This window comes from Kribbella sp. NPDC004138, assembly GCF_053603655.1.
The window spans coordinates 226079-282040 of the sequence record NZ_JBSGFZ010000007.1; the positions used below are offsets into that span (position 1 = coordinate 226079).

At 68.8% G+C, this 55962-nt stretch carries 56 protein-coding genes (2 of these 56 only partly in view); 37 read left to right on the forward strand and 19 right to left on the reverse strand.

Features of this window, described 5'->3' with window-relative positions:
• A protein-coding gene (locus tag ACWEOO_RS12295) for a helix-turn-helix transcriptional regulator (RefSeq protein ID WP_359930702.1) crosses the window boundary here: on the reverse strand, window positions 1-494 show its 5' portion. Its footprint begins 82 nt before the window's first position; only the first 494 of its 576 coding nucleotides appear in the window; it begins with the start codon at window positions 492-494; the stop codon falls past the left edge of the window.
• 79 nt (window positions 495-573) lie between these two features.
• Between ACWEOO_RS12295 and ACWEOO_RS12300 the strand changes: the two genes are divergently transcribed.
• Genes ACWEOO_RS12300 through ACWEOO_RS12310 form a run of 3 tightly spaced genes read left to right on the forward strand, consistent with a single transcriptional unit; the run spans window position 574 to window position 3223 of the window.
• On the forward strand, window positions 574-1521 hold the full coding sequence (locus tag ACWEOO_RS12300; protein WP_452142998.1) for an NAD(P)/FAD-dependent oxidoreductase: 948 nt from the start codon (window positions 574-576) through the stop codon (window positions 1519-1521).
• A 26-nt stretch (window positions 1522-1547) separates the two neighbouring features.
• The gene (locus ACWEOO_RS12305; protein ID WP_359930707.1) at window positions 1548-1991 is read left to right on the forward strand and encodes a sigma factor-like helix-turn-helix DNA-binding protein; all 444 of its coding nucleotides are present in this window, start codon (window positions 1548-1550) and stop codon (window positions 1989-1991) included.
• Window positions 1988-3223, forward strand: coding sequence for a hypothetical protein (locus tag ACWEOO_RS12310; protein WP_452142999.1), 1236 nt, complete (start codon window positions 1988-1990; stop codon window positions 3221-3223). Before ACWEOO_RS12305 ends, ACWEOO_RS12310 begins: the two co-directional genes overlap by 4 nt.
• On the opposite strand, the gene ACWEOO_RS12315 is transcribed toward ACWEOO_RS12310, so the two are convergent.
• Window positions 3212-3745, reverse strand: coding sequence for a TetR/AcrR family transcriptional regulator (locus ACWEOO_RS12315; RefSeq protein ID WP_359930713.1), 534 nt, complete (start codon window positions 3743-3745; stop codon window positions 3212-3214). The genes ACWEOO_RS12310 and ACWEOO_RS12315 overlap by 12 nt on opposite strands.
• A gap of 344 nt (window positions 3746-4089) precedes the next feature.
• Here ACWEOO_RS12315 and ACWEOO_RS12320 point away from each other — a divergent pair, with 344 nt between their 5' ends.
• From ACWEOO_RS12320 to ACWEOO_RS12335, 4 genes are read left to right on the forward strand one after another with little or no spacing between them, the layout of a single operon-like run.
• Entirely contained in the window at window positions 4090-5445 is a 1356-nt protein-coding gene (locus ACWEOO_RS12320) for an ammonium transporter (protein WP_452143000.1), read from the forward strand.
• Window positions 5442-5780, forward strand: coding sequence for a P-II family nitrogen regulator (locus ACWEOO_RS12325; protein ID WP_355483534.1), 339 nt, complete (start codon window positions 5442-5444; stop codon window positions 5778-5780). The genes ACWEOO_RS12320 and ACWEOO_RS12325 overlap by 4 nt, the downstream gene beginning before the upstream one ends.
• A complete protein-coding gene (locus tag ACWEOO_RS12330) occupies window positions 5781-8039 on the forward strand; it encodes a [protein-PII] uridylyltransferase (RefSeq protein WP_452143001.1) in 2259 nt (752 codons plus the stop codon).
• 9 nt (window positions 8040-8048) lie between these two features.
• On the forward strand, window positions 8049-9095 hold the full coding sequence (locus tag ACWEOO_RS12335; protein ID WP_452143002.1) for a DUF2332 domain-containing protein: 1047 nt from the start codon (window positions 8049-8051) through the stop codon (window positions 9093-9095).
• On the opposite strand, the gene ACWEOO_RS12340 is transcribed toward ACWEOO_RS12335, so the two are convergent.
• From ACWEOO_RS12340 to ACWEOO_RS12355, 4 genes are all read right to left on the reverse strand, one after another.
• Entirely contained in the window at window positions 9092-9580 is a 489-nt protein-coding gene (locus tag ACWEOO_RS12340) for a hypothetical protein (RefSeq protein ID WP_452143003.1), read from the reverse strand. The two genes, ACWEOO_RS12335 and ACWEOO_RS12340, sit on opposite strands and share 4 nt — an antisense overlap.
• A gap of 2 nt (window positions 9581-9582) precedes the next feature.
• On the reverse strand, window positions 9583-10464 hold the full coding sequence (locus ACWEOO_RS12345; RefSeq protein WP_452143004.1) for an arginase family protein: 882 nt from the start codon (window positions 10462-10464) through the stop codon (window positions 9583-9585).
• A gap of 161 nt (window positions 10465-10625) precedes the next feature.
• Window positions 10626-11777, reverse strand: a complete 1152-nt coding sequence (locus ACWEOO_RS12350) for a hypothetical protein (protein ID WP_452143005.1) — start codon at window positions 11775-11777, stop codon at window positions 10626-10628.
• A gap of 3 nt (window positions 11778-11780) precedes the next feature.
• Window positions 11781-12218, reverse strand: coding sequence for a hypothetical protein (locus ACWEOO_RS12355; RefSeq protein ID WP_452143006.1), 438 nt, complete (start codon window positions 12216-12218; stop codon window positions 11781-11783).
• Window positions 12219-12460: 242 nt separating this feature from the next.
• Between ACWEOO_RS12355 and ffh the strand changes: the two genes are divergently transcribed.
• The 8 genes from ffh (at window position 12461) to ACWEOO_RS12395 (ending at window position 22759) form a co-directional block, all read left to right on the forward strand.
• A complete protein-coding gene (gene ffh / locus ACWEOO_RS12360; RefSeq protein WP_452143007.1) occupies window positions 12461-14017 on the forward strand; it encodes a signal recognition particle protein in 1557 nt (518 codons plus the stop codon).
• A gap of 273 nt (window positions 14018-14290) precedes the next feature.
• Complete coding sequence (locus ACWEOO_RS12365; protein WP_452143008.1) at window positions 14291-15634, forward strand: lytic transglycosylase domain-containing protein; 1344 nt, start codon at window positions 14291-14293, stop codon at window positions 15632-15634.
• 231 nt (window positions 15635-15865) lie between these two features.
• The gene (locus ACWEOO_RS12370) at window positions 15866-17044 is read left to right on the forward strand and encodes a lytic transglycosylase domain-containing protein (protein WP_452143009.1); all 1179 of its coding nucleotides are present in this window, start codon (window positions 15866-15868) and stop codon (window positions 17042-17044) included.
• A 65-nt stretch (window positions 17045-17109) separates the two neighbouring features.
• A complete protein-coding gene (locus tag ACWEOO_RS12375) occupies window positions 17110-18195 on the forward strand; it encodes an amidohydrolase family protein (protein WP_452143010.1) in 1086 nt (361 codons plus the stop codon).
• A gap of 110 nt (window positions 18196-18305) precedes the next feature.
• Window positions 18306-19625: an N-acetylmuramoyl-L-alanine amidase gene (locus ACWEOO_RS12380; RefSeq protein WP_452143011.1), complete on the forward strand. Its 1320-nt coding sequence runs from the start codon at window positions 18306-18308 to the stop codon at window positions 19623-19625.
• 61 nt (window positions 19626-19686) lie between these two features.
• The gene (locus tag ACWEOO_RS12385) at window positions 19687-20931 is read left to right on the forward strand and encodes a sensor histidine kinase (protein WP_452143012.1); all 1245 of its coding nucleotides are present in this window, start codon (window positions 19687-19689) and stop codon (window positions 20929-20931) included.
• Window positions 20922-21560, forward strand: a complete 639-nt coding sequence (locus ACWEOO_RS12390; protein WP_452143013.1) for a response regulator — start codon at window positions 20922-20924, stop codon at window positions 21558-21560. Before ACWEOO_RS12385 ends, ACWEOO_RS12390 begins: the two co-directional genes overlap by 10 nt.
• A gap of 86 nt (window positions 21561-21646) precedes the next feature.
• Window positions 21647-22759 (forward strand): alpha-lytic protease prodomain-containing protein, encoded by a 1113-nt coding sequence (locus ACWEOO_RS12395; protein ID WP_452143014.1) that lies wholly within the window; start codon window positions 21647-21649, stop codon window positions 22757-22759.
• A gap of 42 nt (window positions 22760-22801) precedes the next feature.
• Here the strand turns inward: ACWEOO_RS12395 and ACWEOO_RS12400 are convergent, their stop codons facing one another.
• The 3 genes from ACWEOO_RS12400 to ACWEOO_RS12410 are packed head-to-tail and all read right to left on the reverse strand — an operon-like array spanning window position 22802 to window position 25210.
• Window positions 22802-23584, reverse strand: coding sequence for a peptidoglycan DD-metalloendopeptidase family protein (locus ACWEOO_RS12400; RefSeq protein ID WP_452143015.1), 783 nt, complete (start codon window positions 23582-23584; stop codon window positions 22802-22804).
• Between the two features lie 59 nt (window positions 23585-23643).
• Entirely contained in the window at window positions 23644-24993 is a 1350-nt protein-coding gene (locus tag ACWEOO_RS12405) for a flotillin family protein (protein WP_359930762.1), read from the reverse strand.
• 22 nt (window positions 24994-25015) lie between these two features.
• A complete protein-coding gene (locus tag ACWEOO_RS12410; RefSeq protein ID WP_359930765.1) occupies window positions 25016-25210 on the reverse strand; it encodes a hypothetical protein in 195 nt (64 codons plus the stop codon).
• 119 nt (window positions 25211-25329) lie between these two features.
• Here ACWEOO_RS12410 and ACWEOO_RS12415 point away from each other — a divergent pair, with 119 nt between their 5' ends.
• Window positions 25330-25713 (forward strand): hypothetical protein, encoded by a 384-nt coding sequence (locus tag ACWEOO_RS12415; protein WP_452143016.1) that lies wholly within the window; start codon window positions 25330-25332, stop codon window positions 25711-25713.
• 1 nt (window position 25714) lies between these two features.
• Window positions 25715-27817, forward strand: a complete 2103-nt coding sequence (locus ACWEOO_RS12420) for a caspase, EACC1-associated type (RefSeq protein ID WP_452143017.1) — start codon at window positions 25715-25717, stop codon at window positions 27815-27817.
• Here the strand turns inward: ACWEOO_RS12420 and ACWEOO_RS12425 are convergent.
• The 4 genes from ACWEOO_RS12425 to ACWEOO_RS12440 form a co-directional block, all read right to left on the reverse strand.
• Window positions 27783-28610, reverse strand: coding sequence for a carbohydrate ABC transporter permease (locus ACWEOO_RS12425; protein ID WP_355483564.1), 828 nt, complete (start codon window positions 28608-28610; stop codon window positions 27783-27785). The two genes, ACWEOO_RS12420 and ACWEOO_RS12425, sit on opposite strands and share 35 nt — an antisense overlap.
• Window positions 28607-29536, reverse strand: a complete 930-nt coding sequence (locus ACWEOO_RS12430; protein ID WP_452143018.1) for a carbohydrate ABC transporter permease — start codon at window positions 29534-29536, stop codon at window positions 28607-28609. The genes ACWEOO_RS12425 and ACWEOO_RS12430 overlap by 4 nt, the downstream gene beginning before the upstream one ends.
• Window positions 29537-29771: 235 nt before the next feature.
• Entirely contained in the window at window positions 29772-31061 is a 1290-nt protein-coding gene (locus ACWEOO_RS12435; protein WP_452143019.1) for an ABC transporter substrate-binding protein, read from the reverse strand.
• A 4-nt stretch (window positions 31062-31065) separates the two neighbouring features.
• The gene (locus ACWEOO_RS12440; protein ID WP_452143020.1) at window positions 31066-32013 is read right to left on the reverse strand and encodes a carbohydrate kinase family protein; all 948 of its coding nucleotides are present in this window, start codon (window positions 32011-32013) and stop codon (window positions 31066-31068) included.
• A 126-nt stretch (window positions 32014-32139) separates the two neighbouring features.
• Between ACWEOO_RS12440 and ACWEOO_RS12445 the strand changes: the two genes are divergently transcribed.
• The 7 genes from ACWEOO_RS12445 (at window position 32140) to ACWEOO_RS12475 (ending at window position 37988) form a co-directional block, all read left to right on the forward strand.
• Window positions 32140-32892 carry a DeoR/GlpR family DNA-binding transcription regulator gene (locus ACWEOO_RS12445; protein WP_359930783.1) on the forward strand — a complete coding sequence of 251 codons (753 nt, stop codon included), beginning with the start codon at window positions 32140-32142 and terminating at the stop codon, window positions 32890-32892.
• Window positions 32889-34232: a 6-phospho-beta-glucosidase gene (locus ACWEOO_RS12450; RefSeq protein ID WP_452143021.1), complete on the forward strand. Its 1344-nt coding sequence runs from the start codon at window positions 32889-32891 to the stop codon at window positions 34230-34232. The genes ACWEOO_RS12445 and ACWEOO_RS12450 overlap by 4 nt, the downstream gene beginning before the upstream one ends.
• Before the next feature lie 171 nt (window positions 34233-34403).
• Window positions 34404-34892 carry a 30S ribosomal protein S16 gene (gene rpsP, locus ACWEOO_RS12455; protein ID WP_355483573.1) on the forward strand — a complete coding sequence of 163 codons (489 nt, stop codon included), beginning with the start codon at window positions 34404-34406 and terminating at the stop codon, window positions 34890-34892.
• A 5-nt stretch (window positions 34893-34897) separates the two neighbouring features.
• The gene (locus tag ACWEOO_RS12460; protein WP_452143086.1) at window positions 34898-35149 is read left to right on the forward strand and encodes an RNA-binding protein; all 252 of its coding nucleotides are present in this window, start codon (window positions 34898-34900) and stop codon (window positions 35147-35149) included.
• Window positions 35150-35407: 258 nt separating this feature from the next.
• Window positions 35408-35902, forward strand: a complete 495-nt coding sequence (locus ACWEOO_RS12465; RefSeq protein WP_452143022.1) for an N-acetyltransferase family protein — start codon at window positions 35408-35410, stop codon at window positions 35900-35902.
• Window positions 35903-36087: 185 nt separating this feature from the next.
• Entirely contained in the window at window positions 36088-36711 is a 624-nt protein-coding gene (locus tag ACWEOO_RS12470) for a hypothetical protein (protein WP_452143023.1), read from the forward strand.
• On the forward strand, window positions 36708-37988 hold the full coding sequence (locus tag ACWEOO_RS12475; RefSeq protein ID WP_452143024.1) for an MFS transporter: 1281 nt from the start codon (window positions 36708-36710) through the stop codon (window positions 37986-37988). Before ACWEOO_RS12470 ends, ACWEOO_RS12475 begins: the two co-directional genes overlap by 4 nt.
• A 33-nt stretch (window positions 37989-38021) precedes the next feature.
• On the opposite strand, the gene ACWEOO_RS12480 is transcribed toward ACWEOO_RS12475, so the two are convergent.
• The 3 genes from ACWEOO_RS12480 to ACWEOO_RS12490 all read right to left on the reverse strand — a co-directional run bounded on the left by ACWEOO_RS12480 (window position 38022) and on the right by ACWEOO_RS12490 (window position 41009).
• Entirely contained in the window at window positions 38022-40199 is a 2178-nt protein-coding gene (locus ACWEOO_RS12480) for a YcaO-like family protein (protein ID WP_452143025.1), read from the reverse strand.
• Window positions 40200-40312: 113 nt separating this feature from the next.
• Window positions 40313-40780: a pyridoxamine 5'-phosphate oxidase family protein gene (locus tag ACWEOO_RS12485; protein WP_452143026.1), complete on the reverse strand. Its 468-nt coding sequence runs from the start codon at window positions 40778-40780 to the stop codon at window positions 40313-40315.
• A 94-nt stretch (window positions 40781-40874) separates the two neighbouring features.
• Entirely contained in the window at window positions 40875-41009 is a 135-nt protein-coding gene (locus tag ACWEOO_RS12490; RefSeq protein ID WP_452143027.1) for a hypothetical protein, read from the reverse strand.
• On the opposite strand from ACWEOO_RS12490, the gene ACWEOO_RS12495 reads away from it, so the two are divergent.
• The 13 genes from ACWEOO_RS12495 (at window position 40989) to dprA (ending at window position 53620) form a co-directional block, all read left to right on the forward strand.
• A complete protein-coding gene (locus ACWEOO_RS12495; RefSeq protein WP_452143028.1) occupies window positions 40989-42890 on the forward strand; it encodes a DUF885 domain-containing protein in 1902 nt (633 codons plus the stop codon). The genes ACWEOO_RS12490 and ACWEOO_RS12495 overlap by 21 nt on opposite strands.
• Window positions 42891-43307: 417 nt before the next feature.
• A complete protein-coding gene (locus ACWEOO_RS12500; RefSeq protein ID WP_452143029.1) occupies window positions 43308-44147 on the forward strand; it encodes a hypothetical protein in 840 nt (279 codons plus the stop codon).
• Between the two features lie 150 nt (window positions 44148-44297).
• Window positions 44298-45197, forward strand: coding sequence for a JmjC domain-containing protein (locus ACWEOO_RS12505; protein WP_452143030.1), 900 nt, complete (start codon window positions 44298-44300; stop codon window positions 45195-45197).
• A 218-nt stretch (window positions 45198-45415) separates the two neighbouring features.
• Entirely contained in the window at window positions 45416-45961 is a 546-nt protein-coding gene (gene rimM, locus ACWEOO_RS12510) for a ribosome maturation factor RimM (RefSeq protein WP_452143031.1), read from the forward strand.
• Window position 45962: 1 nt separating this feature from the next.
• Window positions 45963-47159: a tRNA (guanosine(37)-N1)-methyltransferase TrmD gene (trmD, locus tag ACWEOO_RS12515; RefSeq protein WP_452143032.1), complete on the forward strand. Its 1197-nt coding sequence runs from the start codon at window positions 45963-45965 to the stop codon at window positions 47157-47159.
• A 193-nt stretch (window positions 47160-47352) separates the two neighbouring features.
• On the forward strand, window positions 47353-47712 hold the full coding sequence (gene rplS / locus ACWEOO_RS12520; RefSeq protein ID WP_452143033.1) for a 50S ribosomal protein L19: 360 nt from the start codon (window positions 47353-47355) through the stop codon (window positions 47710-47712).
• A gap of 145 nt (window positions 47713-47857) precedes the next feature.
• Complete coding sequence (gene lepB, locus ACWEOO_RS12525; RefSeq protein WP_452143034.1) at window positions 47858-48487, forward strand: signal peptidase I; 630 nt, start codon at window positions 47858-47860, stop codon at window positions 48485-48487.
• Window positions 48484-49248: a signal peptidase I gene (gene lepB / locus ACWEOO_RS12530; RefSeq protein WP_452143035.1), complete on the forward strand. Its 765-nt coding sequence runs from the start codon at window positions 48484-48486 to the stop codon at window positions 49246-49248. The genes lepB (ACWEOO_RS12525) and lepB (ACWEOO_RS12530) overlap by 4 nt, the downstream gene beginning before the upstream one ends.
• A gap of 51 nt (window positions 49249-49299) precedes the next feature.
• On the forward strand, window positions 49300-49998 hold the full coding sequence (locus tag ACWEOO_RS12535) for a ribonuclease HII (protein ID WP_452143036.1): 699 nt from the start codon (window positions 49300-49302) through the stop codon (window positions 49996-49998).
• Complete coding sequence (locus ACWEOO_RS12540; protein ID WP_452143037.1) at window positions 49995-50318, forward strand: DUF2469 domain-containing protein; 324 nt, start codon at window positions 49995-49997, stop codon at window positions 50316-50318. Before ACWEOO_RS12535 ends, ACWEOO_RS12540 begins: the two co-directional genes overlap by 4 nt.
• An 85-nt stretch (window positions 50319-50403) precedes the next feature.
• Window positions 50404-50760, forward strand: coding sequence for a YraN family protein (locus ACWEOO_RS12545; RefSeq protein ID WP_359930802.1), 357 nt, complete (start codon window positions 50404-50406; stop codon window positions 50758-50760).
• Window positions 50760-52337 carry a YifB family Mg chelatase-like AAA ATPase gene (locus tag ACWEOO_RS12550; RefSeq protein WP_452143038.1) on the forward strand — a complete coding sequence of 526 codons (1578 nt, stop codon included), beginning with the start codon at window positions 50760-50762 and terminating at the stop codon, window positions 52335-52337. The genes ACWEOO_RS12545 and ACWEOO_RS12550 overlap by 1 nt, the downstream gene beginning before the upstream one ends.
• A 179-nt stretch (window positions 52338-52516) precedes the next feature.
• Window positions 52517-53620: a DNA-processing protein DprA gene (dprA, locus tag ACWEOO_RS12555; protein ID WP_452143039.1), complete on the forward strand. Its 1104-nt coding sequence runs from the start codon at window positions 52517-52519 to the stop codon at window positions 53618-53620.
• 81 nt (window positions 53621-53701) lie between these two features.
• On the opposite strand, the gene ACWEOO_RS12560 is transcribed toward dprA, so the two are convergent.
• From ACWEOO_RS12560 to ACWEOO_RS12570, 3 genes are all read right to left on the reverse strand, one after another.
• Window positions 53702-54526, reverse strand: coding sequence for an SRPBCC family protein (locus ACWEOO_RS12560; protein ID WP_452143040.1), 825 nt, complete (start codon window positions 54524-54526; stop codon window positions 53702-53704).
• Between the two features lie 2 nt (window positions 54527-54528).
• Complete coding sequence (locus ACWEOO_RS12565; RefSeq protein ID WP_452143041.1) at window positions 54529-54861, reverse strand: ArsR/SmtB family transcription factor; 333 nt, start codon at window positions 54859-54861, stop codon at window positions 54529-54531.
• Window positions 54862-55023: 162 nt separating this feature from the next.
• On the reverse strand, window positions 55024-55962 hold the 3' portion of the coding sequence (locus tag ACWEOO_RS12570; RefSeq protein WP_452143042.1) for an NADP-dependent oxidoreductase. The gene runs 105 nt beyond the window's last position; 939 of the gene's 1044 nt are visible here — the last part of the coding sequence; the start codon falls outside the window, past its right edge — the gene reads right to left on this strand; its stop codon occupies window positions 55024-55026.

Below are 55962 nucleotides of genomic sequence, written 5' to 3' on the forward strand. Positions count from 1 at the left end.
TTGGCGAACCAGTGCGGCACCCGGCAGTCGAACTCGACCGCTTCGCCCTCCTTGACGACGAAGTCCTGGTCGCCGAGTTTCAGCCGGATCCGTCCCGACAACACGTAGAACCAGTCGTAGCCCTCATGCGTCTTCTGCTCCACGTCGTGGCCCGGGTAGCCCTCCGGCAGGATCTGCTTGAACGCCTGCAGCCCGCCCGGCCGCCGGCTCAGCGGGATGTGCACGGTGCCGTGCCGCTTGATCGGCTTCGGGTAGATCCGCGGGTCGCCGGTCGGCGGTGCGTCCACCAGCTCGTCCAGCTGCACCTGGTGCGCGCGAGCCAGCGGCAGCAGCAGCTCCAGCGTCGGCCGGCGCTGCCCAGACTCCAGCCGGGACAGGGTGCTGACCGAGATGCCGGTGGCCTCGGAGAGCTGGGCGAGGGTCGTGCCGCGCTCGCCGCGGAGCGCCCGCAGCCGTGGCCCGACCGACTCGAGAACGTCCTCGTCGTTTGCCATACCGGCAACAGTACTTGTCGAAAATGAAAATCACCACGCACCCTGGGGGCAGACCTGGAGACAACGGAGGAGTCCCGAGATGACGAAGTACGACGTGATCGTGATCGGCGGCGGTGCGGCCGGGCTGAGCGGAGCGCAGGCGCTGGTCCGGTCCCGCCGGTCGGTGCTGGTGATCGACGACGGTTCGCCGCGGAACGCGCCCGCCGACGGCGTGCACAACTTCCTGACCCGTGACGGCGTACCGCCGCGCGAGCTCTACGCGATCGGTCGCCAGGAGGTGGAGGGGTACGGCGGTGAATTCGTCGACGGCACCGTGACAACGGCCCGGCGCGACGAGCAAGGGTTCACAGTGGAGCTGGCGGACGGTACGGCGTACCGGAGCAGGCGGCTGCTGGTGACGACGGGCCTGACCGACGTGCTCCCCGACGTACCCGGGCTGGCTGAGCGGTGGGGCAAGGACGTGGTGCACTGCCCGTACTGCCACGGGTGGGAAGTGCGCGACCAGGCGATCGGTGTGCTGGCGACCAGCCCCATGGCACTGCACCAGGTGCAGCTGTTCCGGCAGCTGAGCGATGACGTGACGCTGTTCCTGCACACTGCGCCCGAGCCGACCGACGAGCAGTGGGAAGAGCTGGCTGCTCGGGGAATCTCCGTGGTGCAGGGGAAGGTCGAGCAGCTCGAGGTGACCGACGACCGGATCACCGGCGTGCGGCTCGAGGGCGGCAAGGTCGTTCCGCGGCAGGCGCTGGCGATTCAGACCACCGTGCGGGCCCGTGCGGGCTTCCTGGCCGATCTGGGTCTGGAGCCCACCTTGGTGGAGTCGAACGGCGTCGAGGTCGGCACCGCGGTCCAGGTCGACGGCATGGGCGCCACGCAGGTCCCTGGTGTGTTCGCGGCGGGCAACGTCGCCAATCCGATGGCTCAGGTGATGCCCTCCGCGGCGGCCGGACTGATGGCCGGAGCCGGCCTGAACTTCGACCTGATCTCCGAGGAGACACGGTTGGCAGTAGCAGCCCGCAGTAGTTGAGGAGTTCAATGGGGCTGGGAGGGTGGATGCGCGACACGGTCGACCCGGACTTCGCCTCGTTCGTCGATGCGCGGCAAGGCAGCTGGCTCCGCACGGCGTACCTCGTGTACGGCGACCTGCACCGGGCTGAGGAGCTGCTGCTGCACGCCTTCACGCAGCTGTCCGTGCGCTGGGCGAGGGTGGACGACCCGGATGCGTTCGTCCAGCGCCTGCTCTACCAGCCGGCTCTGCGGCCGTGGAACCGCGCGAAACCGTTCCCGGACGACGAGGACCCGATCAGGGCCGCCCTGGCCGAGCTGACGCCCGCGCAACGCACCGTGTTCGTGCTGCTGCACTTCGAGGAGCTCACCGAGTTCGAGGTGTCCGACCTGCTCGGGATGTCCCAGACCGCCGTGCACGCGAACGGCATGAGCGCCTTCGGCCGGTTCCGTACGGCGCTCGGCGCGGGCGACTGGCGTGATGCCCGATGAGACGCGAGGACGTCCGGCCGCTGCTCCTCCAGACGACCGATCGGCTCTCGGAGCCCGACCTCGCCGACGCCGCCTGGGCGGCCGGTCTGGTGGTCAACCGGCGCCGGCGGCGGCTGACGGCGCTCAGCGTGATCGCCGTCATCGCACTGGCCGTCGTCGCCTCGATCCTGATCGGAACCGGGACCCGCGGCAGGGCCGACATCACGCCGCCGCCGACACCGCCCGGATACATCGAGTCGTCGGGGAAGATCAGCGGGATCGACTTCTGGGTGGCGCCACCGCCCGGCAGCGAGCGCTTCCTCGACCGGCTGGAGACGCCGCTCGGTGATCGGCTGGACCTGCCCCACAAGGTCCGCCCACTGGCGAAACACACCCTGCACAACATCGCGGCGGTCCTCCTGGTGAAGCACGGCGACCGCTATGCGCCGCTCCTGCTCGGCGCGGACGGATCCTGGGTCCAGGCGGACGTCGGTCTCGCGCCGGTCGACAACGGCCCGCCGCTGAGCCCGGGCGCGATCTCTCCGGACGGCCACGTCGCCGCCTTCCCGCAGCCGGGCGCGCTGGTCACGGTGGACGCGACGACGGCGCAGATCGCCCGGTTCCCGCTGCCCGGCGGCGACTACCTCAGCGTTTCCTGGGTCGCCGACGGGCGGTGGGCCCTGGTCGGCGGGCGCGATGCGACGTACCAGGTGCTCGTCGGCGAAGGCGGCTACGGGGAAGACCCGGTGTTCCGGGTCGCGGCGACCAGGGACCCGAACGAGGCCACTTCGCCGTTCCGCATCCAGACAGGGGCTGTGATGCGCTACATGTTCAACGGCCAGTGGATGGAGGACAACCCGCTCACGCTGCCGGTCCGGTCCTGGCAGGGCCAGACGTTCTCGTCGATCACCGGCGCGGCCCGGGTCTTCGTCTCGGAGACGCTGCCACAGGTTCCGACCCGTGTGTCGCAGCCGCAGGTGGTGGCGGCCATCTCCACGCTCAGCACGATGCCCAGCCGGCTGCTGGTGCTCGGTGAACCACAAGACAGTCCCCCGACCCAGGAGGGGGCGGGGGACCGTCCGTTCGTGCGTGAGGTCGGTTGTTGCGCCGTACTCGGCTGGTACGACGACAACAACGTCCTGTTCCGGGTCCGTGGCTGGGTCTTGGCCTGGAACCTCGACAGTGGCCGGGTCCGACGCGTCACCGAGTTGGGCGTGGACCAGGTTGCTCTCGGGCCTGGACTACGGCCCTGAGGTCGGCATCTCGAGTACTGCGCGCAGGGTGATGTCGGCCAGGCGGTCGGCATCCTCCGGCGGCGGCATCGGCTGTCCGGTCAGGGCGCGAATCACGAACACCCCGGCCATCCATTCCACCATCAGCACCGGGTCGGCGGTGCTCTTGATCGGTTCACCGCGCTTCCTGGCGCGTTCCAGTGCTTGTCTGGTGAGTTCGATCCGACGTTCCAGCACTCCGCGGTAGATCGCCGCGGACCGCTCGTCACGGGTTGCTTCCGAAACGGCCAGGCGGATCATCGCCCGGCCGTAGTCGCTGTTCGCGAACGCCAGCGCGACCCGGTAGACCTGGCGCAGGTCTCCCGCGATCGAACCGGTGTCCGGATCCGGGATCTCCAGATCGAACAGTTCGGCCATGGCGTCGTTGGCGAGCAGCTCCTTGCTGGCCCACCGGCGGTAGATCGTCGCTTTGCCCACTCCCGCGGCCTCCGCGACGTCGTCCACCGTCATCCCGTCGAATCCCCGCTCCAGCAGCAGTTGCACGGCGTACCGGCGGATTCTCGGCTCCGCTTCCGGGTCCCGTGGCCTGCCGCGTCGCGGTCTCACCCCGTAGTTCGGCTCCATTTCGTCGTCCCCAGCTCGGACGGGGGCAGTGGCGCGGCCGCACCCCGTGTGGTCCAGGCCAGAGTGCCACACTCCGGCCCGTCGTGGCTTATGTCACCTCGATGTCACCTGGGAGCTCGCTTTGTCACATGCCTGAAACAAACGGACCGATCGGCTGAAACGGCGCGCCGACACCGTTTGCGGTGTGGCCGAGCGGCGGGCTCCCCGGCGTTGTGGAGACCTCCCGACTGAGGACGCCGGCCACCCCCAGTTCGATGGAAGGGATGACGTTGATGGAGATCAACGCCGGCGATACCGCCTGGGTTCTGGCCAGTGCCGCCCTGGTGATGCTGATGACCCCGGGCCTGGCTTTCTTCTACGGCGGCATGGTGCGCGTGAAGAGCGTGCTGAACATGATGATGATGAGTTTCGTCACCATCGCCGTCGTCACCATCCTCTGGGTGGTGGTCGGCTACTCGCTGACGTTCGCGGGTGACACCGGGCACGTGATCGGGAACTTCTCCGAGGTCGGGCTGAAGGGCCTGCTCGCACCGGAGGCGGTGAGCGGGACGACGCCCACGCTCGCATTCGTCGCCTTCCAGCTGATGTTCGCGATCATCACCCCCGCGCTGATCTCGGGCGCGATCGCCGACCGGGCCACGTTCCGCGGCTGGATCGTGTTCGTCGTCGGCTGGACGACGCTGGTGTACTTCCCGGTCGCGCACTCGGTCTGGTTCCTGGACGACGGCAATGGCGGCTGGATCGGCGACAAGCTCAAGGCGATCGACTTCGCCGGCGGTACGGCGGTGCACGTGAACGCCGGTGCCGCCGCGCTCGCGCTGGCGATCGTGCTCGGCAAGCGGATCGGCTGGAAGAAGGACCCGATGCGTCCGCACAGCCTGCCGCTGGTGCTGCTCGGCGCCGGTCTGCTGTGGTTCGGCTGGTTCGGCTTCAACGCCGGCTCCGCGCTGAGCGCCGGCACCACCGCCGCGGTCACCTTCGTGAACACCCAGGTCGCCACCGCCGCCGCGGTGATCGGCTGGCTGATCGTGGAGCGGCTGCGGCACGGCAAGGCCACCACGCTTGGTATGGCTTCCGGTGCGGTCGCCGGTCTGGTCGCGATCACTCCGTCCTGTGGCGCGGTCACCCCTGTCGGCGCGATCATCCTCGGCCTGTTCGCCGGTGCGATCTGCGCCTTCGCGGTGTCGCTGAAGTACAAGCTCGGCTTCGACGACTCGCTCGACGTGGTCGGCGTGCACCTGGTCGGCGGTCTGTTCGGCTCGCTGGCGATCGGTCTGCTCGGCTCGGCGGCGGCGCCGTCCGCGGTCAACGGCCTCTTCTACGGCGGCGGCGTCTCGCAGCTCGGCAAGCAGGCGCTGGCCAACGTGGTGGTCGGGATCTACTCCTTCGCCGTAGCCTTCATCCTCGGCAAGGTCATCGACAAGACCATCGGCTTCCGGGTCACGGAGGACGACGAGGTCACCGGCGTCGACCAGGTCGAGCACGCGGAGACGGCGTACGACTACCTCAGCGCCGCGGGTCTGCGCGGCGCGCTCTCCACCCGGCCCGCACCGGCGACGGTCCCGGCCGAGGAGAATGGCTCCACCGAGGCGTCCGAGAAGGAAGGTGTCAAGGCATGAAGCTGATCACCGCGGTGGTCAAGCCGCACAAGCTGGAGGACGTCCGGGCCGCGCTGGAGACGTTCGGCGTCACCGGCATGACGGTCACCGAGGCGAGCGGCTACGGCCGGCAGAAGGGCCACACCGAGGTCTACCGCGGCGCCGAGTACGAGGTCGACCTGGTTCCGAAGGTGCGGCTCGAGGTGGTCGTCGAGGACGGTGACAGCGCCGACGTGACGGACGTGATCGTGAAGGCCGCGCAGACCGGCAAGATCGGTGACGGCAAGGTCTGGGTCACCCCGGTGGAGACGATCGTCCGGGTCCGGACCGGCGAGCTGGACGGAGACGCGCTCTAGATGCAGGACCGGGCAGAGCAGCGGCGTGGCCGCGCCGAAGAGGCGGACGCGCTGCTGCAGCTGCTGCTCGCGAAGGCTTGCGACGCCCTCGGTGTGCCCACCGAGGGCGTCGCGCTGGTCGCGGTGGGCGGCTACGGACGTGAGGAGCTGTCGCCGTACAGCGATCTCGACGTGATGCTCGTGCATGCCGAGGGCTATCCGCGCATCGATGAGCTGGCCGCGCAGATCTGGTATCCGCTGTGGGACTCCCGGACCAAGCTGGACCACAGCGTGCGCACGCTGGCCGAGGCTCGGGACGCCGCGGCGGCTGACGACAGGGTTGCCTTGGGGCTGCTGGACGCGCGGCATGTGGCGGGGGACTCACACCTGACGCTGCAGCTGCGGTCGGTGCTGATGGCCGATTGGCGGCGTACGGCGAAGTCACGGCTGCCCGGTTTGGCGCAGGCGTGCCGCGACCGGGCATCCAGTGTCGGAGAACTCGCACACCTCGCGGAGCCCGACCTGAAGGAGGCGTACGGCGGTCTACGCGACGCCGTCGTACTGCGGGCGTTGGTGGCGTCGTGGCTGGTCGACGTACCGCATCCGGTGCTGGAGCGGGCGCGACGGGACCTGCTCGAGGTCCGCGACGTCCTGCACGAGGTGGCAGGGCGCGCGACAGATCGCCTGGTTGCCGACCTGGCCGGTGAAGTGGCGGCCGGGCTCGGGTTGGCCGGGCGGGACGAGCTGCTGCGGCACGTGTACGCGACGGGCCGGACGCTGGCGCACGTGTGCGACGTGTCCTGGCGGCGCGTCGAGAGCTTGATGACCAAACCGCCACGGTCCCGGCGCAGGCAGCGCACCGGTGGACCGTTGCTGCTCGCACTGGACGAAGGCGTGGGGCAGCACGAGGGTGAGGTCGTGTTGATGCCGGACGCACGTCCGGAGCGGGACGCTGTGCTCGGTCTGCGTGCTGCTGCGGTCGCTGCCGACCGGGAGCTCGTGTTGTCGCCTGCTGTCTGTGCACGGCTGGCGGCGTCGGCAGCAGACTTGCCAGAGCCGTGGCCGGGGGAGGCGCGGCGCTTGCTGTGTGCCCTGCTCGGCGCGGGCCATGGGCTGCTCGAGGTGTGGGAGGCCCTGGACCAGGCCGGATACATCTCCCGGATCCTGCCCGAGTGGGACGCGGTCCGGTTCCGGCCGCCGCAGTCGGCGATCCACCGGTTCACCGTGGACCGGCACTTGCTGGAGACCTGCGTCGAGGCCTCGGCGATGGTCCGCGACGTACGGCGGCCTGACCTGTTGCTGGTCGCCGCTCTACTGCACGACCTGGGCAAGGCGCTTGACGGCGACCACAGCGTCACCGGTGCGGGCATCGCGGCCCGGGTGGCCCGCCGGATCGGTTTCAGCGAGGCGGACTCCGACACCATCACGCTGCTGGTCCGGCAGCACCTGATGCTTGCGCAGGTCGCCACCCGGCGCGATCTGGAAGACCCGATGACCGTGGACATGGTGGTCGGGATCGTGCGCAGCACCGAGACCCTGGACCTGCTGGAGGCCTTGACGTACGCCGACGCGCGGGCCGCTGGTCCGGCCGCGTCGTCGCCGTGGCGCATGCGGCTGGTCGGTGAGCTGTGCCGGCGCGTGCGCAGTGAGCTGGCCGGCGGTGGCGAGAGCATGTGGGCCGAGACGCCGCCCGTTCCGGTGCCGGTGCTGCACCAGGTCGTCGGCGTGGGCCGGCTTGGTGTCACCGTGAGCGATCACCACGGGGACCTGCGGGTGAACGTCGCCGTACCCGACCAAGTTGGCACGCTGTCGACTGTCGCCGCCGTACTCGCGGTGGAGCGGCTGGCCGTGCGGTCCGCAGTCATCACGTCCGTCGACGGCCTGGGCATCTCGCAGTGGACCGTCGCGGGTTCGCCTCCCGGCCCTGTGCGGCTGCGTGACCGGCTGGCTGTGGCGTTGCGAGACTCTGCCGACGTCGTACGCCGGTTGGCTGCAAGGGACTCGTCGCGACCTCGTGTTGCCAGCCGGGTCGACTTGCTGCCTGAGGCCTCCGAAACCGCCACTGTGCTGCAGGTGCGGGCGCATGACCGTCCAGGGCTTCTGTACGACGTCACAGCGGCCATCGCGGCTACTGGCGCCGACATCCGCTCCGCCCACGTCAGCACGCTCGGTGCGGAGTGTGTCGACGTCTTCTACCTCACCGATCGTCACGGCGCGCCACTCGAACCCGAGGACGCGCGGACGACGGCAAAGTCGGTGCTGGATCGACTGAGCTTCTAGGCTCCCTTTGTGGATGTTGTAGAGGCACTGCAGCGACAAGCGACCGCGTGTGAGGGTCTGGGGTCCCCGATGTATGCCGAGTTGCTCCGGCTGCTCGTGGACGACTACGAGGTCGGTGGGGTCTCGGGCGAGGTACTTGCCGAGTACGAGGGCCGTTCGTTCGGTGAGGCGATCGGGCTGCGGCTACTGGCGGCTGTGCACGGCATGGTGCTGTCCGGCACCGCACCGGAGCTGGCGGCGTTCTACCCGAGTGCCGGCGGGGCCTGGGACCCGGTGCTCGGCTGGGAGGCGTTCGAGCAGCTGCTGCAGTCGCGGCTGGGCGAGGTGCGGTCACTGCTGACACAACCGCCGCAGACGAACGAGGTCGGCCGGTCGGCGGCGCTGTACGGCGGTCTGCTGCAGCTGGTCGAGGCAGTCCCGCTGCCGGTGCGGCTGTTCGAGATCGGCGCCAGCGGGGGACTGAACCTGCGCGCCGACCGCTTCCGGTACGTGGCGGACGGGACGTCGTACGGGCCTGCTGACAGTCCGGTCGTGTTCGAGTCGGCCTGGTCCGGACAGGTGCCGTCGGTGGAGCTGCGGATCGCGGAGCGGGTCGGCTGCGACATCGCGCCGGTGAACCCGTTGACGCCGGACGGTGCGCTCACGCTGACGTCGTACGTCTGGCCGGACATGCCCGATCGCCTGACCCGGCTCCGCGGCGCGCTGAAGGTCGCCCACGAGGTCGCGGCCGACGTACGCCGTGAGGACGCCGTCTCGTTCCTGAACGGGCTGGAGCTGTCGGAAGGACACGTCACCGTCGTCTGGCACTCGATCATGTGGCAGTACCTCCGCCGTGCCGACCGCTCAGCGATCCAGGCCCGGTTGGCGGAACTCGGCGCGCAGGCTACCGAGTCCGCGCCGCTGGCCCACCTCAGCCTCGAGCCGCACGCCGTGATGACCCACGGCCGCGGCACGGACGGCTACGAGTACCGCGTGGACCTGCAGACCTGGCCGGACGGCAAGACGCGCGCACTGGGCACCGCGGCTCCCCACGGCCAGGACCTGGTCTGGGGCTAAGCGCTCCGACGGGTAGCGCGCATCTCCTGGAACAGCTCGAACTCACCGCCGGGTGCCGCGCTGAATCCCTGCCAGCGGAAGGAGGCCGGAGTGACCTCGGTGAACGTCCACCGCGAGCGCGTGCCGTTGGCATCCGTACCTTCCTGGATCATCCCGCCGGAGCCATCGGGGCGTCCTGTCTGGATGAAGTACGACGGGAGATTCGGAGAGATCCACGTGATCTGCCACAGGCCGGTCTGTACGTCGTACATGCGGACTGTGGTGCCGGGGAACCGCCCTTGAAAGTCAGGGCAGTGCAGCACGTCCTGCACCACCCGTCCGCCCAGGGTCCAGCCGAAGTGCCACTCACCCTCGGCAGTGCGCCACACCCCGTCGGCGAACCTGTAGCGGTTGCTGATGTCCCAGGAGCCGACCAGCCGCCCGTAAAGCATCAGCGCCTCCGCGTGCTCCGGGTCCGGGCCGTCTGCGGTCAGCAATTGCAGCACGTTCAGACCTCCTGCAGGGCTGCGACGAGGGTGTCGGTGAGTTCGGCGGCGTAGCGGCCGTCGGGGTCGAGGTCCGGGTCGAAGATGCCGATGTCGAAGCCGACGCACCGGGGTGACGCGAGCAGCGGGCGGAGGAGCGCGCGGAGCTGGTCGTGGTCGATCCCGCCCGGGTCCGGGCTGTCCACGGCCGGCATCACCGCGGCGTCGAGGATGTCGACGTCCAGGTGCACCCAGAACCCGTCCAGGTGGTCGAGGTGCGCGAGCGTCCCGCGAGCCGCCGCGTCCGGGTCCTCGGCGATCTTCGCCGCCAGCCACACCGGGATGCCCGCCTTCTCGACGTCGCCGACGTACTCGTCGTCGGCCCGGATCCCGAGCAGCACCGCGTCGGTGTCGAGCGTGTACGGCCCGAGCCCTTCGAGATCGGTCAGGTCCGCCTGGCCCCGCCCGGTGACCAACGCCAGCGCCTCACCGCCGGCGGCCCCGACGTACGGCGAGTTGCCGACGGTCCGGAAGTCCGAGTGGCCGTCGATGTACACGACGCCGTACCGCCCGAGCCGCTTCAGCCCCAGCGCCGGCCCGAGCAGGTTGCTGCACTCACCGCCCAGCAGCACGACGAACTTCCCCTGCCCGACGAACCCGGCCACGCGATCCGCGACCTGCACGGTGTACTGCGCCATCGCCTCCGCGTTGAACACGCCGTCGCCCGGAGTCCACCCGGCCGTGTCGTACCGCGGCGGCGTCACACAGCCGCCGTCCTCCGCCCCGATCCGCGCCAGAAAGCCCCGGTCCCGCACCGCGCCCGCCAACTTGTAGCACCCCGGAACCACACCGGGAGCCGGCGCCCGCAACCCCAGGTTGGACGGCCCGTCCAGCACAACCCGCATCCGTATCCCCTAACCGCTAAATGCAATTCAACCGGTTAGATGCTGACTGCCGGGGTCACGGCTTGTCAACGCCTGTCGCTTCCGGCGCCTCGTCCCACGGCGCGCCCTCGCGAACGCGGCCGAGCACGAACATCGCCGCGACTCGAGTGCGGTTCTGTCGGTCAGTGGCCGTGCTCGATCGGACCGGTGGCGCGGCCGGGAGTGGCGCGCCGGGTTCCGGGACCTGCCGGCGACCCTGCCCCACGCGAGCCGTCTCCGAGTGACGGCTTCCTATGAGTCGCCTCGGCTGCGGGGGCCTGTGCCCCGAGGAACCGCATGGGGTCGTTGGCGGAGGCCGGTGCGGCTGCACCGGCCGGACCTTGCTGCCCCGACGCACCCGGTGTTCGGCTCGGTGCCGCACCATCGACGCGGGAGTCCGCGGCGGGCGGTGGCAGCTTGCTGAGATCCACGTCGGCCGCGCGAGTGCGGTTCTGCGGACCGTTGAGCTGCTCGGCCTGCTGCTTGGCGATCTCGAAGTTCGGGATCTTCGCCGGACAGGGTTCGGCCGGGTTCTGGGCGTAGTGCTCCCGGATCCGGGCGGTCGCGTTGTCGAGCGCCTGGGTCGTCTGCCGCGCGGCATCGTGGCCGACCACTGGCTGCTGCTTGTGGAGCTCGTCCCACTCCGGGCTGACCATCGCATTGATCAACTCGGCGCGTGCGGCCTGCTGGTGCTGAGGATCCGGCGGGACGACGTCGCCGAGCTTGTTCTTCACGATCTCGTCGGCGATCGCGTCCCAGCGCATCACCACCGGCTGATCGATGGCGCGGTCCGCCAGCGCGTCCTTGCCGTCCGGTCCGGCGGCGTACTCCAGCAGTGCGTCGGTGGCGCGGTAGGCGGCCGGGTACTCAGGCTTCGCGTCCGGCAGTTCGCCGTACCCGGCGGACTCGGCGAAAACCGCGACATCCTTGACCGCGACGAATTCGGTCAGGCCCTCGTCGAGCGCCTTGGAGTGCCGGGAGCGTACGGCGTTCGGCTCCTTCGGGGCGTCCACCGGGACGCGGGCGTGGTTCGTCTCGTGCAGGATTGTCGAGAGGGCCTGGACCTGATCGTGCGGGTTCGCGTCCGGCCCGAGCTGGTCGAGGACCAGTTCCCTGGACAGCTTGAACGATCCGTCCTGCTGCTGGAACGCACCCCAGCCGCCCTCGCCGGTGGTCGCGTAGAGGTCGCCTTCCCACAGATCCGTCTCGTTCGGCCGCAGCGCCCGTGCGGCCTTGTAGAGCTCGGCAAAGCGCCGGTACTCCTCGGAGTCCCGGTCGACCAGGGTCACGGCCATCTGTCAGTGACCGCTGGAGTCCTGTGGCCGGCCGAGCGGCCAGTCAGGGTCGCGGAGGTTGTCCTCGAGGTGTTCCAGTACGCGGGTCAGGCCGCGGATGCTCGCGGCTTCGTCGGCGGGGGCACGGTCGGCGATCTCGAAGATCTTCCGGCGTGCTTCGGCGAGGATCGCGATGCGCTCCTCGCCGGACCCCGGTGCCGCGTACGCCGCGTGCTCGATCGCGACGGCTTCCTGCATCAGCTCGCTGGAGGGCTCCGGCGGGACGGCGTATCCCGGCAGCCGCGTGATCAACGCCGCGGCGACCCGGCGGTCCTCGTCGGACTCGAGCTCCGGCAGGAGGTCGCGCAACGACTGCTCGGCAGGGCCGACCGCGGCAAGACCGTCGCGACGGATCCGCCGTTTGGCGGCGTTGTGTGCGTTGTTGAACTCGTTCAGGCGCATCGTCCCTCCATCTCCACAGCCTATCGGCGCGCGGATTCACCGGTACCGCGCGAGCGCGCCGACGGATCCGCGGGAGAACGCGTCGTTGAAGGCCGGGACGTCGAATGGCATGTGGTGGCTCCTGGGGTGGGGACGGGGATCACGGGTAGCGAGCGGAGGGGGTTGGTTGCCGGAGTTATCCACAGGTTGCGGGGCCGGTAGACTCGGGGAGTTCATCGCTTCGACGAAACGGACTGTTTCTCGTGTTCGACACGCTCTCCGATCGGCTCTCCACCGCGTTCAAGAACCTGCGGGGCAAGGGCAAGCTGACCGACGCCGACATCGACGCGACCGCCCGGGAGATCCGGATCGCGTTGCTGGAGGCCGATGTCGCGCTGCCCGTCGTGCGGGAGTTCATCGCCGCGGTCAAGGAACGCGCCGGCGGGGCCGAGGTGCGCGGCGGGCTGAACCCGGCGCAGCAGGTCATCAAGATCGTCAACGAGGAACTGATCAACATCCTCGGCGGCGAGACCCGCGAGCTGCGGATGGCCAAGAAGCCGCCGACGGTGATCATGCTCGCCGGTCTGCAGGGCGCCGGTAAGACCACCCTGGCCGGAAAGCTCGCGAAGTGGCTGCGGGAGACCAAGCACCAGACCCCGATGCTGGTCGCCGCCGACCTCCAGCGGCCGAACGCGGTGACCCAGCTGCAGGTGGTCGGCGAGCGCGCCGGCGTCCCGGTGTTCGCGCCCGAGCCCGGTAACGGCGTCGGCGACCCGGTCGAGGTCGCCCGCAAGGCGATGGACGAGGCGCGCGGCAAGCAGCACAGCGTGGTCATCGTCGACACCGCCGGCCGGCTGGGCGTCGACGAGGAGCTGATGAAGCAGGCCGCGGACATTCGCGACGCGGTCAGCCCGGACGAGATCCTGTTCGTCGTCGACGCGATGATCGGCCAGGACGCGGTCACCACCGCGCAGGCCTTCCTGGACGGCGTCGGCTTCGACGGCGTGGTGCTGTCCAAGCTCGACGGCGACGCCCGCGGTGGCGCCGCGCTGTCGATCGCGCAGGTGACCGGCCGCCAGGTGATGTTCGCCAGCAACGGCGAGAAGCTCGAGGACTTCGACGTCTTCCACCCCGACCGGATGGCGTCGCGCATCCTCGGCATGGGTGACGTGCTCAGCCTGATCGAGAAGGCCGAGCAGACCTTCGACGCCGAGGAGGCCGCCAAGACCGCGGCCAAGCTGGCCAAGAAGGGCGGCAAGGACTTCACGCTGGACGACTTCCTGGCCCAGATGCAGTCGGTCCGGAAGATGGGCCCGCTGACCAAGATCTTCGGCATGCTGCCCGGTGCGAACCAGTTCAAGGACCAGCTGGAGAACTTCGACGAGCGCGAGATCGACCGGATCGAGGCGGTCATCCATTCGATGACCCCGGCCGAGCGGGCCGACCCGAACATCATCAACGGCTCCCGCCGGGCCCGGATCGCGAAGGGTTCCGGGACCGAGGTGGCCACCGTCAGCGGCCTGGTCGAGCGGTTCTTCGAGGCCCGCAAGATGATGGCCGCGATGGCGTCCGGCAAGGGCATGCCGGGGATGCCCGGGATGCCGGGAATGCCCGGCATGGGCGGCGGCGCCCGGAAGGCCAAGCAGCAGCAGAAGAAGGGCAAGAAGCGCGGCTCCGGCAACCCCGCCAAGCGGGCCAACCAGGCCGGCCGGCAGCCGCAGGCTCCGGAGCCGGGTCAGTTGCCGGCCGCGTTCGGCGGGCAGAACGGCGGCGACTTCGAACTGCCGGACGACTTGAAGAAAATGCTCGGCGGCAACTGACCCTCCTGGTCTTCCCGAAAGGGCAGTACCGACCCGTCCTGTCAGCTGATCGGATGGCAGAACTGTCATCCGATCACCCGGCGCGAGGGATGCCCCCTCCGGCTTACGGTGGTGGGGTAGTGACGTGAACAACCGGCGACGGGCGCCCGAACGAACCGTTCGGTACTCGGTGACGGCGCACCGGCGCCGGTTGTGGCCGACCTTCGGACGGCTAAGATCGTGCCTACGCCCGGAAGACACACCAACGCCCGTATTGCGTCGAGGACGGTTCGGATGAGGCAGCAGTTCAGGAACCTGGACACCTGGCGGGGAAAGCTGACCGCCACCTGGGTCTGCCTTGCCCCGCCGACCGCCATGGTCGCCGTGTTCGTGGTCGGCGGAGTCACCTCGAACACGTTCATCGTCGACGCGCACGCGCTGTCCGCCCCGCGCCAGGACGCGGTGTTCGACGACCTGGCGAACAATGTGCCCCAACAGCCGGGCGTCGACGGCAGCCTGCCGACGCAGGACAAGTCCACGGTCCAGGTTCCCGTCACGGGGACGACGGACGGCACCGTGCAGCCGATCCCCGGCGCGTTCGGGAACGCCTCGGGCATCCCCGGCACCGTGCTGGCGGCGTACCAGAAGGCCGCGCGGGACCTGGCGATGTCGATGCCGGGCTGCCACATCACCTGGCCGCTGCTCGCCGGGATCGGCAAAGTCGAGTCCGGCCACGCCAGCGGCGGCAAGGTCGACGCGAACGGCAACACCCGCGGCAAGATCCTCGGCCCGGTCCTGGACGGCGGCCCCGGGATGGCGGCGATCGCCGACACCGACCAGGGGCTGTACGACGGGAGTGCGACCTGGGACCGTGCGGTCGGGCCGATGCAGTTCATCCCGGGCACCTGGAGGGCGTTCGGTGCCGACGGTAACGGTGACGGGGTCAAGGACCCGCACAACGTGTTCGACGCGGCGCGCGCGGCCGGCGACTACCTCTGCTCCGGCGGGGCGAACCTTGCCGATCCGCAGGGCCTGGTCCAGGCGGTGCTGCGCTACAACCACTCGATGGACTACGTGTCGACGGTCCTGCGCTGGATGCAGTCGTACAGCAACGACACCGTGAGCATCCCGGACAAGCCCGGCATCATCGACACCCCGGACGACGACGGCAACGCCGACGACCGCGAGTCGACGCCGACGTCGACCCCGCCGACCACCGCGCCGCCGACGACGGTCCCGACCACGGCGCCGACGAGCTCCAGCCCGACCGCCGCAACGAGCTCGACGCCGACGTCCCCGCGGCCGACGAACAGCCCGGCGACGTCCACGTCCACACCGCCCACCACCTCGAAGCCGACCAGGCCGCCGCTGAGCCCGCCGCCGAGCAGCCCGACCAAGACGCCGACGAGCCCGACGACGACGCCGACCACGCCCACGGAGTCGCCGACCAGTACGCCGACCTCGCCGACGACCTCGCCGTCGGGTGACCCGACGAGCGACCCGACCTGCACCCCGGCGACGACCACCGCGCCGACCAGCAGCCCGACGCTGACACCGACGCCGGAGCCCTGCAGCACGACGTCCCCGCAGGGTGAGTCGTCGGCCAGCCCGAGCGACGCACCCTCGGCGGCCGGCTGAGGCCCGATCGGTTCAGGCCGGCTACGGCCGGTAAGGTGAGGTAGCGGCGATCGTTACCTCGGTGCCGGTTTTCCGAGGGGTTTCTGGGCGGCGTAACTTTGCGTCGTCTTGATGTAACTTTCTGGCGCGTGGTTCGTTGAAGGGGCTATGCGCCTAACCCGTAGTGGTAACCGTCGGGTCAAAATCATCATCGCTTCTTTGTGTACGGCCCCGCTCCTGGTCGGGGCCATCGTGACCGTCGCCTCGGGGGGAGCCGGTGCCTCCGGACCGCTCGAGGCGGGCAGCCCGGTCGCCCCGTCACCCGGGGCCGGGCTGAACAGCGGCGAGTTCGACGAGCTGACGATGATCGTGCCGCAGCGTCCCGGTGTGGACGGCCGGCTCGGATCCGACAAACCTGCCCGCGACGACGTCCCCGTGCAGGGGGCCACCGACGGCCGCTCGGTCGTGCGTCCCGGGCGGCCGGGAGCCGTGAACGGCATCCCGCGCGGGGTGTTCCCCGCCTACCGCCGCGCCACCGCCAACCTCGCGGTCGTCCGGCCGAACTGTGGGCTGACCTGGCCGTTGCTGGCCGGGATCGGCAAGGTCGAGTCCGACCACGCGAGCGGCGGCCGCGTCGACGTGGCCGGCACCACCCGCGGCCGGATCCTCGGCCCGGTGCTGAACGGCCGCCACGGCAACGGCCGGATCACCGACAGCGACAAGGGCAAGTTCGACGCCGACCAGACCTGGGACCGGGCCGTCGGGCCGATGCAGATCATCCCGCAGGTCTGGGACGAGTTCGGGGCCGACGGCAACGGCGACGGCTACCGCAACCCGAACAACGTGTACGACGCGGTCACCACGGTCGCCGTAGTGCTCTGCGCCGAGGGCGACGACCTGCGCCGGCCGCGCGACCTCGTCGCCGCCCTGCTGCGGTACCAGCACTCCAAGGACTTCGTCGCCACGGTGCTGAAGTGGATGCGCGTCTACAGCAAGAACGCGGTCCTCGTGCCGAATGCGAAGGGCAACATCTCGACCGCGAAGACGAACGGCAACGCCGAGCGCCGGGTCGACCCGCGCCAGGTGCCGGACGTTCCGGACGACACCACGACGCCGACGCCGACGCCGACCGCGGTGCCGACGACACAGCCGCCGGTGGTGCCGACGTCCACGCCGGACGACCGGACAACGGTGCCGAAGCCGGCCGGGACGCCGACCGACACTCCGACCAGGACGCCGACGAAGACCCCGACCAAGACCCCCACCAGGACGCCGACGAAGACCCCGTCGCCGACGCCCACCCCGACTCCGACCCCCACCCCGACCCCGACGCCGACGGCGACCCCGACGGAGACCCCGTCCGGGACCCCGTGCGCCGGCAACGAGACGACCACGCCGACCTGCACGCCGGGCGGCGGCTCGCACGGGTAGCTCGCACGGGTAGCTCGCACCGGGTAGCTCGCACCGGCGGCGCCTCGCCGGATACCGTCAGCCGTATGACGGTTTTGAGGCTCGTCGGCACGGTGCTGCCGGCTGGTGAGCAGCAGGAGATCCACCTCAGCGGTGGGCTGGTCGTCGACCGGCCCACCGCTGCTGATGTGACGACCGTGCACACCGGCGGCTGGATCGTGCCCGGCCTGGTCGACGCGCACTGTCACATCGGCCTCGACCAGCACGGCGGCGTCGACCGGGAGATCCAGGAGCAGCAAGCGATCGCCGACCGGGAGGCCGGTGCGCTGCTCGTCCGGGACGCCGGCTCGCCGGTGGACACCCGCTGGATCGACGACCGTGCGGACCTGCCGAAGATCATCCGGGCCGGCCGGCACATCGCCCGCTCGAAGCGGTACATCCGCAACTACGGCTGGGAGATCGAGCCGGAGGAACTGGTCGCGTACGTCGAGCAGGAGGCCCGGCGCGGCGACGGCTGGGTCAAGCTGGTCGGCGACTGGATCGACCGCGACGCCGGCGACCTGACCCCGTGCTGGCCGGCCGAGGCGCTGAACGCCGCGATCGCCCGCGCCCACGAGCTCGGCGCCCGGGTGACCGCGCACGTGTTCGGCGAGCACGCCCTCCCGGATCTACTGGCCGCGGGCATCGACTGCCTCGAGCACGGCACCGGGATCGAGCCCGGGCTGCTCGCCGGGATGGCCGAGCGCCAGGTGGCCGTCGTACCGACGATGATCCAGCTCGAACACTTCCCGCAGTACGCCGAGCAGGCCGCGGCCAAGTTCCCGGCGTACTCGGCCCACATGCGTGACCTGTATGAGCGCCGCCTGCACCGTTTGCGGGACGCGTTCGAGGCCGGCGTCCCCATCTATGCGGGGACCGACGCGGGCGGTGTTCTCGGGCACGGCCTGGTGGCACAGGAGATCCAGGCGCTGACCGAGATCGGCATGTCGGGGGAGCAGGCGCTCGCCGCGGGGTCGTGGGCGGCCCGGGCCTGGCTGGGCGCACCGAGCGAGCTCGGCCCCGGCGATCCGGCCGATCTGGTCGTCTACGACGAGGACCCGCGGGCGAATCCGGCCGTGCTGACCCACCCGCGTCTGATCGCGCTGCGTGGAAGCGTGATCTTCTCCCGGTGACGGGAAGAAATTCACTCAAACACTGGAATCAGCGGAAGATCTTCCCTTAGCGTGGCTCTCGGGACCGCCGACGCCCCTCGGCGGACCAGACACGGGAAGGAACCGCCCCGATGGGTAAAACCGCCCTGATACCCGCATTCCTGGCCGTCGGCGCACTGGCCTTGACGGCTCTGCCGAGCAATGCGGCCCAGCCGCCGTCCGAGTCGGAGCTCGCCTCCGCGTTCCGGGCCGCCTCCGCGAAGTACGAGGTACCGCGCGAGGTGCTCGTCGGCGTCGGGTTCGCCGAGACGCACCTCGACGGCCACGACGGCACACCGAGCCAGGCGAACGGCTACGGCGTGATGCACCTGGCCGCCAACAACGTGAACAAGACGATGTCCGAGGCAAGCAAGCTGACCGGTCTGCCGGTCGCGACGCTGTCCAAGGACGACACCTCGAACGTCCTCGGCGCCGCCGCCGTCCTCGACTCGTACGCCGATCAGGCCAAGCTGACCGACCGCGGCGATCTCGCTCAGTGGTACGGCGTGATCGCCAAGTACTCGCACTCCGCCGACGCGTCGACCGCGCGGCTCTACACCGACGAGGTCTACCGGATCATCGCGCGCGGCGTCCGTACCGCGGGCGTCTCGACAGACCCGAAGGCGGTCACCCCGGACCGCGGCGCGTACGCGAAGGCCGCTCCGCTCGGGACCGCGGCCGTCGACTACCCGGGCGCGATCTGGAACCCGGCCAGCACCAGCAACTACCGCGTCGGACGGACCGCGGCGATCACCACGATCGTGATCCACGTGACCCAGGGCTCGTACGCCGGCACGATCAGCTGGTTCAAGAACCCGTCGGCACAGGTCAGCGCGCACTACGTGGTCCGCTCCAGCGACGGGGAGGTCACCCAGATGGTGGCCGAGAAGGACACCGCGTGGCACGTCCGGACCGAGAACCCGTACACGATCGGCATCGAGCACGAAGGGTACGTCGACCAGCCGTCCTGGTTCACCGACGCGATGTACCGTTCGTCGGCCGCCCTGACTCGCAACATCGCCGACCGGCGGGGCATCCCGAAGGACCGGGCCCACATCAAGGGCCACAGCGAGATGCCGAACAACGATCACACCGACCCGGGGCCCAACTGGAACTGGGACTACTACATGCAGTTGGTGAACGGCGGCGACCCGAACCCGCCGGAGTACAACTTCACCACCTGGGGCAGCGGCGTCAACGTCCGCTCGGCGCCGAAGCTGTCCGCGTCGGTCGTCACCACGCTACCCGGCCCGACCCAGGTGTTCGTCGAGTGCCAGGTCCAGGGCGACACGGTGACCGCCAACGGCTACACCAACAACTGGTGGGCCAAGCTGCGCGATCAGCACGGCTACATGACCAACATCTACATCGACGACCCGAACCAGAAGCTCCCCGGCGTACCGGACTGCTAGACGGCGAAAGGTAGAGCCTGCTGTACCGACTGCGGCTGCCGCTGTGCCGCAGGATAGGTGCATGCTCACGAAGATCCTCTCCCGGGGTGGTCCGGCCGCCGGCTATCTGGTGATCCGGTACCTGAAGTCGGTCACGTTGCTGGCCGCAACACCGATCAGCCTGCTGCTCGGCTGGATCATCCCGGGTGTCACCGCCGGCCTGGTGAAGCTCGCCAACAGCGAGCGGTACCGGGCGGCGAAGTACCTCGGCATCCCACAGGCCGAGGAATTGCCGCCGGCCCTGCCGCGGCAGCCCGGCGACGTCACGACGCTGTTCCGGGACAAGTCGTTCAAGCGCAGCCTGCGCTGCCTGCTGATGCCAGTAGCGATGATCCCCGAGCTGCTCGTGGCCGTTATCGCGGTGGTCGGTGCGCCGGCGGCGATCGCCGGCATGCTGCTGTGGTGGCTCGACCCGGGCAACTTCAGCCTGATGGGTCTCGGCGTCGACAACTGGTTCGAGGCGCTCACACTCGGCCCGCTGCAGGTCGGAGCCAGTCTGTGGTTCCTGGGGCGGGTCGCGCCCGCTCTGGCTCGCGGTCACGCCAAGGCGGCGCTCCGGTTGCTCGCGCCCAGCCCGGACCAGCTGGAGACGGCCAGGCTGGCGCAGCGCGTCGAGGAGCTCACCAAGAGCAGGGCAGGTGCTGTCGACTCGCACGGTGCCGAGCTGCGCCGGATCGAGCGCGACCTGCACGACGGGACGCAGGCCCAGCTGGTGTCTCTGGCCATGCGGATCGGCATCGCGAAGCAGACCATGGCTGAGGATCCCGAGAAGGCCGCCAAGCTGCTGGACGACGCCCGTGACGGCGCAGAGCAGGCCATGACCGAGCTGCGCGGCGTACTGCGGACGATGTACCCGCCGATCCTTGCGGACCGCGGTCTGGCCGGAGCGGTGTCGGCACTGGCCGCCCGGTGTCCGCTGCCGGTCGAGCTCCGCATCGGTGCGCTGGGCGAGGTCCCGGCAGCAGTCGAGGCCGCTGCGTACTTCGTCGTCGCGGAGTCGCTCACCAACATCACGAAGCACAGTGCGGCGGGGCATGTCGACATCCAGCTCGAACGGCGGGGTCCCGAGCTCTACCTGGCGGTCACCGACGACGGGATCGGCGGAGCCCGGGTCAATGCCCAGTTCGGTGCGCAGTCCGACCTGCTGGGCCGGGGGAGCGGACTGCATGGCATGCTCCATCGCGTGCAGGCGATCGACGGTCAGATGGAGCTGCAGAGCCCGATCGGCGGGCCGACCACCGTCGAGGTGATCCTTCCGTGCGGGTGATCATCCTCGAGGACAACCCGATCCTCGCCGAAGGCCTCAGTCTGCTGCTCGACAACTCCGGCTTCCAGGTCGTCGCCGTCGCCACCGACGCGGACGAGTTCGCCAAGGCGGTCGAGGAGCACCCGGTGGACATCGCGGTCGTCGACGTACGGCTGCCCCCGACCTTTACCGACGAGGGCCTGCGCGCGGCGATCGAGGCGCGCCGGGTGCGGCCGGGGCTTCCGGTGCTGGTGTTCTCGCAGTACGTCGAGGAGGTGTACGCCGCCGAGCTGCTCGCGGCCGGCAGCGAAGGCGTCGGCTACCTGCTGAAGGACCGGGTGTCTCGCGTCGACGAGTTCCTGGAGGCGGTACGGCGGGTCGCGGCCGGCGGGACTGTGCTGGACCCTGAGGTGGTCAGCCAGCTCATGGTGAAGCGGAGCAGCCCGCTGGACCGGCTGACGCCGCGGGAACGCGAAGTGCTCGCGCTGATGGCCGAAGGCCTCGGCAACACGGCGATCGGGGAGAAGCTCGTCATCTCCGACGGCGCGGTGCACAAGCACGTCGGCAACGTGTTCCTCAAACTCGACCTGCCGCCGACGGACTCCGGTCACCGCCGCGTCCTCGCCGTTCTCGCCTACCTCGGCCTGTGAACCCTTGACGCGCCTGACAACGTAGGCCACTCTCGACCTGAGAGCGCTCTCATCCACCGAACCGCCCCTAGGTGAGGAGAGTTCAGATGAAGGTCCTCCTGGCCGCCGTACTCACGGCGGCTGTCCTGACTGTGCCCGCGCAGGCGCTGGCCGAGCCTCTGGCCGTGCCCGGCCAGTCCGCGGCAATGCAACGCGACTTCGGGCTGACCGAGCAGCAGATGCAGCAACGGCTGGCAGCCGAGACCTCCGCGGCGAAGCTGTTGCCCGCGGCCCAGAAAGCAGCCGGTGCCGCGTACGGCGGCGCCTGGTACGACACCGCCACGCAGAAGCTGGTTGTTGGCGTGGTCGGCTCCGCGCGTACTGCCGCGGTACGTGCAACCGGCGCGCAAGTGGCCGCCGTACCCGTGCCGGCGAAGGCCCTGGACCAGCGGAAGGCTGCCGTCGACAAGCTGGCCGGCAAGGCAGTGCCGGCTGCGGTCAGCGGGTGGGCAGCTGACCCGCGGACCGGCAGCGTGGTGGTCAACGTCCAAGCAGGCAAGCGTTCCGCGGCCGTCGACGCGTTCGTCACCAAGGTCGCCAAGGCCGGTGCGGTGACGGTCAAGGAGGTCGCGGCGCAGGCCCCGCGCACCTTCGCGGCCGGGACGGTCGGCGGCGACCCGTACTACGTCAGCAACATCCGCTGCTCGATCGGCTTCTCGGTGTACGGCGGGTACGTCACGGCCGGCCACTGCGGCCGGAGCGGCATCGTGCGCGGCTGGGACGGCTCCGACCAGGGCTCGTTCCGTGGCTGGTCGTTCCCCGGCAACGACTACGCGTGGGTGGCCACCGGCTATGGCTGGTGGACCGTGCCGGTCGTCCTCGGCTGGGGACAGGTGAGCGACCAGTTGGTCCGCGGCTCGTGGGAGGCGCCGATCGGCTCGTCGGTCTGCCGGAGCGGTTCGACCACACACTGGCACTGCGGCACGATCCTGGCCAAGAACGAGACCGTGAACTACGGCAACGGTCAGCTGTTCTACGGAGCGACCAAGACCAGCGTCTGCGCCGAGGGTGGTGACTCCGGTGGGTCGTTCATCACCGGTGACCAGGCGCAAGGCGTCACGTCCGGCGGCTGGGGCAACTGCAGCAGCGGTGGCGAGACGTGGTTCCAGCCGGTCAACGAGATCCTGCAGGCGTACGGCCTGACGTTGCACACCGCCTGAACGGCAGTGGGATCCCCTTGCACGCAAGGGGATCCCACTGGTTCAGCAGATCGGTACGCCAGGTAGCTGCGCGTTCGGGTCGTCGATGTAGATGTTGCTGATGAACCCGTTCTGGTCACGCAGCTTGGACCACCAGTTGTTGGTGTAGCCCTCGGCGTTCACGGTGTCGCCCTGCTTCTGGCAGAGCACCCACACCGACGTCGGTCCGGCCAGCGTGGTCACGACTGGCGAGCTCAAATGCGCGTCGGAGCGGACGTTCACGCCGGAGCCCCAGGTCATGTAGTTCTTGCCCGGGCCGGAGCAGCCGTTGTCGCTGGTGAGGAAGTAGGAGCCGTACGAGCCCGGGTAGGCCAGTGCCGACCCGTTGATGACGATGTTCTGCCCTATGCCGTTGAGCAGCTGCTCGTAGTGGATGTGCGGGCCGGTGGAGTTGCCGGTGCTGCCGGTGACTCCGATCTGCTGGCCCTGCGAGACCTGCTGGCCGTCGGCCACCGAGTACGCGGACAGGTGGAAGTAGTAGGTCTTCCAGCCGCCGCCGTGCTCGATGGCGATGTAGTTGCCGGCGCCGCTCGGCTGCGAGTAGCGGTACGCCGTACCGCCGGCGGACGCGAGCACCGGCGTACCGTTCGTCGTCCCGCCGTCGGCGCGGACGAAGTCGAGTGCGCGGCGGACCTCACCGGAGTGGTGGCTGTAGGTCCAGCGTTGGCCACACGGGAACGGGGCCTTGAAGTTCGGCGCGGCCTGCGCCTGCGTCGGCACCGCCACCAGGGCGGCGGCGCCGAGCAGGAACGCGGCGAGTACTGCGAGGATTCTTCTGGGCGGCATGAGGCTCAGTGTCAGCCGTCAAGCAGCAACCTTCAACGGTTTGCGTCTGTGGTTAATTGTCAGGCCGACTCGTCGGCCACCGGCTCCAGCTTGGGGGTCTGGTCCTTCTTCGTGGCCAGCGAGTCGATCAACTGCTTGGCCAGCGCGAAGCCGGAGCCGCCCATCGTGATCGTCTTCACCAGGGTGTCCTCGATGCCCTGGGCACCGTTCAGAACCACCATGTTGCCGACCTTCTCGAACGAGCCGGCGGCCGCGGAGACGATCTCCGGGTAGGCCTCGGCCAGCTGCTGCGCGACGACGGCCTCGGTGTTGGTGGCCAGCGCCTCGGCGCGCGCCTTGATACCGGCGGCCTCGGCCATCGCCTTGGCCTGCACCGCGGACGCCTCGGCCTTACCGGTGAGCTCGGTGGCCTTCGCCTGCGCCTCACCGCGGAGCTGGACCTCGCGGGCGTTCGCCTCGGCGGCCGCGATCTGCGCGTCCCGGGCGGCCTGGGCCAGCGTGCGCTGCCGGTACGCCTCGGCGTCGGCCGGCTTCAGCACCGACGACTCCAGCTGCTTCTCGGCCAGCGACGCGTTCAGCTTGGCGGTCTCGGTCTCGGCGACGACGACCTCCTGGCGGGCCAGCGCCTCGGCCAGCGGGCCGGACTGCGAGGCCTTCGACTTCGCCTGGTCGACCTCGGCCTGGTAACCGGCCTGGGCGATCGAGCTCTCCCGGACAGCCGCGGCTTTCTGGGCGGCGGCGGCCTGCTCGCGCTCGGTCGCCTCCCGGTCCCGCTCGGCCTGGGCGATCCGGGCCGCGGCCTCGACGGCGGCGGCCTGCGGACGGCCGAGGTTCTTGATGTAGCCGGACTCGTCGTCGATCTCCTGGATCTGCAGCGAGTCCACCACCAGGCCGAGCTTCTCCATGTCCCCGGCCAGCGAGCCGCGGATGTTGGTGGTCAGCGTCTCCCGGTCGTGCAGCATCTCCTCGACCGTGGTGGAGCCGACGATCGCCCGCAGGTGACCCGCGAACAGCTCGTGGATGGTGCCCATCACCTGCTCGTCGCTCTGCTCCAGGAACCGCCGGGCCGCGTTCGCGATCGAGCCGTAGTCGTCACCGACCTTGTAGGCCGTGACGCCCTTGATGTGCAGCGGGATGCCCTGGCTGGACACGCAGGTCACGGTCAGCGGCGTCGCACGGATGTCCAGCGGCAACCGCCGTACCGTCTGGAAGCCGGGCAGCACCGCGGTGCCGCGGCCGACGACGATCTTGAATCCGAGGGTCTCGTTGACCTGGTCGGTGCTCGAGTGCGCGCCGAGGCCGGAGATGATCAGCGCCTCGTTCGGCTCCGCCACCCGCCAGACCATCCGGAACAGGATCAGAAGGACGACCACCGCGACCGCCGCGATGATCAGGTACGTCCAGAGCATTTCCCCTCCAAGGGAACGTCAATTAAAGGGCGCGAGCGACGTACACGGTGCGGGGCGGGTCGAAGTCGACCACGACCACCTGCGTCCCCACCTCGAGCACCTCGTCGGTCGCCGGGTAAGCGTAGAAGGCCTCGGTGGCACCCCGGACCGGCAGCATCACCTCGCCGACGATGCCGGGTGCGATCCGGCCGATCACCCGCCCCCGCTTGCCTGTCATGTGTCCCTCCGACGTCGCCGCGCACGATCCAGTTCCCGAAGCCTACGTTGTCGATGGCTTGTGGCCGGACCCGCAACGGCCGCATTGTTGGAGCAGCGGCCTGGGGGTGGGGAGGGGCCATGGCTGGGGAGGTCCGGGTCGAGGTCGTCGACGAGAGTGTGGACACCGAACGGCTCGAGGTACTGGCGCTGCTGCTGCGCCAGGAGTTGCTGATGCTCGACGTCCGGTCGGTCGAGCCGTACGCCGAGGGCGAGGCGCCGCCGGGTTCGAAAGGCGGACTCGCCGCGGTGGCCGGCGTGCTGAGCGTTTCGCTGGCGCCCGGACTGCAGGCGATCGGCGGGGTCGTCGGGGTGATCCGCGAGTGGCTGCGCAGATCCAGCGGCGGGCGATCGGTCAAGGTCACGATCGACGGCGACGTGATCGAGCTCACCGGCGCCTCCGACGAGATGCAGCAACAGCTCATCGACACCTTCGTCCGACGGCACGCCGGAGCGGACGTGTGACATGTCCGGCGCGCGTATCGCCCTCGTGGTGGCCAACGATCATTACGACGATCCGGGACTGCGCAGCCTGGTCGCACCGGCGCACGACGCGGCCGCACTGGCCGAGACGCTGGCGGACCCGTCGGTGGGCGGGTTCGAGGTCCGGGTCCTGCGCAACGAGTCCGCGCAGGAGATCCGGGTCGCGGTCGAGGACTTCTTCGCCGACCGGCAGCCCGAAGACCTGTTGCTGCTGCACTTCTCCTGCCACGGCCTGAAGAACGCGGCCGGCGAACTGTTCCTGGCGGTCGCGGACACCAAACCGGCCCGGCTGGCGTCGACAGCGGTGGCCGCCGACTTCGTCAACCGGCAGATGTCGGACAGCCGGGCGCAGCGGATCGCCCTGTTCCTGGACTGCTGCTACGGCGGCGCGTTCCCGCGCGGCATGGTCGTGCGTGCGGCCGGCGAGGCGCAGGTACGGGATGCGTTCGCGGGGCAGGCCGATGTCGGCGGCGGCCGTGGCCGGGTCGTGGTGACGGCGTCGAGCGCGATGGAGTACGCGTTCGAGGGCGGACAACTGGCGACGGACGCGACGCCGGTCCCGTCGGTCTTCACCGGTGCCGTGGTCGACGGCCTGACGACGGGCGAGGCGGACCGGGACGGCGACGGCTGGGTCGGCCTCACCGAACTGGTCGGGTATGTGACGGACCGGGTCCATCGGGTGACGCCGAACCAGAACCCGCAGATGTGGACGTTCGGCGCCCAGGGCGAACTCCTGATCGCACGCAGCCGGATCCGCCGGATCACGCCGACGCCGTTGGCGCCGGAGCTGGTCGCGGCGCTGGAGAGCCCGTTGCCGGCGGCAAGGTTCGGCGTGGTCGACTACCTGCGCGAGCGCCTCGCCGGCGCCGATCTGGGCCAGGCGTACGCCGCTTGGCAGGCGCTGCAGCCGATGGTGAACGACGACAGCCGACGGGTCGCGATGGCCGCGGCGGAGGCGCTCGAGGAGGCCGTTCCGCGGGTGACACCCGAGGCGCTCGACCTCGGCCCGGAGGGTGCCGAAGTACGGCTCGAAGGTCCGCCGATCGTGCAGACCGCGGTCGCGACGTCGAGCGTGGAGTGGCTGAAGGTCCAGCAGGACGGCGACGTCATCACGGTTCGTGCCGACGCCTCCGGCGGGAGCGAAGCGACGTTGATCGTCAGCGGACCGACCGGCGAGCGGACGATCCCGGTCCACCTGACGTTGCCGGACACCGAGTCCGAACCGCCGCCGCGCCCGCCGGAACCGGAGCCCGAGCCGTCGCCCGAGCCCGCGCCGGTCCCCGAGCCACCGCGGCGCACACCGTCACCGTCGCACCAGGTTCCGTGGTGGATCGTCGGCGTACTGGTGGTCGGTGCCGGGCTGCTCATCTACCTGAACTGGCCCGGGCAGGCCAACTCGCGCAAGCTCTGGGTCGACGATGACACCGGCTGGTACGTGTACCGCAGCTCGGGGGACCCGATCATCGTCTCGTCGTTCGCGATCCTGCTCGCGAGCCTGGCGGCCCGGTCCGCGCGGTCTGTCGTCCTCGGCGTCCTCGCGGGATGTCTCGCCGCGATCCTCGAGGACGGCGTGCTGATCCTTGTCGGCGGCATCTCGTCCAGCGAGAGCGTGAAGCTCTTCGGCATCTGGACCGACGAGACCACCGCGTGGCTACTGACCGGCGCGATCGCCGTGGTGCTGGCCGCCGTACTGCTGTTCTACTACCGGCCTGACCGGCTGCCGCTGTGGCCCGTCCCACGAGTAGCGGCGGTCCTGGTGATCGCAGGGGGCGTGCTCTTGATGCTCAGCGCGCTGTTGCAGGACTCCAGCGGTGTGTCCTTCTTCCACGTCACAATGCTGGCCGCGCTGGAGCCACTCGTCGCGGTCGCGCTCGGCTGGTTCGCCTTGGCGTCGAAATGGGGCTCCGACGCCGGCAACTGGCTCAGCGCGACCGTGACGACGTACGCCCTGATCGGCATCCTCTCCGTGATCCCTGCCGCAACCCAGGCGGACACCCCGTCCGTCTTCGTCGTCGCGCTGCTCGGCAACCTACTGATCATCGCCGGCGTGCTCAGCCGCGGACTGCGCCTTCCGTCGCACCCTTGATGAATTGGCGGGCGAAGATCGCGAAGACGATCACCAGCGGGACCATCGCCATCAGCGCACCGGTCATCACCATGCTGTAGTCCACACCGTGCGAGCGGTTCAGCGTCGACAGGGCGACCTGCAGCGTCACGTGGTCCGGGTTGGTCAGCACGATCAGCGGCCACATGTAGTCGTTCCAGGAGCCGACGAACGTGAAGATGCCGAGGAACGCCAGCGCCGGCCGCGCGGACGGCAGCGCGACGTGCCAGTACGTGCCGAAGAAGCCGCAGCCGTCCAGCGTCGCGGCCTCGACCAGCTCGTTGTGGATCGAGTTCTGGAAGTACTGCCGCATCCAGAAGATGCCGAACGCGTTCGCCGCGCCGGGAATGATCAGCGCCTTCAGCGAACCGACCCAGCCGAGCAGTGCCATCGTCTGGAACTGCGGTACGGCGGCCAGTTGCGCCGGCAGCAGCATCGTCGCCAGCAGGATCACGAACAGAGCGTTCCGCCCCGGGAACCGGAACTTCGCGAACGTGAACGCCGCGAGCGAGTCGAAGAACAGCACCAGCAGCGTGGTGGAGACCGCCACGACCACGGTGTTCGCCATCGACTGGAAGAACGCGACGTTCTCCAGCACCTGCCGGACGTTCTCCCCGAAATGCCCGCCGAACGTCAGCTTGGGCGGGAAGCGGTAGATGTCCGCGGTCGTGTTCGACGCCATCAGGATCGTCCACACGAACGGGAACATGAACACCAGCAGCGCCAGGACGAGCGCCGCGTGCAGCGCGAGACCGCGCAGCCGGTACCGGGTCATCGATCCTCACCCCGTCCGCGGAAGATCCGCCAGTTGATGGCCGTGAACAACAGCACCAGCGCGAAGATGCTGAGCGCGATCGCCGCGGCGTATCCGTAGTCGTTGTCCAGGAACGCGGCGCGGTAGAAGAACAGCACCACGGTCATGCCGCTCTGCCCGGTGCCGCCGCTGTTGCCGACCATCACCTGCGGCTCGGTGAACGTCTGCAGCCCTCCGATCGTCGACATCACGACCGTGAACAGGACGACGGGGCGCAGCTGCGGCAACGTGATCGCGAAGAACGTCCGGACCGCCCCGGCCCCGTCGACCTTGGCGGCCTCGTACTGGTCCTTCGGGATCGCCTGCAGCCCGGCCAGGTAGATCAGCGTGTTGTACCCGACCCACTGCCACACGATCATCGTGGAGATCGCGATCTTGATGCCCCACGGCTGCCCGAGCCAGTCCTGCTGCGGGAGGCCGAGCGACCGCAGGGCGGCGTTCACCAGACCGAAGTTCGTGCTGAAGATCGAGCTGAAGAAGATCGCCATCGCGACCAGCGACGTCACGTTCGGGATGAAATACGCGATCCGGTACACGTTCGTGAACCGGACCGCGGACTGCAGCATCACCGCGAGCAGCAGCGCGAGCACCAGCGTCGGGACCGTCGACATCAGGAACAGGACGACGGTGTTCTCCAGCGACTGCCAGAACGTCGGGTCCTTGACCAGGAACGCGAAGTTGTCCAGCCCGGTGAACCTGCGGGCGCTCAGGCCGTCCCAGCGCTGGAAGGCCAGCACGATCGTGGACAGCATCGGGTACAGCCCGAACACCGCGAACAGGAGGTAGAACGGTGACAGCGCCAGGTAGAACCGCCAGTACGACCAGATCCGCCGTCTCGGCGCCGCTGTCGTCGCCCTGGCGGCGGGCACGGTCACGGTCGCGGTCATGGGGCCTCCCGTCCTGGACTGACGAGCGGAGGGAGCCCGGTCCTGGGGCCTCCCGGTCTGGACTGAGGAGCGCAGGGAGCGAAGCGACCGGAGCGACGAGGGAAGACCGGGAGTTCCAGCCCCGGGACCCGCCGCGACGGAGTCGCGGCATTCAGCACAGCGACCGGAGCGACGAGGGAAGGACGGGAGTTACAGCCCCATGACCCGCCGCGCCGGAGGCGTGGCATCGGTAGAGTCACTGCACTCCCTGTCGTTTGGCGATCGCCTTCGCCTTCGAGACCGCGGCCGACCACGCCGCCTCCGAGGTCTTGGCGCCGGTCTGCACCGTCTTCAGCTCGTCGTGGAAGGGCGCCGCGACCGAGTCGTCGTACGGGCTCTGGTACGCGACCGGGATCGCCTTCGCGGCCGGGCCGAACACGTCGATCGGGACCTGGCCGCCGAAGAACTTGTCGGCCGCCTTGAGCTGGGGCTTGTCGTAGGCCGCCGGCGTCGACGGGAAGATCTGCGCGTCGGCGAACGCCTTGGCCTCGTTGTCGGGGCTGAGCATGTACTTGATCACGTCGAACGCCTTCTGCGGATCGGCCGCGTTCTTGGTGATCGCGAGGAACGAGCCGCCGAAGTTCGCCGGGCCGCTCGGCGTCGCCGCCAGCCGCCACTTGCCGGCGCTGGACTTCACCGCGGACTTGATGTCCAGCGCCACCCAGGCGGCGCCGATGTGCGCGGGGACCGTGCCCTGGTCGAGGCCGGCGTTCCAGTCCGGGCTGCCGCTCGGGGTCTTGCCGTCGATCTTCAGCGTCATCGCCTTGACCGAGGTGTCCCAGGCCTTCCGGATGTGGTCCTGGTCGCCGATGAACTTGTTGTCCTTGGAGATGTACCGCTCGGTGCCCTGGCCGACGACCATGTCGTAGAGGTCGGTCGCGTCCCAGACCAGCAGCGCCTTCGGGTTCTTCGCCTTCAGTTGGACCCCGGCGTTGAAGAAGTCGTCCCAGGTCTTCAGCTGTGCGGCCACCTGGGCAGGGTCGCTCGGCAGGCCGGCCGCGGCGAAGATGTCCTCGCGGTAGTACAGCGCGGTCGGGCCGACGTCGATCGGCAGGCCGATCACCTTGCCGTCGAGGGTGGTCGCCTGGTTGACCTTCCACTCCAGGTAGTCGCCGAGGACCGAGTCCGCGCCGACGGTCTTCAGGTCGACGAAGCGGTCGGCCTGCGGCAGCAGCGAGGCGATGTCCTCGCCCTTGATGCCGGTGATGTCCGGGATCCCGGTGCCGCCGTTGAACGTGGTGACCAGCTTCTGCTTGAAGTCGCCGCCGATCTCGGAGTACTTGATCTTCGGGTCCGGGAAGTGCGCGATCGTGTCGTCCAGCACCGACTTGCCGAGGCCTCCCGGCCAGCACCACATCGTCAGCTCGGTGGTGGTGTTCTTCTTGGCCGTCGTACCGGTGGTGTTCATCCCGGACGAACAGCCGACGAGGCTGCCGCCGAGCACGGCCGTGAAGCCCCCGAGCAGCGTCCGACGTGAGAGCTCCATGGTTCTACCTTCCTGAGTGTGCGCTGATCAGCGCTTGGAGGTTCTGGTCTTCGGGGTGCGCGGCCTGCCAGTCCGCGAGGTCGGCCCAGCGCGGTGCGGCGTCCGCGCCGCCGAGCCGGGTGACGGAGAGTGCGGCGGTGAGCGCGGCGAACCGCACCTGCTGCGCCAGCGGCAGTCCCCAGAGCGTGGCGGCGATGAAACCGGCGGCGAACACGTCACCCGCCCCGGTGCTGTCCGCCGCCGGGACCGGAAACGCCGGTACGGCGACGTGCTCGCCGGTACTCGCGTCGAGAGCGATGGCGCCCGCCGCGCCGTTGGACACGACCACCAGCGGAACCCGCTCCGCCAGCCGGCGCAGGGCCTGCTCCGGCGAGTCGGTCCGCGTGTAGGCCATGGCCTCGTCGGCGTTGGGCAGGAACACGTCGCAGTGCTGGAGCTGGTCGAGGACGTCCGGGTCCCACTGCTCGGTCGGGTCCCAGCCGACATCGGCGAACACCACGCTGCCGGCCGCCTTCGCCTTCGCCAGCCAATCGTTCGGCCAGGGTCCGATGTGCGCGGCGACGGCTCGGGCAGCCGGCGGCGTGGTGATCAGCTCGTCGGCCGACAGCAGGGGTGACGTGCCCCTCGTGACCAGTGCCCGGTCGTTGTCATAGGCAAGGGCCACGGTGAGCGGCGTCTGCCAGCCGGCGAGTCTGCGGGAGAGTGACAGATCGATGCCCTCGGCGCTCAGGTAGCCCCAGACCTGGTCACCCGTGGCGTCCGCACCGAACGCCGCGGCCATGCCGGTGCGCAGCCCGAGCCGGGCGAGCGCCACCGCGAAGTTCGCGATGCCGCCGGGGCTCTCGTGCGACTCGGTGGCCCAGACCTCGGTGCCGGGACGCGGTGGAGTGGGCAGGCCGAGCACCAGGTCCTGGAAGACCAGACCGGACACCACAACGTCCAGTTCGTGCATGGGAGGCCACACTCCTGCAGGGTCGATCAAACTCGTTCATGAATCTTGAAACTCTTGCTCAAGATCCGCAATACCTGATCACAACTTTGACTAAAAATGATTGAGTTTGCGTGATACGGTCTCTCTGTGTTGCCGAAGCAGCGACAGGATCAGATCGTTCGTGCGCTCCGGGCCGACGGGGCCGGGGGCGTCAAGGTGCTGGCCGGGAAGCTCGGCGTCAGCGAGGCCACCATCCGGCGCGACCTCGAGCAGCTGCACGCCGAGGGCCGCCTCACCCGGGTGTACGGCGGTGCGCTGGCGGTCGACGGCGGCGACGAGCCGTTCGCCGACGTCAACGCCGTGCACGCCGAGGAGAAGGACCGGATCGCGCGCCGCGCCGCCGAGTTGGTCGCCGACGGCGAGTCAGTGCTGCTCGACATCGGCACGACGGCACTCCGGGTCGCGCAGCACCTGCACGGCCGCTCGCTGACCGTGGTGACCAGCAACCTCGCCGTACTGGAGGAATTGCAGAACGACGAGCAGATCGAGCTGATCGTGCTGGGCGGGTTCGTGCGCCGCAGCTACCGGTCGCTGGTCGGCTACCTGACCGAGGAGAGCCTGCGGCAGATCCACGTCGACTGGCTGTTCCTGGGCACCAGCGGCGTCCGTCCGGACGGCCGGGTGATGGACAGCACGATGATCGAGGTGCCGGTCAAACGGGCGATGATCAACGCCGCGGACCGCGTCGTCCTGCTCGCCGACCGCACGAAGTTCCCGGGCCACGGAGTCGCCCGGGTGTGCGAGCCGGGGGAGCTGACCATGGTGGTGACCGAGCCCGACGCCGACGAGGCGACCCGTGCCCAACTGACCGAAGCAGGAGTAGAGGTGGTCCTCGCGTGAAGCTGACGATTCTGGGCGGGGGCGGCTTCCGGGTTCCGCTCGTCTACCACGCCCTCCTGGGCGACCGCGGCCCCGGCCGCATCACGTCGGTGGTCCTGTACGACACCGACTCGTCCCGGCTGTCTGCCATCGCGGCCGTCCTCCGCCAGCAAGCAGCAGACACCGCCGACGCGCCGGTCGTGACGGCGACGACGGACCTCGACGAGGCCCTGCGTGGCGCCGACTTCATCTTCTCGGCGATCCGGGTCGGCGGCCTCGAAGGCCGGACCGTGGACGAGCGCGTCGCGCTGGACCTCGGCGTGCTCGGCCAGGAGACGGTCGGCGCCGGCGGTATCGCCTACGGCCTGCGCACGCTCCCGGTCGCGGTCCAGATCGCCCAGCGCATCGCGGCCGTCGCCCCGGACGCCTGGACGATCAACTTCACCAACCCCGCCGGCATGGTGACCGAAGCCATGATCCCGTTCCTGGGCGATCGGGTGATCGGTATCTGCGACTCGCCGTCGGGCCTGGGCCGGCGCGCGGCGCTGGCGCTCGGAGTGGACCCGTCGACCGCGTTCTACGACTACGCAGGGCTCAATCACCTCGGCTGGCTGCGCGGGCTGCGGTCCGGCGGTGTGGACCGGCTCCCCGACCTGCTGCAGTCGTCCGATGCTCTGAGCTCCTTCGAGGAGGGCCGGCTGTTTGGAGCGGACTGGCTGCGATCGCTCGGCTCGATTCCGAACGAGTACCTGCACTATTACTACTTCGCGCGCGAGACGCTGGCCGCCGTCCAGGGGGTCCGGCAGACGCGCGGCACCTTCCTGCTGGAGCAGCAGTCCGCGTTCTACGCCGAGACCGGCAAGCATCCGGACCAGGCGCTGGAGCTGTGGCAGAAGACCCGGGCCGAGCGCGAGTCGACGTACATGGTGGAGAGCCGTGAGGTCGCGGACGCGGGGGAGCGCGACGAGCGCGACATGGCGGCCGGCGGGTACGAGCAGGTCGCGCTGTCGCTGATGCGGGCGATCGCGCACAACGAGCGCGCCTCGCTGATCCTGAACGTCCGCAACCGCGGCGTCCTGCACCACCTCGACGACGACGCCGTGGTCGAGATCCCGTGCACCGTGGACGCCAACGGGGCGCTGCCGGTCGCGGTGTCCCAGCTCACGGACCACCAGGCGGGCCTGATCAGCGCGGTGAAGGCGGTCGAGCGGTCCACCATCGAAGCGGCGACCGCGGCGTCCCGCTCGGCCGCGCTGAAAGCGTTCGCCTACCATCCGCTGGTCGACTCCGTGACGGTGGCCCGGCACCTGCTCGACACGTACGTCGAGCAGTTGCCGAACCTGGCGTACCTGCGCGCGTGAGGCCGATTGGTCCGAGCGGTGCGGAATCTGGCACAATGGCCTGCTGAGTCCGTCCTGGTTCGTGCAGCCCTCTAACTCCACGGCCCGGCCGGCCCATCGAGTCTCACTCCGTTGTCCCCACGACGCTGTGCTGCTCACCCAGTCTGTAATTCCAAGGGAGACCACCCGAAAGTGGCAGTCAAGATCCGTTTGAAGCGCATCGGCAAGAAGCGCACCCCGCACTACCGCATCGTCGTGATGGACGCCCGCACCAAGCGGGACGGCCGGGCGATCGAGGAGATCGGGATCTACAACCCGAAGACCGAGCCCTCGTTCATCCGCGTCGAGTCGGAGCGGGCGCAGTACTGGCTGGGCGTCGGCGCGCAGCCGAGCGAGGCCGTCGAGGCGATCTTCAAGGCCACCGGCGACTGGCAGAAGTTCAAGGGCCAGGACGCCCCGGCGCCGCTGCGGGTCGCCGAGCCGAAGCGCGACAAGCAGGAGATCTTCAACGAGGCACTGGCCGAGGCCCACGGCTCGCTGAAGACCGAGGCGGTCACCGCCAAGAAGACCGCGAAGAAGGCCGAGAAGAAGGACGACGCCGCCGAGGCCCCCAAGGCTGACGAGGCGAAGGCCGAGGAGCCGAAGGCCGACGAGGCTGCGGCCGAGACCACCGAGGCCTGACGATGATGGAGACCGAGGCGCTCGAGCACCTGGTCCGAGGCATCGTGGACAACCCCGACGACGTCAGCGTCCGGGCCCGGAACCTGCGGCGTGGCCGCACCCTCGAGGTGCACGTTCACCCCGACGACATCGGCAAGGTGATCGGCCGCAACGGCCGCACCGCCACCGCGATCCGCACCGTCGTCGGCGCCCTCAGCTCCGAGTCCTCGCTGCGCATCGACTTCGTCGACGAGTTCAACAAGCGCCCCCGGCGCTGACCCGACTCACGCAAAGGCCGCGTCCCCCCGGGGCCGCGGCCTTTGTGCTGTTTCGGGTCGCGGCGGCCGCGACTTCGGCATCCGTGAGTCGCGTGCTCCGGCCGGGTAGTACGGCGCCGAGCCGGCTCGAGTGTGCCGGCTGTCACGGTCCGCCGGACCTGTACGAGCTGGGTGGCGCCGGCGAACTCGACCCAGGCCGGCTCATCGACGGCGCCGCACATCGCGTGCCCTCACAGGCACGCTGGGTAGCATGACCGGATGCCCGACAACCCCAGCATTCGCGTCGATGTCGCGGCCGCGAGCGATCTCGACGACTTGGTCCGACTTGAGACCCACCTTTTCGCCGAGGATGCCGGTACTCACGACGCACTGGTCGACATCAGTTGGCCGGACCACCATGCGCGAGAAGACTTCATCCGCCTCATGAACAACGAGTCGGCGCTCGTCCTGGTCGCACGGCAGAACGGAAGGATCGGCGGACATCTGGTTGGTTACCTGACAGCTCCGTCGCCAACCCGTTTCGGCCGTCGTACTGCCGATATCCGCAGTCTTTACGTCGACGAACCTGTTCGCTCCACTGGAATGGGCCAAGCCATGATCAGCCACTTCACGACGTGGGCCCGATCCCAGGACGCCGCGGCCGTCTCCGTCACCGCCTACGCCGCCAACCGGCCCGCCCGCGCATTCTACAACCAACTCGGCTTCATCGAGCAGAGCGTCGTACTTCGCGCCACCCTCGATCAGCAAGCCTGAATTCTTTCAAACCCTGCATTGCTCGGACGCCCGCCAATCGGCCTCCTTCGTGTGCATTTCTCACCGATGGACACCTGACCCCCGCTCACGTAGCGTCCAACAACCAGCATCTCGCTGTGATGCGCCGATGAGATGTTCGGTGTCTTCCGACGAGCCCGCCCTGCTTATTCGATACGACGGAGGTCATGGACGATATGGTCGCTGCGATCAAGCAACCCGTCGATACCCGCAAACATCGCCCGATCGGGGCGGACGACGGCGTGTACTTTCTTGGGCGGCCCGACTGGCTGACCGACGACTTGTTGAGTCACCTCCGGCAGGAAGCTCAACAGCAGCGCGCCGGCGCGGAGAAGATCAGGGAGCAGCATTTCGCTGAACTGGGTACCGTTGGGACCAGCTTGTGCGAGTCGTCCGAGCTGCTCGACTTCGTCGTCACTCATTCGCAGCCCGTCACGCGTAGCGGGAAAGCGAACTACCGCTACTACGACATTCCGCACAGTCATGTCACACCGCATCTGGACACCGATCAGTTCGGCCTCAACGTGATCATCATGCTCGAGCACGACTATGCCGATGAGCGCCGCTCCGCCCTGTTGCTCTTCGCCCACGGACCGCAAGGCCCCGTGACCCTCCAACTCGAGCCGGGGGAGGTTATTCTCTTCGACGCCGCTCATGTCGTGCACGCCCGGACTCCGATCTCGGACGATGGACACGAGACAGCCGTCAACATGGGCATCGGATTCACTCCCGAGGACCAGCTGCCGAACCCGGGATTCTGGCACCCGACGCACGGCTGGTCGCCCGCGTGACCCACACCGACGATGTGAGGGAAGAAGGCACGCGAGAGAGTCTGTGGCGGCATCGCGACTTCCGGAAGCTGTGGGCCGCCCAGTCGATCTCTGATCTGGGTACGGCGGTCACACAGATCGCGCTGCCACTCGTCGCCGTCCTCGATCTGCATCTGAAGGCGTTGCAGCTCGGCCTCCTGGCGTCGATGTCGACACTTCCGGCGTTGATCGTCGGGCCTTTCGTCGGTGTCATCGTGGACCGTGTCGATCGGCGTCGCCTGATGATCGGGCTCGACGTCGGTCGTGCGGTACTGCTGGTCGCCGTGCCGGCCGGGGCGTATTGGGACGTGCTGTCTTTCGAGGCTCTTGTCGTCGTTGGCGCAGGCCTCGCGGTCATGAATCAGTTGTTCGACGTCGCGAGTCAGGCGTACCTCCCACAGATCGTTCCGGCCAGGCAGTTGGCCGACGCGAACGGAAAGGCCCAGGCAACCGGCTCGGTGGCATACATCAGTGGCCCCGGACTCGGAGGCTGGCTCGCAGGGTTGATCGGCGCCGCCAATGCGCTGACCGTCGACATCGCCAGCTTCGTCTGCTCGGCGTTGCTGCTCCGTCGGATCCGCTCCGAGGAGCCGCGGCCGGAGAATCGCGACGAGCGATTGCGCGACCGCCAAGTACTCCGGTCATTCTGGTCCGAGACCGTCGCCGGTTTCCGGGTTCTGTGGCGCGACAAGACGGTCCGTTCCTTCACGCTCTCCTACGCGTCATTGACACTGTTCGCGCGAATCCAGACCGCCATCCTGTTCCTGTTCTTGATCCAGAACGCGGGGCTTTCCTCGTCCGCGATCGGGCTGGTTCTGACGTTGTCAGGTGTGTCCAGCTTCCTCGCTGCAACCATGGTGGGCCGACTGGACCGACGGCTCGGCACCGGGCCTGTCGTGGTCATCGGGCAACTGGTCGTCGTCGGCGCGGCAGCCGTCCTGGCGGCCGTGTCCGGGCCTCATCTCCAGGCCGGCGTGCTCCTGCTGGTGGCGGAAAGCATGTTCGTCATCGGAACCACGCTGTACGGCGTCGCCAGCCGAACGGTCTTCCAGACCCGCATCGACGACCGGCAGCGTGGCCGCGTCCTCGGGAGCTCACAATTCCTGATGTCGCTCATGATCGTGATCGCTGGTGCACTGGGCGGAGCCCTCGGCGACCTGGTCGGCTTGCGAACCGTGCTGATCATCGGAGCGGCTGGAATGTTGTGCACCCTCCCACTGATTCTCCGGCCGATCGTGTGGCGCCATACGATCGACTGAGGCAGCCGTGGATCGTCCTGGCCTCAAGAGGCGTCACGCGTGCGGAATCGGGATCATCGTGAGCTCTTCCTCCGCGAGTGGCCGAGAGCGCCACCCCAGCCGGACAGCTGCTTCTTGAGCGACGCGTCTGCCGAGGAACGGAAATGCCGCTGGGAAGTTCCCGACCGTTCCAGGCACGAACGCGCGGGCCACCGTCATGCCGGCAGCACGGATGTCAGGTGTGGTCAGATCCGCGTGGAACACGTCGTAGCCGGCTGCCTCCACGACCTCCTGCAGGCTCGAGACGGAGCGGTTCGGCCGGACGACGTCGCTGACGAGCTTCTCCGAATCGGTGTCCACCCAACCCCGGACGCTCGCGCCGGCTCGCGGATCCAGGAAGACCTGTGCCTGGCAGATCAGCGTGATGACATCGCGGAAGTCGGCCCTGTAATCGTCAAGATAGTTCCTGTCCGCACGCCAACGCTTCAGACCCTGGTCCGGGAGTCGCCCCTTGGCTGTGATCCGTACGTAGTCGTTGTCCGGACGGAGCAGGTCCGCGCTGATGTCCTGAAGTATCAGCCCTTCTGCCCATGCCTTGAGGGCAGCCTGTTCCGGGTCTGCTCTTGCGGCGAAGCCGATGGTCATCACAGCGGTTTCCTGGTCTTCCACGACACCCGCGACAACGGGGTAGCCGAACTCGTTCTCCACGTCGAGGAGCCAGCCACGCAATCGGCCGTGCTTGTTGTTGGCACGCCAGGCACTGCGGAGCAGCGGTGTTGCTCGCAGCTTCGACAGGGGTTGGCGGTTGAGCCACCAGACCATCGTGGCGTGACGCTCGATGATCTCGGTCAAGCCTGAGTCGATCGCGAATTCCAGTGAGGGTCCGGCCGCAACCCCGGCGAAGTAGGTACCGTTGACCGGCTTGTCGCCCGCTCCCCAACCGGTGTTGTACCAGTTGATGTACGTGAGGCTGGCGGGTAACCATGCCGGCCGCCGATCGGTATCGGACCATCCTGCGACCCAGTGCAGTTGCTGATCGCGAGTCAGCGGATGGAACGGGAACCCCGGCTGAGCGTACTGCGACTGCGAGAAGAGCGTGATGCCCTCCGGATCCACGGCGTGCTCGCCGTCCGAGACGAGGTCGGAGTAGGACGCTCTGCGCAGGAGGCTCTCCTGGATGACGTTGCCGCAGTAGCGCTCGATGATCTCTCCGACGGCTGCCTGTGCGGCGGCCCGGGGATCGGTGAACGAACTACCGCCGCCGACCGGGTCGTTGTGCCACGGCCCAACGCGGCTGACGTCGCACCCTGCCGCGGTCGTTGTGATCAGCTTTCCTGACTCCACAGACGACGGCCACGTCGGAGCGGCGACAGCCGCCGACAAGGTTGCGGTGTCCAGTCGCGTCACGATGCCGGTGTGTTCGTCGACGAGGAGCTCCTGTGTGTCCTCGGTGAGCCATCCCTCGTTCCGGCAGGACCGTTCGGCGGCACGGTCGGGAAGCGGCAGGACGGGGTGCCTGGCAACGGTGAAATCTACGGGATCGAGCTCCACCTGGTGCCACCATGCGAGCGGCTTGACATCGGTCAGCAGACGACCGATGTCGGCCACGAAGATCGACGCCAGCCACATCTGCTCGGAGATCGGCGGCAGGTAACACCGGTCACGGTCCCCGGCGGCTGTTCGCGCAGTAACAGCCGTAGGCTCCCGTGCCGCTGCCGTTCGCCGCGCGACGAGATCGGCGTACGAAGGTGTTTCGCCAGCCACCACATGGGGACCGAACCAGCCGCGCTCGAAGTCGAACCACAATGCCGACCAGTACTGTCGCCGCCTACCGGCGATCTGGTCGACCGACGAGACGAGCGAGTGATCGAAGTCGTCCAGAACGACCAGCAACAACTCGTCGGCCTCGACGTCATCCGGCCGGACCACCGATCGAACGCCGTAGCCGGCAGGCAGGGCTCCGCCCACGAGCAGACTGTGAACGTGGCCTGCGAGGGCGCCGTCCCCGAGCACCGCGACGGCGCGTGGACGATCAGGAGAGAGCACCCTTTCCAATCCCGCACCAGACGGAAAGCGCACCCGATCGGCTACATCGTCAGACTCCGAGGTGGTCAGGCACCCCTCTGCCATGAGCCGGTCGAGGAGATCCACCACCAGTTCAGGATCGGGGTGGCCGGCCGCAACCTCGTTGAACGCGCGGAGTCCGTCGCACTTCTCGAGCAGTGCCCGCAACTCGTCGTTGGCCAGCGCGATCCGGAAACTCGTCTTCCGCGGCGTGTAGAGCAGCGAGGTCCCATTCGGGGCGGCCACGACCTTGGCCCGGACGAATCTGGGATGGCGCGTGGTCACCTGGCGTCGCTCTCCGCTTGCCACCGGCTCCGAGCCGGCTCCGGACGGGCTCCGTCGCCGGGATCGCGAAAGTAGGTCCGGCCGGCCGACGCGAGCCGTAGCTCGTACAGCTTCGTATCGCGGGCGATCCGAACGTGCGGCGGAGCATCCCGGATCAGCTTCTCCACCTGGTCGGGGTCGAGGCGCACGACGGTCCCGGTGACGCAGAACTCGGCGTCGTTCGGGCCGGGTAGCCCGTGGATGGTGCACCTGGGATCACGCTCGAGATCGAGACACTTGGGCGACCTCGGCATGATGCCCAGGTACAGCCCGTCGCCGACGATCACCGGTGAGACCGGTGTGATCCGCGGTGTCCCGTCGGCCCGGAGCGTGCCCAGGTAGGCGATCCCGTAATGTCCCAGTACTTTTCTTCCGAGTTCCGCTGACTCCGGTTCCTCGGTCGCGAACTGTCCCCACGTCTTCATGGATCTCCTTGTCCCGGGGTCTGCTGACGGATACCCCTTTCGGGTGAGGACACGACCGGCCCCCACCCGAAAGGCGCGTGTCACTGACGAGGAGTCAGTCCTCCTTGTCGGCCTTCGCCTCGATCGGCTGTGTCGTGTCCCAGACGAAGGACAACATCACCGCAGGGTGGTTCTGCGGCGCGACTCCGAACTCAGGCTGCTGCGCGGCTTGCTCGATCTGCTCGTACATTGTTTCTCCTCTCCGGCCGAAGGTCGGCCGATTCTGCCGCCGGGTGGTCGGCCCGGCGAGCGTAACCCCGGCCTGCGCCACCCACAACAAGTGTCAGATCACCTTGTTCACAAGGAAAAACAGGCGCCGTCAACATGCTTGCCAGATCCACGATGCTGTGTTTGTGATGCGATCACCGCGACCACTATGGCCAGTTCTGCCGACATCTTCTTGACTGTCAGCATGAATACACGTGACGACCACAAGATCCATCGCCCGCCGACCGTGATCGACGGGATCGCCGAACGATTCTTTCGGGCGTTCCTGCGGCTCAGCCCGATCTCGGCGACATATCTCGGATATCCGGACGATGCTGACGGTCTCGACGACCTGTCGCCCGACGGACTGACCGCGCGGGCCACGCTCGCCGCACAGACGATGCGGGAACTGTCCGGGGCCGAGCCATCGGACGAAGTCGATGTCATCACGGCGGCGACGTTGCGGGAGCGCCTCGGCCTGGAACTCGCCAAGCACGAGACGGGTCTGGATCTGCTCAACATCAACGTCGCAATCTCCCCGCTGCAGGAGTTCCGCACCGTCCTGGACCTGATGCCAACGGCCGACGCCGCGGACCGCGCAGCTGTGGGGGCGCGTCTGAACGCGGTGCCGCAGGCACTCGATCGCTGGGCGGACGGGATCGCGTTGGCGTTCGAGCGCGGCGTGCGTACCTCGGAACGGCAACTGCGGGCATGTGCAGGCCAAGCACGGAGCTTCGCCGCACCTGGTGGCTACTTCCGCACGCTGGCGAGCCAGCATCCGACCTTGGCCACGGCCTGCTCCACGGCAGCCCGTGGCTACGAGGACGTCGCCGATCGCCTGGAGAAGGAGCTGTTGCCGCTAGCAAACAGTTTTGATGCTTGTGGACGGGAGCGGTACCAGCTCCTGTCCGCGGACTTTCTCGGTGACGCGGTCGATGTCGACGAGGCCTACGAGTGGGCCCTGGACGAGCTGCGGGCGATCACCCAGCGAGCCGGCCGACTTGCCCGCGCCTCGTTCGGAATATCTGCCGCGGAAGCGATGGCCGCCCTCGAATCCGACGAGAACTACATCGTCGAAGGATCCGACGCACTGCGCCAGTGGATGCAGAACAGCTCGGAGGCCGCACTGGAGTTCCTGGACGGTTCCCACTTCGACATACCGGCCGAACTGCGCGTTGTCGAGTGCCGTATCGCCGGCACCCGGACCGGCATGATCTACTACACGCCTCCCAGCTCCGACTTCTCCCGGCCCGGACGCGTGTGGTGGTCGGTCCCTGAAGGGCAGAGGCGGTTCAGTACCTGGCGTGAGCTCACATCCGTTTACCACGAAGGCGCGCCGGGCCATCACCTGCAATCAGGTACCGCCCTGCTGCGCTCAGAGGAGCTCAACTCCTGGCGGCGGATGCTGTGCTGGACCGCGGGGCACGAGGAGGGCTGGGCGCTGTACGCCGAGCGGCTGATGGACGAGCTCGGCTTCCTCGAGGATCCCGGCTACCAACTCGGGATGCTCAATGCGCAGGCGCTGCGCACAGCTCGGGTGCTCATCGACATCGGTGTGCACTGCCAGAAGCGACCACCGGCCGGATCTGGTGCGACCGAGTGGAGCTACCAGACGGCCGAGGACTTCCTCGCTCGGTACGTGGTCATGACACCACAGACACGTCGGTTCGAGCTCGATCGTTACTTCGGATGGCCAGGGCAGGCCGCGTCCTACAAGCTCGGCGAGCGTGTCTGGCTCGAAGTCCGGGACACAGTACGCAGACGGGCACCCGAAGCATTCGACCTCAAGTCGTTCCACCGCGAGGCGCTGGACCTCGGCGGCCTGGGGCTCGCCGTTCTGCGACAGGCGTTCGCTCGGCCGTGATCTCGGGCGGCCGCCGTGTGCGTGCAAGCGCGGATCCTCCGCAGTCGCACAAGAGCAGATCGCCGCGGCAACCCATACAAATCGGAGTGTATGGGTTGTGGGTTGTGACTCTCTGATCCGGTATCTATCGTTGGCTGATCAATCAAATCCGGATATCACGGCCGTACGTCGATGGATGTCGGCGGCCGTGGCAGTCAGTCTGTGCACCAGCATTTGCATACGTGTCCGAGCCGCCCGATCCACGCCACCCGGACACCAAGCATTCGATGGGGGTGTCAGTTCTTGTTTCGACCGCCCAATTCGTTGACACCGGCTGTCGGCGATGACGAAACGACGAATGTAACGATCGCTCTCGAGCGTCTTCGCCCGGGAATCATGCTCCGCTCTTCCGGTCTGGACGAGGCATATGCAGTGCGGTTGGCGGAGTTGGACGTCGAATTCGAACCGATCGTCGTTCAGCGTCATACCTTGCGAATAATCGACGGCCTGCATCGCTGGCGCGCGACGCAGCTTCGTGGCCGGGCCGACATCATTGCCAGTCTGGTCGACGTCGACGAGGACGGCGCCTATCTACAAGCGATACGGGCGAATGCCGCACACGGCCTGCCGCTCGAAGTCGCTGACCGGAAGGACGCCGCTGCACACCTCATCGCCATCAAACCCGAATGGTCCGATCGTGCGGTTGGACGCGAGGTCGGCCTGTCGGGCAAAACCGTGGCCTCGATCAGGCGCACCGAGCGAGCAGACAGCCGGACCGCCAGGCGCGGCATCGACGGCAGGGTGCGGCCGATCAACGCGGCGGCGGGCCGACGACTGGCCGTCGAGATTCTGGCCAGACGACCGGACGCATCGCTGCGAGAGGTCGCGAAGGCTGCCGGAATTTCCCCGTCGACGGTTCGTCACGTGAAGGAGAAGATCAGGCGAGGAGAGGATCCCATCGCCCGCCGGACAGGCGGCACGAAGGAGCCCGCGAAGAGTCCATCGGCGCCCACCTTGGACCCGAGCGACCTGCGGACGATGCTCGGCAGCCTGATGCGTGATCCGTCGCTCCGGTACACGCAGGTCGGGAGAACTGTTCTCAGCTGGTTGCGGTTGCAGGCGGAGTTGACCCAAGAAGCCGCACTGATGCAGGCCCTCCCCGCACACTGCCTGCAGCGGATCGCGGAGCTGAGCCGCCAGAACGCCTTACGGTGGGAACACATCGCCGACCTCGCACGGACCACAGAAGAGCCTGGCGCCGATGCCACTGGTAGCTGATCGCCAGAGGAAGGCGTCACCTGGGTGGTCACGGACTGCCACGTCGCCCGGCCGACGTGGCGCCCCCGGTATGTTCGCGGCCCTCGTCCTGGTTCTCCGCTGCCAGGTCGGGACGGTCGATTCGCCCAAGAAGCAAGCAGGAGCGACACCATGACAATCAGCCACGCCATCGACGGGAAGACAGCGGTCGCGCGCCTGCTCGGTGCGGACGGTGGGATCGGCTCCGTCTGGGGGAAGAAGACGGCCGTGATCCGGGGGAGTGGGCTGATCGGCCTCCTGCCGACGGAAGACGAGATTCTGGCGACGCCGCTGCTGAGGCCGCCGTACCTCACGGTCATGATCGATGGCGAAGTCGTGCCGCAGGCGCCGTACCTGCGCACCGAGAGCATTTCCAACCACGCTCCGCCCGAGAACTTCTTCGCCAGGGCACCGCTGGAGGAGGCACTGGCCGCAGGAGCCGCGTTCAAGCTCAACCGGATGGAGCTCTGGAGCCCGCCCGTGACCGCGCTTGCGGATGCCATCGGTGATATCACCCGTAAGAAGGTGAAGGTGTGGGGATTCCTGTCGCCGCATGCGCAGAAGATGGTGCCGTACCATCGGGATCCGGCGCATGTCATCGCCTGTCAGGTCGCCGGTCGCAAGCGCTGGAGTCTCGGCGGTCCCGCGCCGGCCGGGTCGTGGTCGGGGATGAAGCAGGTCGACCCTGTCCACGAGGAGATCGTCGACCTGGAGACCGGTGAGGTCCTCTACATGCCCTACGGGTATGCGCACTGCGCGGCCGCCGAGACGTCGTCGTCGTTCCACATCTCGTTCGCGCTCGAAGGCACGACAGTCGGCGAGCTCCGGCACCGGGTGGTGAAGTACCTCGCCGACACCCTGGACGGCGTCGACGCCACCGAGGTGAATGAGGAGAACCTCCCCGTTCACGCCGCCGACCTGCACGACGCTCTCCTCGGCCTGGCCGCCCGCGTCCGCGATCTTCCGAAGCGGGACCTGACCGAGGTGTACGCCGGCAACACAGCCGCCGTCATCAACAGCCTGCTTGACTGAAGGTTGTGCCGGTGCCGACCCAGGTCGATCAGGTCACCACTCCCTACTCCGGCGGCCGGGGGCGCTCTGACGGTCCCGGCGTGAGGCGCACGCGTGGGTCAACTGCAGTCCCACAGAGAGCCCGGAGAAACCCGTCCGGGTGCTGACCCCTGCGCCGCGGAGCGGCCGCGCCTGAGACACTGTGGCGTTGTTGTCAGGGTATTGGGAGAGGAACTGCGGTGTTGGTGACTGTCGGGCGGATCGGCCGGGCGCACGGGATCAGGGGCGAGGTCGGGATCGACGTGCGGACCGACGAGCCGGACCGCCGGTTCGCGGACGGCGCGGTCCTGGTGACCGACGCCAAGGTGTCCCGGAGGCTGACCGTGGCCGCGAGCCGCTGGCACAGCGGACGGCTGCTGGTGAAGTTCGCCGAGGTGCCGGACCGGACCGCCGCCGAGCAGTTGCGCAACCTGCTCGTGCAGTGCGAGGTTCCCGACGACGAGCGGCCCGAGGACCCGGAGGAGTACTACGACCGCGACCTGATCGGGCTCGCGGTCCGGACCACCGACGGCGCCGAGGTCGGCGAGGTGACCGACGTCGTGCACCTGCCGTCGCAGGACCTCCTCGAGATCCGGCGCACCGCGGGCAACCTCGTGCTGGTTCCGATGGTCGAGGAGCTGGTCCCGGAGATCGACATCGACAAGCGGTACGTCGTCGTGGCGGACCGGCCCGGACTGCTCGACCCAGAGGGTGCAGAGGTGGTCCAGACCGAGCCGGGGGACTGACATGCGGCTGGACGTCGTCACGATCTTCCCCGAGTACCTGGCCGCGCTGGACGTGTCCCTGGTCGGGAAGGCGGCCAAGAGCGGTCTGCTGGACATCCACCTGCACGACCTGCGCGAGTGGACGCACGACCGCCATCGCACCGTCGACGACACCCCGTACGGCGGGGGAGCGGGGATGGTGATGAAGCCGGAGCCGTGGGGTCAGGCGCTGGACGCGGTCGCGCCCGTCGACGGTCCGGCGCAGCCGCGGCTGATCGTGCCGACCCCGGCCGGGCGTCCGTTCACGCAGTCGCTGGCCTATGAGCTGGCGGCCGAGCCGTGGCTCGCGTTCGCGTGCGGTCGGTACGAGGGCATCGACGCGCGCGTGGCGTCGTACGCGGCGGAGCGGATGCGCGTCGACGAGGTCTCCATCGGCGACTACGTCCTGAACGGCGGCGAGGTCGCCGTACTCGTCATGGTCGAGGCCGTGGCGCGTCTGCTGCCCGGCGTGATCGGCAATCCGGATTCGCTCGCGGAAGAGTCGCACTCTGGCGACGGCCTGCTCGAGTACCCGGTCTACACGAAGCCGCCGAGCTGGCGCGGGTACGACGTACCTGAGGTGCTGCTGTCCGGGAACCACGGCCTGATCGCCGACTGGCACCACGAGGAAGCGGTACGGCGTACTGCGGAACGCCGGCCCGACCTGCTCGCGGCCTGGGGTGACGTGCTCGCGGACAAGGACGACACCAGCGGCGTCCGCCTCCTGCCGGCCACCGCGGCCGATGCGGGCGAGATCCACGTGTTGCAGCTGGCCGCCTTCCTGTCCGAGGCGCGGCTGTACGACGACTACACGATTCCGCCGCTGACGGACGACCCTGCCGCCACGGCAGCGCGTCTCGAGCGCGGGACCGTCCTCAAGGCTGTCGCGGGTACCCGCATCGTCGGCTCGGTCCAGCTCCTCGTCGACGGCGCCGAGGGGCAGATCGAGCGCCTGATCGTGGCCCCGGACTGGCAGGGGCGTGGCCTCGGCGCCCGGCTGCTGCGCGCCGCCGAGCAATTGGCTCCCGCCGAGGTCACCTCGTACACGCTGAACACCGGGGCGCTGAGCGAGCGCAATCTGGCGCTGTACCGGAAGGCGGGCTACCGGGAGATCAGCCGGGCGGCGCAGACGCCGAAGGTCGACCTGGTGCGGCTCGGCAAGCGGCGTCGCCGTAAGTGACGTCCGGCTGCTCACAGTGCGCATGCGACGACCGCGGATTTCGTCACCGTGTGGGGCGTGTGGCAAGATTGTCTGCTGCTGCCCTTCGGTGCTCCTGCCACAGGGGGTGACCACCGACCGGCAGCCTTTTGATGACTTCATCACCACCGACATTCGTGGGTGACCTGTGGCACGCGCGAGAAAGAGACACCTGATGAGCAACGTCCTGAACGAGCTCGACAACGCGAGCAAGCGCGACGACATCCCCGCCTTCCGCCCCGGTGACACCGTCAAGGTGCACGTCAAGGTCGTCGAGGGCAACCGGTCCCGCGTCCAGGTCTTCCAGGGTGTCGTGATCCGCCGCCAGGGTGGCGGCCTGCAGGAGACCTTCACGGTCCGCAAGGTCAGCTTCGGCGTCGGCGTCGAGCGGACCTTCCCGCTGCACACCCCGATCGTCGAGAAGATCGAGGTCGTCACCCGCGGCGACGTCCGCCGCGCCAAGCTGTACTACCTGCGCGAGCTGCGCGGCAAGGCGGCGAAGATCAAGGAGAAGCGCGAAGTTTCGGCTTCCTGACGCCGCGTAGCGACGACGGTCACCGATGGCGCCGAGCACTGCGACTCGCGCTCGCCCTCGCCCGGTCTCGAAGAGGGCACGTCGCAGCAAAGGACGTCACCGCAGGCTGAAGCAGCGGAATCCGCTGCTCAGCCTGCTCGTCGAGATGAGCACCGTCACGGTGCTCGCGCTCGTCATCACCGTGGTGCTGCGACTGTTCGTCGCGGAGGCGTTCTACGTCCCGTCGGAGTCGATGTACGACACGCTGACCAAGGACGACCGGATCCTCGCCGAGAAGATCAGCTATCTGCACCGTGATGTCGACCGCGGCGACATCATCGTCTTCAAGGACCCCGCCAACTGGCTGAACGAGGAACAGGCCCAGCCGGGCACGGTGCGCCGGATCGGTGAGTTCGTCGGCATCCTGCCGCGCAGCGGCGAGGGCCACCTGGTGAAGCGGGTGATCGGCATCGCCGGCGACCGGGTGATCTGCTGCAACAAGGACGGCCAGATCACCGTGAACGGCATCCCGCTGGACGAGCGGGAGTACCTTTTGAAGGACGCCAAGCCGTCGGAAATGCCGTTCAACGTGCTGGTGCCGGCCGGCCATCTGTGGGTGATGGGCGACAACCGGGCCGAGTCGGCCGACTCCCGTGCGCACATGGGCGGCCCCGGTGGGGGCTTCGTCCCGGTCGAGAACGTGGTTGGCCGGGCCTGTTGCGTAATCTGGCCGTCTGACCGGATGACGATGCTGCGTCCTCCGGAAACCTTCAAGAAGCCGGGGCTGAAGAAGTGACCGATACACCGACCAAGTCGGACGCCAAATCCGCTCATCGCTCGGGCTTCGCGGCCGCTGCCCGCGAGTTCGTGCTGATCGTGGTCGGTGCCCTGATCGTCTCTTCGATCCTGCGGGCGTTCGTCGGGCAGATGTTCATCATCCCGAGCGAGTCGATGGAGAACACGCTGCTGGTCGGTGACCGGGTCGTGGTCGAGAAGCTCACCGACGTCAAGCGCGGCGACGTGGTCGTGTTCGAGGACCCGGGCGGCTGGCTCGGCGCCGAGGAGAGCGGCCAGAAGCGCGGCTCGGTCGGCCGGTTCTTCGAGATCGTGGGTCTGCTGCCGGACTCCAGCCACGGCCACCTGATCAAGCGCCTGATCGGCATGCCCGGCGACAAGGTCGCCTGCTGCGACTCCAAGGGCCGGCTGCTGGTGAACGGCCAGCCGCTCGACGAGACCAGCTATCTGTATCCGGGCGACGCCCCGTCCCAGATGGAGTTCCAGGTCACCGTCCCGGCCGGCCGGATCTTCGTGATGGGCGACCACCGCTCCGCCTCCGGGGACTCCCGCGTCCACCTGCAGGACCTCGACGCGAACGGCAGCAACCAGGGCGACGCGGCGTTCGTGCCGCTCGACAAGGTCACCGGGCGGGCGATCATGATCGTCTGGCCGTCGAGCCGCTGGGGCAAACTCGGCGTACCGGACACGTTCAAGGCGGTGCCGGCCGCCGGCGCGGCGCCGGACAAGCCCTCGATATCCCTCACACCGCCGCCTAAGTGAGCCGCTGCCGGCTCTGGTGCCTAGGGTGGGATGTGTGATTCGGAGGGCTGGATGAGCGCGCTGCCGCGCGGGAGCACGGTCCGGCGGGACGCCGGGCTGTACGGGTACGAGCGGGCCCTGCGCCGCGTCGGGCTGGACCCGATCGCCGGCGTCGACGAGGCGGGTCGCGGGCCGTGCGCCGGGCCGTTGGTGGCCGCGGCGGTGATCCTGCCCGAGGGCAAGCGCGGCCAGATCCCGGAGCTCGCGGACTCGAAGCTGCTCACCGCGAAGGCGCGGGAGCGGTGCTACGAGGAGGTCCGCAAGCGCGCCCTGGCCTGGTCGGTGGTGTCGATCGAGGCCGCGGAGTGCGACCGGCTCGGCATGCACGTCGCGAACGTGGAGGCGCTCCGGCGGGCGCTGTTCCGCCTCGACGTCCGCCCGTCCTACGTGCTGACCGACGGGTTCGGCGTCGACGGCCTCGATGTCCCCGGACTGGCGATCTGGAAGGGCGACCGCGTGGCGGCCTGTATCGCTGCCGCGTCAGTGATCGCGAAGGTGACCCGGGACCGCGTCATGGAGCACTGGGACAAGGTGTACCCGCAGTACGGGTTCGGGATCCACAAGGGGTACTGCACCCCCGAACACCAGGCCGCACTGGACGAATACGGTCCGTGCCCGCAACATCGACGCCGGTTTGAGAATGTCCGCCGCAGTCTGAAGCCCGTTATGGGACAGAATGTGACCAGTCCCGCCGGAGTGGAGAGCCGATGAGTGCTGACGACCTCGAGAAGTACGAGAACGATATGGAGCTGCAGCTCTATCGGGAGTACAAGGACGTCGTCGGGATCTTCAAGTATGTCGTGGAGACCGAACGGCGCTTCTACCTGTGCAACGCCGTCGACCTGAAGGTCCGCACCGAGGGCGGCGACGTGTACTTCGAAGTGACGATGGCCGACGCGTGGGTCTGGGACGTCTACCGTTCCGCCCGCTTCGTCAAGAACGCGAAGGTCGTCACCTTCCGCGACGTCAACATCGAAGAACTCGCCAAGTCCGACCTGGAAGTCCCCAAGGACTCCGACTTCGGTCGCTGACCGGTCGGCGGTTGTCCACAGGCGGAAAGTGAGGTCCGTTTCCGAGGCCTGATCCCGGCATCTTCTCTGCCGGAGGTGGTCATCGATGCGGACCAGCAACACCGTCGGACGGTACGGCGAAGATCTCGCCGCGAGATATCTCAGCACGCACGGTTTCGCCGTGCTCGAGCGCAACTGGCGCTGCGAGCTCGGCGAGATCGACATCGTCGCGCGCGAAGGCGGCACCCTCGTCGTCTGCGAGGTGAAGACCCGGCGCGGGCTGAACTACGGCTCTCCGGCGGAGTCCATCACGTACCGGAAGCTGGCTACTCTCCGGAAGCTGGCCGGCCGCTGGCTGCAGACGCATGAGCTCAGACCGGCGGAGATCCGGATCGACATCATCTCGGTCCTGTTCGACCGCAACACGCCACCCAGCGTGGACCACGTGCGGGGAGCGAGCTGATGGCCCTCGCGCAGACCTGGTCGGTCGCCCTGGTCGGCCTGGAGGGCCACCTCGTCGAGGTCGAGGCCGACATCGCCCAGGGCCTGCCGAAGACGACGCTCATCGGTCTCCCCGACACGTCCCTGTCCGAGGCCCGTGACCGCGTCCGCGCCGCCGTGGTCAACAGCGGCGAGCGATTCCCGGACCGCAAGGTGACCATCGGCCTCTCACCCGCCACGCTGCCCAAGACCGGATCCCACTACGACGTGGCCATCGCGTTGTCGCTCCTCACCGCGGCCGGCGCGGTCGATCCGGGCGTGCTCCGCCGCACGGCGATCATCGGCGAGCTCGGCCTCGACGGCCGGATCCGCGAGGTCCGCGGCGCCCTCGCGATGACGCTCGCCGCCGCACGGGCCGGCTTCGACCGCATCGTCGTCCCGGACCTCAACGTCGGCGAGGCCCGCCTGGTCCCCGGCATCGAGGTGTACGGCGCTCGCTCGCTGCGCCAGGTCCTTGCCCTGCTCCGCGGCACCGAGATCCCCGACGAGGCCCCGCCGCGCGCCGAGCCGCGCCTGGTCTCGGAGTCGCTGATCCGGGTCCCCGGAGTCGATCTCGACGACGTCATCGGCCAGCGCGAAGGTCGCCGCGCGATCGAAGCCGCGGCCGCCGGCGGCCATCATCTGTTCCTGCACGGTCCACCGGGGTCCGGCAAGACGATGCTCGCCGAGCGCCTCGCGGGACTGATGCCCGACCTCAGCACCGACGACTCCCTCGAGGTCTCCGCCGTGCATTCCCTGGCCGGCCTCCTCACGAACGATGCCGAGTTGGTCCTCCGTCCGCCGTTCATCGCGCCACACCACACCGCGTCCCTGGCCAGCCTGGTCGGCGGGGGCTCAGGCATGCTGAGGCCCGGCGCCATCAGCTGCGCGCACCGCGGCGTCCTGTTCATCGACGAAGCGCCTGAGATGCACCCGCTGACCCTGGACACGCTCCGGCAGCCACTCGAGTCCGGCTTCGTCGAGATCCACCGGGCCGTGGCCGTCGCCAAGTTCCCTGCCCGCTTCATGCTGGTCCTGGCCGCCAACCCGTGTCCGTGCGGTCTCTCCGGCACCAGGGAGGGCATCTGCAGCTGTTCGCCGCAGCACCTCGCGCGTTACCGGCAACGCATCAGTGGCCCGATCAAGGATCGGCTCGACATCCAGCGCCAGATCCTGCCGGCCGCCCGCACCGTCGCCGACGGCGAGCCCCCGGAGTCGACCGCGACCGTAGCTGCCCGCGTGCAGGCCGCCCGCGACCGCCAGCTCCACCGCTACCGCGACACCGCCTGGACTCTGAACAGCGAGATCCCCGGCCCCGTCCTGCGCCGCGATCACCCGCTGGACAAGGCCAGCCAACGCCTCCTCGAAGACCACTACACCGCCGGCCGCCTCACCGCCCGAGGCTTCGACCGCGTCGTCCGCCTCACCTGGACCCTCGCCGACCTGGCTGGCCTCCCAGCCCCCACCGTCGAGCAAACCCACGAAGCCTTTCAACTCCGCTCCGGCGAGCCGCTAACACCACTCTCCGACCACCGCCCCCTCAAAGGACCCACCCAATGACACCGACCTACGCCCTGTTGCCCGAGTCGCTCTCCACGCCAGGTGGCGCCGGGGGAGCGGGCACGCGAGTGCCCGACAGCGGTTCCTCGCCCGGTGCCGAAGGCTCCGGATCCGGCCAAGGAACTGGCGGGTCGGAGCTAGTTGCTGGCGGCAACGGAGATGACGAACGGCTGGCCCGCGTGGGCTTGTCGCGGGTGATCGAGCCGGGAGACCTCGCGGCGTTGAAGGCGTTCGACGGCCTGCACCCGGTGGAGATCTGGGACCGCCTCCAGCGGAACGCGCCCGGCCTGGAGCGCTGGTCGACCCGACTCGCCGCGGCGAACCCGCACCGCGACCTCGACCGGGCCACGACCGCCGGCGCGCGATTCGTGATCCCCGGCGACGACGAGTGGCCGGAGCAGGTCGACGTACTCGAAGAAGCCGGCCAACTGACCCGCCGCGCCGGGGTGCCGTTCGGCCTCTGGGTCCGTGGCCGCGCGAACCTCCGCCGCGCCCTGACCAGCTCCGTCGCGGTCGTCGGCGCCCGCGCCTGCTCGTCGTACGGCGAACACGTGGCCGCCGAGCTTTCCTGCGGCCTCGCCGACAACGGCGTCACCATCGTCTCCGGCGGCGCCTTCGGCATCGACGCAGCAGCCCACCGCGGAGCCCTCGCCGCCGACGGCGTGACGATCTCGGTGCTCGCCTGCGGCGTCGACGTCAGCTATCCGAGACGCAACTCCGCCCTCTTCAGCCGGATCGCCGAGGACGGCTTGATCGTCGCCGAGCTCCCGCCCGGCTGCGCCCCGACCAAGCTCCGCTTCCTCGCTCGCAACCGACTGATCGCTGCCATCACCCAAGGCACCGTCGTCATCGAAGCCGCCGTCCGCAGTGGCGCCCTCAACACCGCCGGCTGGGCCGACCAATGCGGGCGCCCGGTCCTCGCCGTCCCCGGCCCGATCACGTCCCGCATGTCCGCCGGCAGCCACCTCCTCGTCCGCGAACGCAACGCCGTCCTCGCCACCAACGTCGCCGACATCATCGAGGCGATCTCTCCCCTCGGCACCAACCTGACCCAACCGCCCCGAGCCCCCCAAACCCTCACCGACACCCTCGACCCCGACCTCCAACGAACCCTTGATGCCGTCCCCGTGCACACCCCCGCCCCCACCCACCGCATAGCCACCACCGCAGGCCTCGACGTGCCCACAACCCAACAATGCCTGGAAACCCTCACCACCCTGACCCTCATAACCCAAACCCTCACCGGCTGGCACCTGAACCCCACCCCGCCGCGCGGCTGTTAGCTCAAGGCCCGACGTCGCATCCGACTCGTGCTGAATCTGGTCAGCGCGTCGGCTCACTGGGACGACCGGTGACGGTGGTGGTCACCGGGTATCTGCAGCGCCACCTTCGCCGGGGCCGTCGTTCGTCTGCGCGGGCGGAGTGCTGAGGAGGTCAGCTGCAAGCTCGTCGAGGCGGTGACGCCACGTCGTCAGCCCGTCATCCGGACTGCTCAGACCGGACTGGGTGAGGATCAAGCGAGCGCCGTGACCAGTGCCCTGCGTCAGCTCCCAGCGGACCCTGCCGCCGCCGGACAGCTCGTACTCGAGAACCTTCGGCTCAGACCGTTCGATGACGGTGCCCTCGCTGGGCAGATGGGACCAGACGACTTCGGCCGGGCGTGTCAGCTGCCGTTCGAACCGGACGCCCCAGCCGCCCGGCGTCTGCTCGGCCGACCCCTGATTCAGCCCGAGCAACTCCACGAAGCGGTCATGCAGCGAACCGGTGTCCGGCTCGACGTCGATCGACTTGCCGTCCAGGACCATCTCCATCCCGTCCAGACAAAGCGTCCACCCGGAAGCGAAGCTCGCCGCACCGAAACGGTCGTCGAAGGTGTGGCTCATGACGAGCAAGCAACCGCCGTCAGCAGGGAGGAGCTCCCACCGCAGCACCTCGCCGTTCCAGGTGATCGCGAACACGCGCGGCGGATCGAACTCGAGCACCTCACCGCCGCCTGCCGGCTCACCGTCCATCAGGTACTCGACGGTGCTGCCGATGCGCGGCTGCAGGTTGACCGAGGCCGGGAACCAACGACCGAGTTGCTCCGGCTCGGTCAGGGCCCGCCAAACCTTCTCGGCCGAATGCTGGAGCCGGCGCTCCATCCGCAGCACCGAGCGACCTTCGATCGTTCGCAGGGTCTCGTTCGCCATCGTCAGCCTTCCGTTTCCGCCGGACTGGTGTCCGGCATCGTGTCCAGGTGGTCTTCGAGGTCGTCCAGAGCGCGATCCCACAGCAGCCGGTACGGATGCAGCCAGGCGTCGAGCTCGCGCAACGGCCCGAGCCTCAGCTCGTACCACCGCCGCTGCGCGTCCACCCGGACGTCCACCAGCCCGGCCTCACGGAGCGCCCGCAGATGCTTCGACACCCCGGGCTGGCTGAGCCCGAGCTCATCGGTCAACTCCCCGACCAGGTGCGGCCGCCGCCGCAGCAACTCCAGAATCTGCCGCCGCCGCGGCTCAGCCAGAACCTCAAAAGGTGCGCTCACGAACTCAACATACTTGTACAGCTATATAACCACAATGGCATGTACGAGTATCGGACCTGCTCAAGCCTGCTGGCCGCGGTCGGCCTCAAGGACCCGACTCCGGTCAGTAGCTGCGATCTGCGCCTTCGTGCCAGGCCTCTCTGCCCCGATCGGGAGCCGATCTCATGGGATGAGGATCAGCTTCTCCCGCGTGCCGGCCTCGAGCTGACGGTGGGCCTCGGCAGCTTCGGGAAGCGGCAAGGTCCGCTGTGCCCGAAGCCGCAGCCGTCCGGCCGCGAGCATCTGCATGGTCTCGGCGAGCGCGGCCGTCGCCGCTTCCGGGCGCGGACCGGACAGGCGTACGCCGAAATCGGCCGCCCGCGGATCGGAGAGGCTGACCACCCGGCCCGGATCGCCGACCGCGGCCAGAGCCTGTCGAAGCACCCCCGTTCCGGCCGCATCGATCGCCGCGTCGGCCCGGACCGTATCGCCGAGCTTCACCGGCTCGGCGCCGAGTTCGCCGACCAGCCGCTCGTCGTGGTCGCGGACCACGCTGAGCACCCGAGCGCCCCGGGCCACCGCCAACTGGGTCGCGATGATGCCGACCGATCCTCCGCCGCCGAACAGCAGCAGCGTCTGCCCGCGTTCCAGCCGGACGTCATCGAGTACCCGGACAGCCGCCTCGGCCGACGCGGGCAACGCGGCGGCGTCCTCCCACGACACGCCCGCCGGCTTGGCGGTCCAGATCTCGGCGATCGCGAGCTCGGCATAACCGCCCAGGCTCAGCAGTTGCGCGGCAATCTCGTCGCCCACCGCCACCCCGGTGACGCCAGGCCCGACCATGTCCACGGTGCCCGCCGCCTCGAAGCCAAGTACGCCGCCCGGCGCTGCTCCGAATGCCCGCAGATGGCCGGAGCGGATCGCCAGGTCGGTGGGACCGACCCCCGCCGCAGCCACCTTCAGCCGTACCTGCCCCGGACCTGGCTCAGGCGGGGCGACCTCCTGCCAGCGCAAAACCTCGGGCGCCCCAAAGTCGGTCAACACAACTGCGTTCGACATTGCTCTCTCCTTGATGACAAATCGTTCAAATGTGCGTTCTTGGCTCAACCCCGCCAGCAGCGG

Excerpts from the sequence above, each read along its gene's own strand:
- ACWEOO_RS12300 (WP_452142998.1), top strand. The coding sequence starts at position 574 with ATGACGAAGTACGACGTGATCGTGATCGGCGGCGGTGCGGCCGGGCTG.
- ACWEOO_RS12305 (WP_359930707.1), top strand. The coding sequence starts at position 1,548 with ATGCGCGACACGGTCGACCCGGACTTCGCCTCGTTCGTCGATGCGCGG.
- ACWEOO_RS12310 (WP_452142999.1), top strand. The coding sequence starts at position 1,988 with ATGAGACGCGAGGACGTCCGGCCGCTGCTCCTCCAGACGACCGATCGG.
- ACWEOO_RS12320 (WP_452143000.1), top strand. The coding sequence starts at position 4,090 with ATGACGTTGATGGAGATCAACGCCGGCGATACCGCCTGGGTTCTGGCC.
- ACWEOO_RS12325 (WP_355483534.1), top strand. The coding sequence starts at position 5,442 with ATGAAGCTGATCACCGCGGTGGTCAAGCCGCACAAGCTGGAGGACGTC.
- ACWEOO_RS12330 (WP_452143001.1), top strand. The coding sequence starts at position 5,781 with ATGCAGGACCGGGCAGAGCAGCGGCGTGGCCGCGCCGAAGAGGCGGAC.
- ACWEOO_RS12345 (WP_452143004.1), bottom strand. The coding sequence starts at position 10,464 with ATGCGGGTTGTGCTGGACGGGCCGTCCAACCTGGGGTTGCGGGCGCCG.
- ACWEOO_RS12350 (WP_452143005.1), bottom strand. The coding sequence starts at position 11,777 with ATGGCCGTGACCCTGGTCGACCGGGACTCCGAGGAGTACCGGCGCTTT.
- ACWEOO_RS12355 (WP_452143006.1), bottom strand. The coding sequence starts at position 12,218 with ATGCGCCTGAACGAGTTCAACAACGCACACAACGCCGCCAAACGGCGG.
- ACWEOO_RS12365 (WP_452143008.1), top strand. The coding sequence starts at position 14,291 with ATGAGGCAGCAGTTCAGGAACCTGGACACCTGGCGGGGAAAGCTGACC.
- ACWEOO_RS12375 (WP_452143010.1), top strand. The coding sequence starts at position 17,110 with ATGACGGTTTTGAGGCTCGTCGGCACGGTGCTGCCGGCTGGTGAGCAG.
- ACWEOO_RS12380 (WP_452143011.1), top strand. The coding sequence starts at position 18,306 with ATGGGTAAAACCGCCCTGATACCCGCATTCCTGGCCGTCGGCGCACTG.
- ACWEOO_RS12385 (WP_452143012.1), top strand. The coding sequence starts at position 19,687 with ATGCTCACGAAGATCCTCTCCCGGGGTGGTCCGGCCGCCGGCTATCTG.
- ACWEOO_RS12395 (WP_452143014.1), top strand. The coding sequence starts at position 21,647 with ATGAAGGTCCTCCTGGCCGCCGTACTCACGGCGGCTGTCCTGACTGTG.
- ACWEOO_RS12400 (WP_452143015.1), bottom strand. The coding sequence starts at position 23,584 with ATGCCGCCCAGAAGAATCCTCGCAGTACTCGCCGCGTTCCTGCTCGGC.
- ACWEOO_RS12405 (WP_359930762.1), bottom strand. The coding sequence starts at position 24,993 with ATGCTCTGGACGTACCTGATCATCGCGGCGGTCGCGGTGGTCGTCCTT.
- ACWEOO_RS12410 (WP_359930765.1), bottom strand. The coding sequence starts at position 25,210 with ATGACAGGCAAGCGGGGGCGGGTGATCGGCCGGATCGCACCCGGCATC.
- ACWEOO_RS12415 (WP_452143016.1), top strand. The coding sequence starts at position 25,330 with ATGGCTGGGGAGGTCCGGGTCGAGGTCGTCGACGAGAGTGTGGACACC.
- ACWEOO_RS12420 (WP_452143017.1), top strand. The coding sequence starts at position 25,715 with ATGTCCGGCGCGCGTATCGCCCTCGTGGTGGCCAACGATCATTACGAC.
- ACWEOO_RS12425 (WP_355483564.1), bottom strand. The coding sequence starts at position 28,610 with ATGACCCGGTACCGGCTGCGCGGTCTCGCGCTGCACGCGGCGCTCGTC.
- ACWEOO_RS12430 (WP_452143018.1), bottom strand. The coding sequence starts at position 29,536 with ATGACCGCGACCGTGACCGTGCCCGCCGCCAGGGCGACGACAGCGGCG.
- ACWEOO_RS12435 (WP_452143019.1), bottom strand. The coding sequence starts at position 31,061 with ATGGAGCTCTCACGTCGGACGCTGCTCGGGGGCTTCACGGCCGTGCTC.
- ACWEOO_RS12440 (WP_452143020.1), bottom strand. The coding sequence starts at position 32,013 with ATGCACGAACTGGACGTTGTGGTGTCCGGTCTGGTCTTCCAGGACCTG.
- ACWEOO_RS12460 (WP_452143086.1), top strand. The coding sequence starts at position 34,898 with ATGGAGACCGAGGCGCTCGAGCACCTGGTCCGAGGCATCGTGGACAAC.
- ACWEOO_RS12465 (WP_452143022.1), top strand. The coding sequence starts at position 35,408 with ATGCCCGACAACCCCAGCATTCGCGTCGATGTCGCGGCCGCGAGCGAT.
- ACWEOO_RS12470 (WP_452143023.1), top strand. The coding sequence starts at position 36,088 with ATGGACGATATGGTCGCTGCGATCAAGCAACCCGTCGATACCCGCAAA.
- ACWEOO_RS12485 (WP_452143026.1), bottom strand. The coding sequence starts at position 40,780 with ATGAAGACGTGGGGACAGTTCGCGACCGAGGAACCGGAGTCAGCGGAA.
- ACWEOO_RS12490 (WP_452143027.1), bottom strand. The coding sequence starts at position 41,009 with ATGTACGAGCAGATCGAGCAAGCCGCGCAGCAGCCTGAGTTCGGAGTC.
- ACWEOO_RS12505 (WP_452143030.1), top strand. The coding sequence starts at position 44,298 with ATGACAATCAGCCACGCCATCGACGGGAAGACAGCGGTCGCGCGCCTG.
- trmD (WP_452143032.1), top strand. The coding sequence starts at position 45,963 with ATGCGGCTGGACGTCGTCACGATCTTCCCCGAGTACCTGGCCGCGCTG.
- rplS (WP_452143033.1), top strand. The coding sequence starts at position 47,353 with ATGAGCAACGTCCTGAACGAGCTCGACAACGCGAGCAAGCGCGACGAC.
- lepB (WP_452143034.1), top strand. The coding sequence starts at position 47,858 with ATGAGCACCGTCACGGTGCTCGCGCTCGTCATCACCGTGGTGCTGCGA.
- ACWEOO_RS12535 (WP_452143036.1), top strand. The coding sequence starts at position 49,300 with ATGAGCGCGCTGCCGCGCGGGAGCACGGTCCGGCGGGACGCCGGGCTG.
- ACWEOO_RS12540 (WP_452143037.1), top strand. The coding sequence starts at position 49,995 with ATGAGTGCTGACGACCTCGAGAAGTACGAGAACGATATGGAGCTGCAG.
- ACWEOO_RS12545 (WP_359930802.1), top strand. The coding sequence starts at position 50,404 with ATGCGGACCAGCAACACCGTCGGACGGTACGGCGAAGATCTCGCCGCG.
- ACWEOO_RS12550 (WP_452143038.1), top strand. The coding sequence starts at position 50,760 with ATGGCCCTCGCGCAGACCTGGTCGGTCGCCCTGGTCGGCCTGGAGGGC.
- ACWEOO_RS12560 (WP_452143040.1), bottom strand. The coding sequence starts at position 54,526 with ATGGCGAACGAGACCCTGCGAACGATCGAAGGTCGCTCGGTGCTGCGG.